The organism is Sphingobium sp., assembly GCA_023266575.1.
In the GTDB taxonomy this organism is placed as follows: Bacteria; Pseudomonadota; Alphaproteobacteria; order Sphingomonadales; family Sphingomonadaceae; genus Sphingobium.
The window spans coordinates 1-55,308 of sequence record JAHFPV010000015.1; the positions used below are offsets into that span (position 1 = coordinate 1).

The following is a 55,308-nucleotide window of genomic DNA, read 5'->3' on the forward strand; positions in this document are numbered from 1 at the left end:
AACGGCGACACCGCCATATCCGGCCTCCGGTTCCGCTTCGCTCCACCTCCGTCCGGATATGGCGGCGATGAGCTTAATGCACTAACAAACCAATCGGTCCACTCGGTGGGGGCAGATCACTCGCTCCATCGGCTGGCGAAGAATGTGATGGTCGTGCACTGGAGGATGAACAATTCTCGACATTCAAAATTCTCGTAAGGCGCACGTTTCCGTGAGGTCTATCTCAGATTATTTAACAAGCATAACTCCATAAAATGAAATGCAGTTTCTTGCTGGAGGCTTCGAGAGGAGCGCGAGCTCGCTGAAAGACTGAATCTGCCCGGAGACTGCCAATGCCAATATGGCTCTTTCGGCACGCGAGTACGGAACTGCCTAACATCTGACCCAGAAATCCGGGAGGCAAGGGGCCGCGCTACCCTTTCACTTCATCCCGCAGCTTCGGCCCCGCCTCCATCCGCCGTGAAAGTGATTCCACAAATCCTTGCCATCGCTTCTTGCCCGTCGCTTGCGCCGCCTTCATTGCTGTGTCGGGTAGCGGCGGATTGCTGGTGAGCCAGAAGCGCACGAACAGGCCAATCGCTTCGTTCGTCAATTCCACATGCCATTCGAGCCGATCCAGTTGCCGTGAAAGGCGATCGAGCCGCCTTGCCAGAGCGGCTTCCATCCGTTCGTCCTGATTGGACTGCAGCAGAGACATCAACGCCGCTTCCACCACTTCGGTGCGCGAGACGCCGCGGGCATGAGCGCGTTCCTCCAGCAATTTGGCCAGTTCGATATCGAGCCGAAATGTTTGTTTGCTGTGGGGCTTCTTCCTCACAGGTCGATGCCGTCATCGGGGTCGAGCGATGCATTGCGGGCATTGCGGTTCATAGTGCGATCGGCTTCCCGTTTGGCCCTGGCTGCGTCATCCTCGGGCGCATCGCGATCAAGATCGAACTCGTTGACCGGTGGCTTGGGGGCGGGAACGACATCCTCATGTTCACCCAGTTCGGGTTCTCGCCTGATCCCGGAGTTCGCCGTATCATTTTCGGATTTGGCCCCATCGGCATCTGACGGCACGTCCGGCTTGGGCTGATCAACTGGCGGCTGTTCGGAGCTTTTCGCTTCCGCCTTGGCTGGTTTAGTCGGCACCTGTGCGACCTTGGGCCAGCTCTCGATGTGAAGCAGGATGTCGCCGCCCGGACGGACAAACGGCAAAGTCGTGTAGGCCTCGCCCGGTGCAACCGCCGTCACGATATCGATGCACGAATGGATCGTGCCATAGTCGTTCGATGACCAGCGCACGAAAGCGAAGACCGCGCCAGGACGGAAGGCGGTGACGCGCGTGCGCCGGTTGATTATGGTATCCGCCGCGATGCGCCCGAAGCGTATCCATTGTTCGTAGCGCTTCTCGATCCAGGTCACTTCGACCTCGGTCAGGGTGCTTGCCGGAGGTGACTTGGCAGCATGCGACGTGCTGAGGCGTTGCGCCGATTGAGGGCTCATGGCTGCCCTCCCGCCATCATGTCCTTGGAACGCCAGATACGGGCGGTCGGCACGGCCGATGCGGCACGATTGTCCACAGGCCGCAATGCAGTTAGCAAGAATCCGAAGGATTCTTTTCTATTAGCATCGTTAGAGGAGCGCCGATTTTCCGCAGAATTCTGCGGGTTTCCGCATGATCTCGGTTTTCGATAGGCCGAGGATCGGGTTTCCGATGGGCCGAGTCCGACGGTTTTTGATAGGCCGAATGTCATGCCAACTTCTCCACAGGGAAACCGACGCGCCGGGCCGCGGCAACGAACGGGTCGACGGGGATGGGTTTGAAGATCAGCCGCTCGCGGCCGAAGCTGTGCTCAAGGCTCAAATGGTAGCCTGGGAGAGACTGCCGACGGACGATGGTCCGCAGCTCGAATGCGAATTGCTTGAGCGGCGAAAGCGCACCGGATTTGAGATGAAGGTGCGGAACGTCGAAACTCCAGCCACCCCGCTGATGTCCACCGTGCTTGCGCACGATACGGTAGAGCCAGCGTTCAACGCCCCCGGTCAGCGCAAAATACGCGCGGTCGATCGTCAGGATCAGGCCGCGATCGAGCACACCCGCATAGAACCAGTCGGGCAAGCACCGTTGCGGCAAGCCTGCCAAGCGAAGCGCCTTGCTGACATGGGCGCGGATCGAAAGAGGCCGCACTGGTCGGTTCTGCCGGCAAGGATGCCAGATGCCGATTGCATGCAAATGTTTAGGCGAACACAGGCCCAGACCCTCAAGCCACGGGGGAAACCAGCAGAAGCGATAGGAATGCCGCGTTTGCCCCTTCACGCCCTCACTCGTTCGACGTTGATCGGGCGGCTTGAGCGTGCCCACTCACCGGAGCGGCGAAGTTCGGTGTGACGCGCATATCAGGCCCCGTCATCGTCACACTTCGCCATGCCGAGATGGATGTCGCCAAGGCAGCGATTGATCCCAAAACTGCCAGCAGCGTGCTGTTGTCCGTTGCCAGCGATCCAAGGGCATGTGCGGCTTGAAACCCCGCGATGGCTGCCGGAACGGCAAAGAGGAGCGCGATCCCGGCACGCAGCAAGGGAGAACGAATAAAGGCAATGAGGCATTGTCCAAGCAGTAGGGTGGCAATTCCTGCCGTCAGACCGCCAATGATGGCAGCGAGATGCCCAAAATCATGGCGGAGCAGCAGGAATGCACAACCGATGCCAGCATAGACAGGCAGTGCATAGCTCGCGAGGCGGAACAGCAGCGCAAGCATGTATAGACCAGCAACGGCCCCGAGGATGAGGAGAAAGGTCATAAGCGTCCCTTGTCTGGACGCGCTCGCCACCACCACCTCAGCGCAATCTGCGATGCAAGAATAGCACGGCAGGGCGCAGGCCGAAAAGGCGAAATGTGCCTGAGATTAACGGCTGAAAGGGTCATATTCGCGAACCACCTGTTCGGGGTCGCCATCAAATTCGTCAGCGGGGATGACGAAGTAGCCCTGATTGGTTTCGATGAGGACGATCACCGTCATCAGCGTCCGGGAGAGGTTCCAGCCAAGCGATTGTGCGGTTGCCAGTGGCATGTTGCGGCTCCTGCCTTGGAGCGGGACCACCCCGCTCGACAGTCGCCCCACAGGCCGGAGGCTGGCCGCAATCACCGCAGCAAAGCTGCGGCCGCACGCGCACGCGTAGCGGACCCTTCACGGGTTGATTGAAGGAGGACAGGCTTCGAGCCCAGGGATCAGCGGCTAATGCGAGTGGATGGTTCTGCGGCGGAGCGAGCGATCCGCCCACCAGTGCCTATGCCAAAGTGGCTCACTAGAGCCGACAGGCTTGAAATCGGCGATCCATACAATCAGTCCAAGCTGAACCAGGGAGAACGCCAGACTTGCCCTGAGTTGGATTTTAATTGGTGACAATGTGGTGACAACGGCGAGCGATTGGAGCTTTGTCACCAAGGCCTCGCGAGCTACGCGAGGTGCAATTAGTTAGTTTTCTTGGAAAAAACTGGAGCGGGCGAAGGGATTCGAACCCTCGACCCCAACCTTGGCAAGGTTGTGCTCTACCCCTGAGCTACGCCCGCTCGGCGCTTGATGGAGACGCTGTCCCCGTCGGGTGAGGCGGGCAACTAGCAGCGCTTTTCGGGATGGGCAAGGGGAGAATTGCCAAGACCGTGAAATTCCTTCCGGCCCCTTCAAGGATGGCGGCTTCGCGGGGCTTTGCGCCTACCGCGCCCGATGGCCGTGGCAACTGCGTCGCCGCGAAACCGCTATTGCGGCCGATTGGGTGATTCGCGTCGTACAAAAATGCCTGCGTGGCATTTTGCAACTTTGCCTGCCGGGTCATTCTGTTAATCTTGCCATCCGATCCCATATTTCGACCAAGCGGCGGATCATTTGTCGCGTCCCTTCGTATGACAGACCGAACAGGAGGAAGCACCCGCCATGCCGTCCGATCACCTCACACGCCGCTCCCTGTTGCAGGGTAGTGCGGCGATCGCCGCAGCGGCACCCGCGCTGGCACCCGCCGGTGCCGCCGCCGCACGGCAGACAGCCAAGGAAGGAACCGGGATGATCCCCGTGGAATTGACCGTGAACGGGCGCGAGGTGCATCTGCAACTTGACCCGCGCACAACCCTGCTCGACGCGCTGCGTGAGCATCTGCACCTGACCGGAACCAAGAAAGGCTGCGATCAGGGCCAGTGCGGTGCATGCACCGTCATTGTCGAAGGCCGACGGATCAACAGCTGCCTGACGCTGGCGGTCATGCATGATGGCGAGAAGGTGACGACGATCGAGGGGTTGGGCACGCCCGACAAGCTTCACCCGATGCAGCGCGCCTTCATCACCCATGACGGCTATCAGTGCGGATATTGCACGCCGGGGCAGATTTGCTCGGCGGTCGCGGTGCTGGAGGAGATTGCAGCGGGCATCCCCAGCCATGTCACGCCTGATCTGGACAAGGTATCGCTATCCGACAGCGAACTGCGTGAGCGAATGAGCGGCAATATCTGCCGCTGCGCCGCCTATCCCAACATCATCGCCGCCATGAATGACGTGGCCGGGGAGACGAAGGCATGAAACCCTTTACCTATAGTCGCGCGACCAGTGTCGCGGATGCCGCCAAAGCCGCGGCCTCGACGCAAGGCGCGCGCTTCATTGCGGGCGGCACGAACCTGCTGGACCTGATGAAGCTCCAGATCGAAACGCCGACCCATTTGATTGACGTCAATCATCTGGGCCTCGACCGGATCGAGCCGACGCCGGAGGGCGGCCTGCGCATCGGCGCGCTGGTCCGCAATACTGATCTCGCCGCCGATAAGGTCGTGCGTCGCGACTATGGCGTGCTGAGCCGCGCGCTCTTGGCCGGGGCATCCGGGCAATTGCGCAACAAGGCGACGACGGCGGGCAACCTGCTCCAGCGTACCCGCTGCCCCTATTTTTACGACACCAACATGCCGTGCAACAAGCGCAAGCCGGGCAGCGGCTGCGGCGCGATCGGCGGGATCAGTCGCAGCCTGGCGATATTGGGGGTGAGCGATGCCTGCATCGCCCAGCATCCCAGCGACATGGCTGTGGCGATGCGGCTGCTGGATGCGCAGGTCGATACGGTCGGCGCGGACGGCGTGGCGCGTGCCATACCGATTGCCGATTTCCATATGTTGCCCGGTGACACCCCCCATGTCGAAACCGCGCTCAAAAGCGGCGAGATCATCACGTCGGTCACCTTGCCCAAGCCGATCGGGGGCACTCATGTCTATCGCAAGGTGCGCGACCGCGCGTCCTACGCCTTTGCGCTGGTGTCGGTGGCGGCAGTGTTCGGCAAGGATGGCGGCAGCCGCTTCGCCTTTGGCGGGATCGGGGCCAAGCCATGGCGGACGCCAGCGGCAGACGCTGCCGCATCCTCAGGGGCCAAAGCGGTAGCGGAGGCTGCGCTGAGCGGCGCGCGAACGACCCATCATAATGATTTCAAAAAGACGCTGGTCGAACGGACATTGGCGTCGCTCTATCGCCAGAAGGAGGCCCGGTCGTGAAATTCGATACGCCCGCCACCACCAATCCCATCGACAAGGGCCGCGTCGTCGGCGTTGCCCATGACCGGATCGACGGCCCGGCCAAGGTCACCGGCAGCGCGCCCTATGCCTATGAACGGCATGATGCGGCACCCAATGCCGCCTATGGCTGGATCGTCGGATCAGCGATCGCCAAGGGGACGATCGCGGCCATGGACCTGCGCGCTGCCGAAGCGGCGCCCGGCGTGCTGGGCATCGTCACCCATGCCAATGCCGGGAAACTGGGCAAGGGCAATTATAACACCGCCCCGCTGCTCGGCGGCCCGGCGATCATGCATTATGATCAGGCGCTGGCATTGGTTATCGCCGATACATTTGAAAATGCTCGCGCCGCCGCCAAGCTGGTGCGGATCGACTATGCGCCGCAGGATGGAAAGTTCGATCTGGCCGCCGAACAGGGTAACGCCGTCAAACCGCCAGACGGTGGCTTCAGCGGAGCAGCCGACAGCGCCGTTGGCGATTTTGACGGAGCCTTTGCCAAGGCCGCCGTCAGGATCGACCAGCGCTACACCACCCCCGATCACAGCCATGCCATGCTGGAGCCGCACGCCACCACGGCGGCATGGAACGGCGACAAGCTGACGCTATGGACCGCGAATCAGATGATTGCCTGGAGCGTGGGGGAGGTCGCCAAGACGCTGGGCATCCCCAAGGCCAATGTCCGGCTGGTATCGCCCTATATTGGCGGTGGCTTCGGGGCCAAGCTGTTCCTGCGCGCCGACGCGCTGCTCGCGGCATTGGGTGCGAAGCAAATCGGGCGGCCGGTCAAGGTCGCGATCGCCCGCAGCCAGATCCCCAACAACACCACCCATCGCCCCGCGACGATCCAGCGCATCCGCATCGGCGCGGACAAGAATGGGGTGATCGACGCCATCGGCCATGAAGTCTGGTCGGGCGACCTGCCTGGTGGTGGCACCGAGACAGCGGCGATGCAGACGCGGCTGCTCTATGGTGGCGCGCACCGCATGACCGCACACCGGCTGGCGACACTCGACCTGCCCGAAGGCAATGCCATGCGTGCGCCGGGCGAAGCGGTCGGCCTGCTGGCGCTGGAAGTGGCGATGGATGAACTGGCTGAAGCCTGCGGCGTCGATCCGGTCGAGCTGCGCATCCGCAACGATGTGCAATATGATCCCGAAGCCGGGACGCAGCGGCCCTATTCCAGCCGCAAGCTGGTGGAGTGTCTGCGCGCCGGGGCGGACCGGTTCGGATGGGCCAAGCGCAACCCCAAGCCCGGAAAGGTCCGTGACGGTCGCTGGCTGGTCGGCATGGGGGTAGCGAGCGCCTTCCGCAACAATCTGGTCGGCAAATCGGGCGCGCGGATCGGCGTGGACGGCGCGGGCAAGGTGATCGTCGAAACCGACATGACCGACATCGGCACTGGCAGCTATACCATCATCGGCCAGACTGCGGCGGAAATGCTGGGCGTATCTCTGGACGACGTCATCGTGCGGCTGGGCGACAGCCGCTTTCCCGCATCGGCTGGCTCTGGCGGGCAATGGGGCGCAAACAGTTCCACTGCAGGCGTCTATGCCGCCGCGATGGCGTTGCGGGCAAAGCTGGCGGAAAAAGCGGGCTATCCCATCGATCAGGCGCAGTTTGACGATGGGCTGGTGAAGCTGGGCGACCAGTCGCAAACGCTCGCCGCTCTGGCGGGACGCGAGGGGCTGTGGGCGGAGGATAGCATCGAGTTTGGCGATCTCGACAAACGCTATGTCCAGGCGACTTTCGGCGCGCATTTCTGCGAGGTCGGGGTAGATGTCGATACCGCCGAGGTCCGCATCCGCCGCATGGGCGGCGCGTTTGCCGCGGGGCGCATCCTCAACCCCAAGTCCGCGCGCAGCCAGGTGATCGGCGCGATGACCATGGGGGCGGGATCGGCGCTGATGGAAGCGCTGGAGGTCGATACCCGCTTTGGCCTGTTCATCAATCATGACATGGCCGAATATGCGGTGCCTGTTCATGCCGACATACCGCAACAGGACGTGTTGTTCATCGACGAGCTGGACGATAAAAGCTCACCGATGAAAGCCAAGGGCGTGGGCGAGCTGGGCATTTGCGGCGCAGGGGCAGCGGTCGCCAATGCGATCTACAATGCCACCGGTCTGCGGCTGCGCGACTATCCGCTGACCATCGACAAATTGCTGAAAGCGCAGATGGGCTGACGCACAACCGACCCAAGGTCTAATAGAGCGCCGTCCACCCGCCCCCTAGCCTTCCTCCCAAACATACAGGGAGGACGGCATGAAGGGCATCGCGACGCTGCTGGCGACCAGCGCGATGGCGCTGTGTGGCGGGGTCGCGCGGGCGGACGACGTAGAGGCGGCGCGCCAGCCGATCATCGTCACTGCGCCGGGCGGTGGTATCGACAACGACGATGGCCTGTCGCTATCCGCTGCCGACATCAATAGAGGCGGCAGTCCCGATCTGCTCGGCGCGCTGGTCCGCAACTTTGCGGGCGTCACCTTGCAGGATGCGCAGAATAACCCGTGGCAGCCCAATCTGGTTTATCGCGGCTTTGTCGCCTCACCGCTTCAGGGGCAGGCGCAGGGGATCGCCGTCTATCTGGACGGCGCGCGCTTCAACCAGCCCTTTGGCGACACGATGCAGTTCGACCTGTTGCCCGAAGCCGCGATTGCGCGGATCAGCCTGCTCGACAAAAGCGCGGTCTATGGCCTTAATGCGCTGGGCGGGGCGCTGCTGATCGACACCAAGACAGGGTTGAGCGATCCGGGGCTGGAGGCCAGCCTGTCCCAGGGCCGGTTCGGCATGACCGAAGCGAGCATCGCGGCGGGCGGGGCGCGGGGCGATTTCAGCGCCTTTGCCGCCTTCGAATATAGGCGCGATGATGGCTGGCGCGCCTTTTCGCCTTCGACCCTCTATAATGGCTATCTCGATCTTGGCTTTGACACCGCAGGAGGCGGCCTGCACCTGAAACTGGTGGGGGCGGATACCGACCTGACCGGCAATGGCGTGTCCCCGGTCGAACTGCTCGCGGTCGATCGGCGCGCTGTGTTCACCTGGCCGGACAATAGCGCAAGCAGCTATGGCCGGGTCAGCCTGCATCCCTGGGTTGCGCTGTCGGACAGGACGCGGATCGAAGGAACGCTCTATGCCCAAAAATTGACGCTGCGTAACCTCAACGGAGATGCTGCCGACATTGAAGGCTGCGAGGATGAATCGGGTCTGCTCTGCCTGGAGACAGTGGCCGATGCAGAGGGGGAGGAAGAACAGGCAGTCCTGACCGATGCCAATGGCGATCCGATCAACGACAGGCTGGGCGGTGAAGGCTATGGCGTCCTTAATCGCGGGCGCACCGCGACGCGGGCGATGGGCGCGCTGGTGCAGCTGATCGACCAGCGCGCTTTGGGTGACGGCGACAATCATCTGGCGCTTGGGTTGAGTTACGACACAAGCCGCACCCGCTTCGACACGTCCACCGAGCTGGGCGCAATGACCGATAAGCGCGGCGTCGAGGGGCTGGGACCGATCATCATCCAGCCCGACGGCGCAATCGCGCCGGTGGGGCTGGTCGCCCATACCGATTATTGGGGTGTGTTCGTGCAGGACCGGCTGCCGATCACCCCGCGCCTTTCGGCCGAAATCGCACTGCGCTACAACCGGGCGCGGGTTGTGTTGCAAGACCAGATCGGCACTGCGCTCAATGGCCAGCATCACTTTGCCAGGCTGAACCCCGGCATCGAATTCGACTATCGCTTGTCCGACGCACTAGTGCTGCGCGCGGGCTATGCACAAAGCAACCGTGTGCCGACCCCAGCCGAACTGTCCTGCGCCGATGAAAATGCGCCGTGCAGCCTGACCAATTTCTTCATCGCCGATCCGCCATTAAAGCAGGTGGTCGCCCAAAGCTGGGAAGCGGGCGCGAAGGGCAAGGCGCAGCTTGACGGCTTTGCGATCGACTGGCTGCTGTCGGCCTGGCGCACAGACAATCGCAACGACATTCAATATGTCGCGTCGGAAATCCGGGGCCGCGCCTATTTCCGCAATATCGGCAGCACAAGGCGGCAGGGCGTGGAAGCGACGATCCGCGCGAGCCGGGGCGGCCTGAGCGCTGGCCTGGGCTATGCCTTCACCGACGCGACCTATCGCGCGCCGCTCAGCCTTTCTAGCCCGGCCAATCCGACATCGGACGAGGACGGTTTGATCGCGGTCGAACGCGGCGACCGCCTGCCCGGCATCGCCCGGCATAGCGCGACATTGAACTTGGACTATGCCGGGAGAGGCTGGACGGTCGGCGGCGATGTGATCGCGCGAACCGGCCAATATCTGGTCGGAGATGAGGGGAATGATACGCCGCGCCTCCCTGGCTACGCCATCGTCAACCTGCGCGCGAGCGTGGAGGTGGTGCGCGGCGTCAGCCTGTTCGGCGAACTCCGCAATGCCTTTGACCGGCGCTACGCGACCTTCGGCACGTTCAGCGAAGTCGACGAGGTCGAACTGGAGGAGGTGCCGGACGCATCAAATCCCCGCGCCTATGGGCCGGGCGCACCGCGCCGTTGGCAAGTGGGGGTCAGGGCGCGCTTTTGATGTCGATGCGCGGCAGCAGCGACGCTTCAAGGCCCGGATAAAGGTGCGAGACGCTGCGCTGCATTTCGTAGCGGGCAACGGCCATTCGGGCGAAACGGTCGGGAATCGGCAGATTGCCCGCCTCCACCATGTCGAGCCCATCGCGCACCGCTTGTGTCAATGCGCCCTCCAGCCAGTTAAGCCAGTCGCCGGTCTGGGCTATGGCTGCGATCCCGGCCGGATCAATCGGCCCATGGCCGGGCAGGAGAGCGCCATGGGGCAGCACCTGCAACTGGTCGAGACTGGCGCGCCAGGCTGGAAGCACTGCGGTCGGCGTGCTGGGCGCACGATCGTTAAACACCAGATCACCACCCAGCAGCATACCGGTCCGCTCGTCCAGCAGCGCCAGATCCGCGCTGCTATGGCCGGAGAGCGCAAGCGGGCGTAACGCCCGCCCGCCAAAATCCTCCTGCGCCGTCATGATCGCCCGCCCCGGCAGGATCAGGTCGGTGCCGCGCATCCAGTCGCCCAGCAACCGGTACATCCCATCGGCGTAGCCCTGCCCTTGCGCCACCAGTGCGGCGATCGTGCCGGGCAGCGCAGCAACGATGGCCGGGTCGAAGGCGGCCAGACCCATGCCATGATCGGGATGGAGATGGCTGACATAGACTCGCACGATGCGCGCGCCGGTCAGTTGTTCGGCCACCTGCCGCAGGGCGCGGGCATAGCGCAGCGATGGGCCGCATTCCCACAACACGGTCCCGGCAGGCGTTGCGATGATGGCGATATTGGCGATCGCCCCGCCATTACGGGACTCGATCGGCTCATCAGCGCCGCGGACCATCCAGATGCCATCGCCGATCGCCACTGGCGTGATGACATAGTCCGCCGCGCGGGCGGGTGCAGCCGCCAGGCTCGCCATTCCGCCCAGCATGGCGCGGCGCGACAATATCATCGTCCACCGGGTATGGGTGACTGGCGCGCCAGCGTCAGCGCGGCACGATAGTCGCGGCCGTTGGTGTCACGCGCCGCAACGCGCAGCGCCGCGTCCGCTGCGCTGTCCACCAGCAGCGTGATTGCGGGATCTTCCGAAACCGATGCCCAAATGTCCATGTCCCCCAGCAGACGGTCGGCCCCGTCGACCACCGACAAGGCCTCCAGATGATAGGTGGCGATATTTTCCACAAGGCCAGTATCCATCGGGTGGCGAAAACTCAGCCGTACCCGGCTCTGGCCGTTCGCCATCGGCCAGACTTCGCCGCGTATCTCGCCCAGATGATCGGCCCAGTCGCCCTTGACCCGGCTGACCGGCGGTGCGGAACATCCCCCGCCAGCGGCATCGACCCAGCCGCCCGACACAAGCCATTGTCCACTGTCGAGTTGCACTGCGCCACGCACCGGTGTCCGCTGGTCCAGCTTGATCCGGGTCGCGATATAGGGCGCGGCATGGGCGGGGCGATAGTCGATCGCGACGGGTATGGGATTAAGATCCGCCAGCAGGATCATCCGCCTGACCCCCACAATGCCCCGCGCGTCGATGACGACCGGAAAGGCGCGCTGGTTTTCCGCGATCATCGGAAAGGAGACGATCACCCGCGGATCGAAGCGGACCGGGTCATCACCGAACAGGGTGCGGGCATGGGCGCTCCACATCGGTGAACCCAACGGATCGGCAGGCGGTATGGCCGCGGCACTGGCAGGTGCCAGCATCAGCATGAGTACGACCCAAAGCCTCGTTGGCCTGCGCATGACCTTCTCCCTTATGACAGGTCTAATCCCGCGCGCGACGCGCTACCATTGGTCCTTGGGTCATGGGCCGGGAGACGATCATGCGCCGCTTCATAATAGCCGCCCTGCTGCTGGCGTCGCCGTGCCTGGCACAGGTGCCGTTGTTTGATGCCGAAGGCTATCGCATCGCGCATTATCGCGCGCCGGTGCGACAGCCGCCCGCCGGGGTCGGGCGAATCGCACCAGCGGCGGCGGCACAATTGATGTCCAACCGGGACGCCATATTTATCGACGTCCTGCCCGCCGAAGGTGGCCATCGCGCGCCCGATGGCCGCTGGCGGCTGGCGTCCACCCATATATCCATCCCCGGCGCGCACTGGTTCCCCGAAGCAGGGCGCGGCCAGCCCGATCCTGTCATTGCGCAAGCCTTTGCCAAAGGCATGGCCCGGCTGACCGGGCGAAAGCGCGGGCAGATGCTGATCCTTTTTTGCCGCGCCGATTGCTGGATGGGCTGGAATGCCGCCAAAAGGCTGCGCGCGATGGGCTATAGCAACATCTGGTGGCTGGCGGAGGGAACCGATGGCTGGCGCGACCTTGGCCTGCCGCTCGCCCCGGTCCAGCCCGATGACGGCATCGCCCCATAGGACCAAAGGCCCATTGTGCGCGGTCGCGCTCCGGCCGCACTCTCCTCTCAATCCGGCGGCCACGAGCCGTGCGATTCCATGGAGAGTGATGTGATCGACCTGCGCCTGTCTGGTGGCCTTGCCGCTGCCGCCCTGTTCCTCTCGCCAGTGCCCGCCGCGGCGAAGGATATTGTCGTCCATATGAAGAATCAGGGTACCGACGGGGCGATGGTGTTCGAACCGTCCTTCGTAAAGGCAGCGCCGGGCGACACGATCCGTTTCAAGCCGACCGACCCCAGCCATAATGCCGAGACGATGGCCAATATGCTGCCCGCAGGCGCAACGCCCGTGAAGGGCGTGATGAACAAGGAGATGGTCCTGACCGTCGCCAAGCCGGGCCTTTATGGCATCAAATGTATGCCCCATTATTCGATGGGCATGGTCGCGCTGGTGCAGGTGGGCAAGGTGTCCGCCGCAGAACTGACCGCCGCCAAAGCGGTCAAGCTGCCGCCCTTTGCCGCCAAGCGCATGACGGCGGCCCTCGCGAAAGTGAAATAGACCCAAGGTGCAATGGCCCGGCCCTGGTCGCCGCGCCATGTTTTCAGCCAATTTCGACAATATAGGAGTAGGGCAATGCTGCAACAGGCGATGGAGCGGTTCACCGGCAAGACGCTGATCCGTGACCAATATGACAATTATATCGGCGGCCAGTGGATCGCGCCGGTCAAGGGCGGCTATTTCGAGAATATCTCGCCCGTGACGGGGCAAGTCGTCGGCACGATCGCGCGCGGTACGGCTGAGGATATCGAGCTGGCGCTGGATGCCGCGCACGAGGCAAAGGATGCTTGGGGCAAGACGTCCTCGACCGACCGGTCGAACATCCTGCTGAAGATCGCCGACCGGATTGAAGCGAACCTCGATCTGATCGCGATGGCCGAGACGATCGACAATGGCAAACCGATCCGCGAGACAACCCACGCCGACATTCCGCTGGCCATCGACCATTTCCGCTATTTCGCCGGTTGCGTCCGCGCGCAGGAAGGGTCGATCAGCGAGATCGACCATGACACCATCGCCTATCATTTTCACGAACCGCTGGGCGTGGTCGGCCAGATCATCCCCTGGAACTTCCCGATCCTGATGGCGGTGTGGAAGCTGGCCCCGGCACTGGCGGCGGGCAACTGCATCGTCCTCAAACCCGCCGAGCAGACGCCCATGTCGATCCTGGTGCTGCTGGACATTATCGGCGACCTGCTGCCGCCCGGCGTGCTGAACGTCGTCAATGGTTTCGGCGTGGAAGCAGGCAAGCCGCTCGCCAGCAACAAGCGGATCAGCAAGATCGCCTTCACCGGCGAAACGACGACCGGCCGCCTGATCATGCAATATGCGTCGGAAAATCTGATTCCCGTCACGCTTGAGCTGGGCGGCAAATCGCCCAACATCTTCTTTGCCGACGTGATGGATGCGGATGACGATTATTTCGACAAATGTCTGGAAGGCTTTGCGATGTTCGCGCTCAATCAGGGCGAAGTCTGCACCTGCCCCAGCCGGGCGCTGATCCAGGAATCGATCTACGAAAAGTTCATCGAACGCGCGATTGCGCGGGTGAAGGCTATCAAACAGGGCAGCCCGCTCGATCCGGCGACCATGATCGGCGCGCAGGCGTCGAACGACCAGCTGGAAAAGATCCTCTCCTATATTGAGATCGGCCTGGCCGAAGGGGCGGAATTGCTGACCGGCGGCGCGCGCGCCCATCTGGATGGCGAACTGAGCGAGGGCTATTATGTCACCCCGACGGTCCTGAAGGGCCACAACAGGATGCGCATCTTTCAGGAAGAGATTTTCGGCCCCGTGCTGGCCGTCACCACCTTCAAGGATGAAGCCGAAGCGCTCGCTATCGCCAATGACACGCTCTACGGCCTGGGCGCTGGCGTGTGGACCCGCGACGGCAGCCGCGCCTATCGCATGGGCCGGGGCATTCACGCCGGTCGCGTCTGGACCAACTGTTACCACGCCTATCCCGCCCATGCGGCATTTGGCGGGTTCAAACAGTCTGGCATTGGTCGCGAGAATCACAAGATGATGCTGGACCATTATCAGCAGACCAAGAATCTGCTGGTCAGCTACAGCCCAAAGGCGCTGGGCTTTTTCTAACTGGTCGCACCGAAGGCGCTTGCCTCTCCCCTTCGAGCGCCTTCGTCCCCGGCGGGCGTCCCTAACGGACGTCCGCCCCATTTTTTGAAGGAAGGCCTGGCTGTGACGACACCGCTTCCGCCCCGCATATTGGCGACCGACCCAGCGCTGGCGCTGATGGCGCAATTGGCTGCGAAGCACGGGCCGCTGATGTTCCACCAGTCGGGCGGCTGTTGCGACGGTTCCGCGCCGATGTGCTTTCCGCGCGGCGAGTTCAGGGTCGGCGCGCAGGACGTGCTGCTGGGCCATGTGGCGGGCGATGTCCCCGTGTGGATCGGCGCAGCCCAGTTCGACTATTGGCGCCATACCCAGGTGACGATCGACATGGTGCCGGGGCGCGGCGCCGGCATGTCGCTGGAAAGTCCCGAAGGGGTGCGCTTCATAGTCCGGTCCCGCATCTTTACCGACAGCGAAAACGCCCTGCTGGAGGCGGCGGGTGATCCGCCGCGGGGCGACGCCATCGCCTGACGTGACAAATGCGCAGCACAGTGCATAACCCCTGAAAAAGGGGGATGCGATGGGAGAGAGCAAGATGAGCATGGAGGCGGCGGATATTGTCTTTGCGTCGAGCCACATGCCTGATCCGGCCGATGCGATGGCGCAGGTCGCCGGCGCGCTGGGCGATACGCCGCTCGCCGGGATGCTGCTCTTTTGCTCGCACCGTTTCGATCGCGATGCGCTGGCCCGCGCCGTCAACCGCCATGGCGAACAGGTCATCGCGATCGGCTGCACCAGTTCGGGTGAGCTGACCGAGGTAGGCTATGACGAGGATAGTCTGAGCGTCATTGGCTTTCCTGCCGCCAGCTTCCATATGGTGTCCCATTGTTTCGATGATATCGACGCCTTCGACCCCGTAGCCGCGCGGGAAGCCGTCCGGTCGCTCGCGGCGGTGGCCGAGCGCGACAGCCGCCATCTGGGTGATCGGGTCAATCATGTCGCGCTGTTCCTGGTCGATGGCCTGTCCCATCGCGAAGAATTGCTGACGATGACAATCCAGGATGCGCTGGGCGATGTGCCGCTAATCGGCGGATCGTCGGGTGACGGGCTGGATTTCCGCGAAACCGCGATCTTCCATGGCGGCCGCTTCCACCACCGTGCCGCCGTGATCGCCATCCTCTCCACCCCCCGGCCGCTCCATGTGTTCAAGGGGCAGCATTACCGCCCCGGCGCGGCCAAGATGGTGGTGACCGGCGCGATCCCGCAGGACCGTGTCGTCACCGAAATCAACGCCGAACCCGCCGCGCAGGAATATCTGCGGCTGGCCGGCCATGCCGGCGAAGCGCTGGGGCTGGCCTTTTACGCCGCCCATCCGCCGATGGTGCGGGCGGGCGGCGACTATCATGTCCGGTCGATCCAGAGCGCGAACCCGGACGGCAGCCTGACCTTCTATTGCGCGATCGACGAGGGCATCGTGCTGACCGTGGGCGAGCCGGTGGACCGCATCGCGGGAATGGAGGCAATGTTCGCCGACATCGCCGCCCATGTCGGCACTGTCGACCGGATCATCGCGTTCGATTGCGTACTGAACCGGATCGACGCCGAACAGCGGCAGATCAGCCGGGCCGTGTCCGAACTTTATGGTCGCCACCGGGTCATCGGCTTCAACACCTATGGTGAGCAATATCATGCGCTGCACGTCAACCAGACCTTCAGCGGGCTTGCGATCGGGCGATGAGCGTTTCGCCTGAACCCGACAGCGAGCTGGACATGTTGCGCGAAGAAAACCGCAAGCTGCGCAAGATCAATGCCGCGCTGATCGACCGGGTCGAACGGTCGAGCGATATGGCCGGTAACGCCTTTTCGATGTTCGAGACCGCGATCACGCTGGAAGCGATGGTGCGGGAGCGGACGGGTGAGCTGGAGGATGCGCTGGGTCGCCTGGCCACCGCCAACGCCGATCTGGCGCAGGCCCATGCCAGCGCCGACGCGGCGCAGACCCGGCTGCGCGACGCGATCGATTCGATCAATGAGGGCTTCGTCCTGTTCGATGCGGAGGACAGGCTGGTCCTGTTCAACGAAGCCTATCTGGGCTTCTGGCCCGAAATCGCCGATCAGGTCCGCGAAGGCCTGTCCTTTGACGAGATTGCCCGGCTGGCCGCCGCGCATCACCGTACACCTGGATCGCTGGTCGCACCTGATCGTTGGGTATCGGACAGGCTCGCGCGCCACAGCGTGGCCGATGGCGGCCATGTCCAGGCGCTGTCGGACGGGCGCTGGGTCCAGATCAACGAACTGCGCACCAGCGAAGGCGGCATCGTCGGCATCTATACCGACATTACCGAGGTCAAGGCGCAGGATGCGCGCAACCGGGCGCTGGAGCTGGCCGAACGCAACCTCATCCTGCAATCGACGCTCGACAATCTGTCCGAAGGCGTGTGCCTGTTCGACGCGCAGGGGCGGGTCGCGGCGTGGAACGAGGCGCTCCAGCATCTGCTCGACCTGTCGGGCGACTGGGCGCAGGAGGGCGGCAGCCATGGGGCGCTGGTGGGCTGGTGCCGTGACCGGCTGGGCATGGCCGATGGCGGCTGCCTCGACTGGCGGGGCGACCGGCCGGGGGGCGAACCGCTGCACGCGCTGGTCCATGCGGGAACGCGCAGTTTCGAACTGCGCAGCACGGCGCTGGAACGGGGCGGGCAGGTGATCGGCTTTACCGACGTCATCGCCATGGTGCGCGCGCAGGCGGGTTTGCAGGAAACCGCCGAAACGCTGGAGCGTCGGGTCGCCGAGCGCACCGCCGAACTGGAGACCGAAATCGCCGAACGCCGGGCGATCGAGGCGCAGTTGCGCGACGCCAAGACGGCAGCGGAAAAGGCGAACCTGTCCAAGACCAGCTTTCTGGCCGCCGCCAGCCACGACCTGCTCCAGCCCTTGAACGCCGCCCGGCTGTTCGTTGCGGCGCTGGGCGACCGGCGGCTGGCACTGCCGACCCGCGCGCTGGTCAACCAAACGTCGACGGCGCTCGATTCGGTGGAGGATCTGCTGGAGGCGCTGCTGGAGATCAGCCGCCTGGACGCAGGCGCAATCCAGCCGGAGATTGGCGACTTCCGGCTCGACCGGCTGCTCGACACGCTGCGCGTCGAATTTGCGCCGATGGCGCGGGCGGGCGGGCTGGAGCTGGCGATCGCCAGCGAACCGGTCTGGGTGCGTTCCGACATCAGGCTGCTGCGGCGCATCCTGCAAAATTTCCTGTCCAACGCGCTGCGCTATACCCAGCAGGGGTCGGTGCGGGTGGAATGCACAAGCGGACCCGATGGCGTGCGCATCAGCGTGGTGGACAGTGGCCCCGGCATTGCGCTCGACAAGCAGGCATTGGTGTTCGAGGAGTTTCGGCGCCTCGACACCCGGACCAGCGGCAAGGGGCTGGGGCTGGCCATCGTCAAGCGGGCGAGCGACATGCTGGGCCACCCGATCACGCTCGTTTCCGCGCCCGGTCGCGGATCGACCTTTGCAATTTGCCTGCCTGCGGGCGAGCCGGTGGCCGATCCCGACGGCGAGCCGGACATAGTCGGGCGTGATCGCACCATGCGCGGCCTTAACGTGCTGGTGATCGACAATGAACGGGCGATCCAGACCGGCATGACGACCCTGCTGGCAGGCTGGGGCTGTACGGTGCAGGCAGCGGGCGGCTTTGCCGATGCGACCGCGCTGTTCGGCGGCGACGCAAAGCCCGACATCATCCTGATCGACTATCATCTGAACGATGGTGAGACCGGCGACCATGTGATCGACCGGCTGCGCGCCCATTTTGGCGGGCCGGTGCCGGCGGTCATGATTTCGGCTGATCGCGGCAAGGATCTGAAGGTCCGGCTCGACGCCTGTGGAATTCCGCTGCTGAGCAAGCCGGTGAAGCCTGCGCAGTTGCGCGCGCTGCTGCGGACGATGCTGAAATAGACCGTCTGCCGCGCCGGGTCAGTCGGCGCGGAAATGCACCCGGTTCGCCTTGATCACTGCCTGAGTGCGGCTCAGTACGCCCAGTTTCTGGAGGATCGCCGACACATGCGCCTTGATCGTGGTCATCGACACGTTGAGGTCGTGGGCGATCTGCTTGTTGAGGCGACCGTTGACCAGATGGCCCAGCACGGTTTTCTGCTGCGGCGTCAGGCTGTCGATCCGGCGGGTGATGTCATCTTCGTCGGCGGAAGGCGCGGCGCCCTCGCCCATGGTTTCGGGCAGGTAGATTTCGCCCGACACTACGCGGTGCAGGGCATCGACGATGGCGCTGCGCTTCAAGGATTTGGGGATGAACCCCGCCGCGCCCGCGGCCAGCGCCTCCTGCACGATCGCGCGGTCGAACGCGCCCGACACCATCACCACCGGCAGGATCGGAAAACGGTCACGCAGCAGCTTGAGGCCGTCGAGCCGCCGCACGTCCGGTATGTGAAGGTCGAGCAGGATAAGATCAAAATTATCTTGTTTTTCCAGTGTGTTGATAGCCTCTTCAAGGCTGGCAGCCTCGAATATCTCGATATTGTCAAAGCTGATCGCGATCACGCTGCGCAACCCGTCGCGCACCAGCGGATGATCGTCGACGATCAGTACCCGCTCCATGATCGCTTCGCCGCCCATATATTGGCCCATATCCTGCCCCCGGCCCGAATGATCGGCCAAGTCATGGGACGTGGCAAGCCGCAATACGCCAGGCGGCGGTGCCGGAACCTGCATTGCATAGCTGCCGCGTCCCATGACGATCATGACCGCAACTCCCTTATGATTTCGGCAGCTTGAACACCCAGAGCGCGCCGCCCTGATTGATGTCCTTGAACGACTTGGCGACTTCGCCGCCCCACAAAGGCACAGCGCCGCCCCAGCCGGACATGACGGCGACATATTGTTCGCCATCCTGTTCCCAGGTGACGGGTGATCCGACCACGCCGGACCCGGTCTGGAATTTCCAGAGTTCCTGGCCCGTCTTGGCGTCGAACGCCTTGAGGAAGCCTTCGGGCGTACCGGTGAATACCAGATTGCCGCCGGTCGTCAGCACCCCGCCCCAGAGCGGTGCCTTGTTCTTATATTCCCACATGATCTTGCCGGTCTTGGGGTCCATCGCCCGCAGCGCGCCAATATGATCGTCGGCGATCGACTTGATGGTGAAGCCCGCGCCCAGATAGGCCGCGCCCTTCTTGTAGGCGATCGGTTCGTTCCAGATGTCCATGCCCCAGTCGTTGGACGGAATGTAGAAGAGGCCGGTGTCGTGGCTGTAGGCCATCGGCATCCAGTTCTTGCCGCCCAGGAAGGACGGCGAGGCGAATACCGGCTTGCCCTTGGCATCGCCGGGCGCTGGCGGACGGCCTTCGGGGATGACATTGGGTTTGCCGGCCTTGTTGAAACCATTGGCCCAGGTCGTCTGCATGACGAATTTGTTGGCGCTGATGAACTTGCCGTTGGTGCGGTCCAGCACGAAGAAATAGCCGTTGCGGTCCGCCTTGGCCCCCAGCTTCATCGGCTTGCCGTTGATCGTGGCATCGAAGGGGATGAATTCATTGACCCCGTCAAAATCCCAGCCGTCGTGCGGGGTCGTCTGATAATGCCATTTGATCACGCCAGTGGCCGGATCGATCGCCAGGGTCGATGCGGTGTAGAGATTGTCGCCGGGACGCAAATGGCTGTTCCAGGGTGCGGGGTTGCCGGTGCCAAAGAAGAGCAGGTTGGTGTCAGGATCATAGGTGCCGCCTAGCCAGGTCGCGCCGCCGCCGCTTTTCCAAAGATCGCCCTGCCAGGTCGCGTTGAGCTTGCCGGTGATGCCATTATCCTTGCCCTTGAGCGTGCCCATATGGCCCTCGATCACCGGGCGGTGCCAGATCAGCTCGCCAGTATTGACGTCGCGCGCATCGACCGAGCCGACGATGCCGAATTCGCCGCCTGAATTGCCGGTGATGACCATGCCGTTGACGATCAGCGGTGCGGCAGTGGCGCTATAGCCTTCCTTATAATCGGCAATCTGCTTGTTCCAGATCACCTTGCCCGTGTTGCGGTTGAGCGCCACCAGCCGGGCGTCGAGCGTGGCGAAGATGATCTTGTCGCCATAGATCGCCGCGCCGCGGTTCACCACGTCGCAGCAGGGCATGATCCCGTCGGGCAGGCGAGCGTCATATTGCCATTTTTCCTCGCCGGTGCGCGCGTCGAAGGCGAACAGGCGCGAATAGCTGCCCGTCACATAGATGGTGCCGTCATAGACGATCGGCTGCGCTTCCTGGCCGCGCTGCTTTTCGCCGCCGAGCGAGGCGGAGAAGGCTGGCACCATTTTGGCGACATTACCGCTGTTGATGGCATTCAAGCTGCTGAAACGGTGCGCCTGCGGTCCCATGCCATAGGTCAGCACGTCGCCCGTCGATTTGGCGTCGTTCATCAGATCCGCATCGGTCGGCCCGCCCTGCGCCACCAGCGGCGCGGCCCCCATCGCCAGCGTCATTGCGGCAACGCCCGACAGCGCCCGCATGATCGGTCCCTTCATAACCATCCTCCCTGTGTGTTCGGGCGCATTGGACGCCCCCGGTTTATGTGCAGACTATGCCGCTGCGGCAGCGCGACAATTGAACCTTAGGTCGGCCCCTCAGCCCGCAGCGTTGGCCGGGGTCCAGCTGACGCCGTAGCGCACGAACAGCGCCTTCATCTCGCCACTCGCCGCCATGGCGGTGACGATCTCTTCCACCGCATCGCCCAGCGTGCGGCTATTTTCCTTTACCGCCATGCCGATGTCCCAGCCGGGCGAGGTGAAGGCAGGCAGCGGTCCCTTGCGCAAGGTAACCCGGCCAGCGCCCGCGCGGTGCAGCCCATGTTCGATCTGCGCCCGGCTCGCCAGGACAGCGTCCGCCTGCCCGGTCGTCACTGCCGCTACGGCCGCCGATCCGGTCGGATAATGGATGACGTCCTTGGCCAATATGCCGCCGAACGAGCCGATCAGATAGAAGTCGGGAATGGAGTCCAGTTCGGCGGCGAGCTTGCGGCCGCGCCATTCGGTCGGCATTCCCTCCAGCGCCACCGCGCCGCCGACACCGGCCAGCGCGAAGCTTTCGCGATAATAGGGCGCGACGATCGCGACCTGATCGTTGCGGGCCGCGAAGCTGCGGTCGAAGGGGACATGCAGCATCAGGTCGCCAGGCACGAAGCCCAGCAGCCCGCCCTTCCACACGCCATTACGCAGGTCATCATCGACGCTTTCATCGGCGACCAGTTGCGCGACATCGGCGCGCACGCCAAGCTTGGCCGCAATCGCCTGCGCCAGATCGGCGTCGAGGCCGACGATCTTGCCGCCTTCCGCCCACGACCAGGGGCGGTTGTCCTGATAGACCACCACCCGCAATGTGCCGAGCGCCTTGACCTTCGCCAGCGGGGCTGCGCCGCCGCGGCCCGCCGCCAGCGCGAGCGCCGCGCCTGCTCCGCCGATCAGGGCGCGGCGGCTGAGCGTCGCCCTATCCCTCATGCTTGGTTTCAAGCCAGGCGCGGATCGCCCAGCCCGCCTTCTGACCCAACACGTCGCCAAAGGGTGGCATATAGACTTTGCCGTCATGGCTGGACCCGTGGCGATAGCGTTCGGCGAACCACTGGTCGCCGGTTTCGCCTGCCTCCAGATAGCGCAGGTCCGGCGCGATCCCGCCGGATTCAGCGTCCAGCCCGTGGCAGCGCGCACAATTCTGACCATAGGCCGACTGCCCAATCTCGATCGCCTTGGCATTGCCGCTATAGGGGTTTTTTTCGAGCCAGGTTTCGCCGATTTCGGGCAGTGCGGTCGTGTCGACCGCCTGCGGCGTGACATCGCCATGTGCCAGCAGCGCGCTCGCCCCGGTCATGCCCAAAGTGGCGATGGCACCCAGCAGCGCGATCCGTCCCAGTTTCATTTGCCTCATCCTCTCACGCGGATTCTCGTTGGCTCCGAATATCGGACAAGGCGGTCGCGCAGCCCATTGGCCATTGGTACAATCCCGCTCACGCCCGGCGACCGATAGGATGGCCGACAAAGAGGCGAGAGGATCAGGGTTTATGAAGCGCATCGGCATGGCCGTCTGGGCTGTCTGGCTGGCGCTGCCGGTCGCGGCGCAGGGGGAAACCCTCTATGTCTCCAACGAGCGGGGCGACAGTGTGTCGGTGGTCGATACGCTGTCAGGCCAGGTGACGGCGACATGGGCCGTGGGTGGCCGCCCGCGCGGCATCACCCTGTCGAAGGATGGCCGCTACATCTATCTGTGCGCCAGCGCCGACCATGCGGTGCAGGTGATTGACCGTGCCACCGGCAGGCTGGTCGCCGAATTGCCGTCGGGGCAGGACCCGGAGCAGTTCTTCCTGTCCCGAGACGGCGCGACCCTGTTCGTCGCTAATGAGGATGATGCCGCGCTGACCGCCATTGACCTGGCCAGCCGCACCGTCGCCTTTCAGGTCGATGTCGGCGGCGAGCCGGAGGGGGTGGCGCAAAGTCCGGACGGGCAATGGGTGGCAGTGACATCCGAGGAGGATGGAGTCGTCAACTGGATCGACGTGGCCAAGCGCCAGATGGTGGCCGAAACGCCGACCGACCAGCGCCCGCGCCATGTCGAATTTACCGCCGACGGCGCGCAACTATGGGTTGCCGCCGAAATTGGCGGCACGGTCCAGATTATCGACACGAAAAGCCATGCAGTGCGCGAGACGATCCGTTTTGCGATTCCGGGCGTTGCCGCGCACCGCATCCTGCCCTGCGGCATCCGCTTCACGCCCGATGGCAAGACCGCCATCGTCGCGCTGGGCCGGGCCGATCATGTCGCGCTGGTCGATGTCGCGACCCGCATCGTCCGCGCCTATGTGCCCGTAGGCAAGCGGGTGTGGCATGTGGCGGTTAGCGGTGATGGTACCAAAGCCTATGCCGCCAACGGGCTGTCCGATTCGGTGTCCGTGATCGACCTGGCCAGCGCGCAGGTCGTGGCGACTATCGCGGTCGGGGCCGCCCCTTGGGGCATCGTGGCGGCACCCTGACCTCAGGCCAAGATTGCGGCGCGGTGCGCCAGATGGCATGGCGGGATGATGACACGCATCGGCCTGCTCGGCGGCTCCTTCAACCCGGCCCATGGCGGGCACCGCGCGATATCGCTATTCGCGGCCAAGGCGCTGGGGCTGGATGAAGTCTGGTGGCTGGTGTCGCCCGGCAATCCGTTGAAGCCCCGCGCAGGCATGGCCCCCCTGCCCGCCCGGCTTGCCCATGCGGGCACAGTCGCGCGCCGCGCCCCGATTCGCGCCACCGCGATCGAGGCGCAACTGGGCACCCGCTATACCGCCGATACGCTGCGCGCGCTGACCCGTCGCTACCCGCGCAATCGCTTCATCTGGTTGATGGGGGCCGATAATCTGGCGCAATTTGCACAGTGGAAGGACTGGCGCGGCATCGCCCGGCAAATGCCCATTGCCGTGATCGCCCGTCCGGGCTATGATGATGCGGCCCGTGGCTCTGTGGCCATGAGCTGGCTGCGGCGCTTCGTCCTGCCCGCTTGCCAGAAAGCAGGCTGGACGAATTGGAGACCGCCGGCGCTCGTGCTATTGCGCTTTCGCCCTGATCCAAGATCGGCGACCCTGTTTCGGCAGGCGAACCCCCTCTGGCATCGCGAATATGAACAAGCACGTGTGCGGGACCCGCTCACGCGTCGGCTGATCGTCTAGAATGGAGCTTTTTTGACCAGACCCCTTATTGCCAACGATACGGCCGCAGCGGCCGATAGCGTGGCTGCCCTGCACGCCCTCGTCATGCAGTCGCTCGACGACGACCAGGCCCAGGAAACCATCTCCATCCCCCTCGAAGGCAAGAGCAGCATCGCCGATTATATGGTGATTGCGAGCGGTCGTTCATCGCGTCAGGTCGCGGCGATCGCCCAGCATCTGGCCGAGCGGGTCAAGAAAGGCACCGGTCGTTCGTGCCGCATCGAAGGGCTGCCGGTCGCCGACTGGGTGCTGATCGACGCGGGCGACGTGATCGTCCATCTGTTCCGGCCCGAAGTGCGCAGCTTCTACAATCTGGAACGGATGTGGGGCTTTGTCGACGCACCGGTCGCGGGGACGGCGTAACCCCACACCGTTCGGGCTGAGCGAAGTCGAAGCCTTCCACTGAGCGTAGCGAAGTGGCTTCGCCTGCGGCTCAGCCGAACCCTTCGACTTCGCTCAGGGCGAACGGATCAAGGCTGAATGCTCCTCCACATCATCGCGCGCGGGAAGATCGGGCGGTCGCCCGAAGCCGATCTGGTCGACCGCTATGTCAAGCGGCTGACCATGCCGCACAAGATTACCGAAATGCCCGATCGGGGCGGCAAGCTGCCGCCGCAAGCGCCCGGCACCGTCACGGTGATGCTGGACGAAAAGGGCAAGCAGCTTTCGTCCATGGACTTTGCCCGGCGGATCGAGGGGTGGCGCGACGCGGGGACGCGCGAATGCCGTTTCCTGATCGGCGCGGCGGACGGGTTCGATGACGCGGACCGGGCGAATGCGGACCTGCTGATCGCCTTTGGCGCGATGACCTGGCCGCACATGATGGCGCGCGCGATGCTGGCCGAGCAATTGTGGCGGGCCTGCTCCATCCTTGCCAACCACCCCTATCATCGCGAAGGATAGGGAAAGCGATATGCTTTATCTTCCGTTCGGGCTGAGCCTGTCGAAGCCTCGTCCTTCTTCTCAAGAAGTACGGCCCTTCGACAAGCTCAGGGCGAACGGTGGTTGGGGCACCTCGCTATGATACAGGGTGACGTATAGCGTGAAGCGGGCGACGATTATCGCAACTCTCTTAACCGTCATCACGGCCTTGGCCGCATCGCGCCTGCCCGCCGCCGATGACGGGGCGATCATCCTGCCAGGCACCGCCGGGACCACATTGCAGCAGGAACAGGCCGCGCTGAAGGCCGCGCGTCGCCAGTCGGACGAGGCGCGCGACCGGTCCGTCCGGCTGGACCAGCAGGCCGGGGCCGCGCGGGACGAGGCCGAACAGGCGCGCCGCCGTGCCGCTGCCATGGCCGCGCGCATCCAGCAGGCCGAAGCCGACATAGCAGGCGCACAGGCGCGCATTGCCATCGTCGCACGGATGCAGCGGGCGCAGGCGACGCGGCTGGCGGCCAAGCAAGAACCAGTGGTGCGGCTGACCGCCGCGCTCCAGATGATGGCGCGTCGTCCGCTGGCGCTGGCGCTGGTCCAGCCCGGTTCGGTCACCGATGCGGTGCATATGCGCGCGGTGCTGGGGCAGGTGCTGCCGGTGATCCGCCAGCGCACGGCGGGGCTGCGCGCCGAACTGGAGCGCAGCCGGGCGCTGCGCGCGACGGCCCAGCAGGCCGCGGACGCGCTGGCCCGCAGCCAGCAACAGCGCAAGGAACGGCAGGCGCAGCTCGCCGCACTGGAGACGCAGAAGCGGGTCGCCGCGCGCGACTATCGCACCAATGCCGGGCTAGAGAGCGAGCGAGCGCTGGCGCTGGGCGAGCGGGCGCGCGATATTGTCGACCTGATGGACCGGCTGGAGGAAGCGGGCGACCTGCGCGAACAATTGGCCGCGCTGCCCGGCCCGCTGCTGCGCCCCGCCCGTCCCGATCAGACCGGCGCCCCTGCCCCGGAACGCACGGTCGCGCTGAGCGGCCCGCCACCCTATCGCCTGCCGGTCGTCGGCCAGCTTGTCACGGGCATGGGCGAGGTCAATGACGGCGGCGTCCGGTCGCGCGGGCTGACGCTGGTGACACAGGCTGGCGCGCAAGCCGTCGCGCCGACCGCCGGGCGCATCGCCTTTGCTGGGCCGTATCGCGGCTATGGGCAGATATTGATCATCGACCATGGCCAAGGCTGGACGACGCTGATCACCGGCCTGCATCGCGTCACCGCGCAAGTGGGCGACAGCGTGCGGCAGGGCGATCCCGTCGCGATCACCGGCCCAGGTCGCCCAACCATCACGATAGAATTGCGCCGCAACGGGCGGCCGGTGGATATCGTGCCGCTAGTGGGACTTGGGTGAGGATTGCGCGCCCATTAACCCGACGCTCATCGACCCTGCGCAACATTGGTCGAAGCGCGCTTTTGCGTCGGGACGCGAATCGGCTTATGATGGGTCGCAGATGCCGGAATCAAGGATGCCCATGAAATCTACCTTCCTCCAGGGCGCGCTTGCGCTTGGGGCGCTTGCGCTCATTCCCGCCACCACCGCGGCGCTCGCCGATGGGGAGGCGTCGAGCTACAAGGCGCTCGATGAATTCATGGACGTGTTCCAGAAGGTCCGCAGCGACTATGTCGAGAAAGTCGACGATGAAAAGCTGATCAAGGGCGCCATCGACGGGATGCTGGCCAGCCTCGATCCGCACTCCTCCTTCCTCGACGCGCGCGATTTCCAGAATCTGCGTACCCAGACCGAAGGCAGCTATGGCGGGCTTGGCCTGTCCGTCACGCAGGAGGATGGCGCGGTCAAGGTGATTGCACCGACGCAGGATACACCGGCGTGGCGCGCGGGGATCAAGGCGGGCGACTATATCACCCATATTGACGGGCAGCTGATTTATGGCGGCACGCTGGACGAGGCGGTCGACAAGATGCGCGGCGCACCCGGCACGTCGCTCAAGCTGACCATCGTGCGGTCGGGCCGCGACAAGCCGATCGACCTCACGCTGACGCGCGAGATTATTCAGCTCAAGCCCGTGAAGTGGGAAGTGAAGAACGGGATCGGCGTCATCAATATCGTCAGCTTCTCGGCCAATACCGGCGCCGACGTGCGGCAGGCGATCCGCAGCATCGACAAGTCGCTGGGCCACAAGCCGACCGGCTATGTGCTGGACCTGCGGTCCAACCCCGGCGGCCTGCTGGATGAAGCGGTGTCGGTCAGCGACGCCTTTCTGGAGCGCGGCGAGATTGTGTCGCAGCGCGGCCGGGCCAAGGGCGATGTCGAACGCTATTATGCCAAGCCCGGTGATGATGCGAAGGGTCTGCCGGTCATCGTGCTGGTGGACGCGGGATCGGCGTCGGCGTCGGAAATCGTCGCGGGTGCATTGCAGGACCAGCATCGCGCGCTGGTGATGGGCGAACGCAGCTTCGGCAAGGGCAGCGTGCAAACGATGTTGCCGTTGTCGAACACCACCGCGCTCAAGCTGACGACGGCGCGCTATTATACGCCGTCGGGCCGCAGCGTGCAGGAAGGCGGCATCCAGCCCGACATCCGCGTGCCGCAACTGTCCGACCCGGATTACAAGAACCGTCCCAAATATCGCGAAAGCGACCTGCGCCGCCATTTGATCAACGAGATCAAGACCGACGACAAGTCGCTGGAGGAAGATGCCAAGGACGATCCGCGCTTCGCCATGTCGGCCGAGGAGCTGAAGAAGAAGGGCGTGGAGGATTTCCAGCTCGACTATGCGCTCAAGACAATTTCGCGGCTGGCCAGCACGCCTGGCGCTACCATCGCGCAGGCGACGGCGCGGAAGCCGGGGGCGAAGTAAGGGGTTCCCTATCATTTCCGTTCGCCCTGAGCGAAGTCGAAGGGCGTGGCTGAGCGAAGCCGAAGCCACTTCGCTCCGCTCAGTGGTGGGCTTCGACTTCGCTCAGCCCGAACGGATGGTGTGGGAATCCCGCAAGTTCAGCATGACGAAAGGTGCCGGGGGGTTTAAGCGGGGGTGATGAGCAAACTTCCCCTCGCTCGCGCGCTGGCGCTGTTGATTCCCGTGGCGCTGCTTGGCGGTGCCTATGTCTCGCAATATGTGGGCGGGCTGCATCCGTGCGAAATGTGCTGGTGGCAGCGTTATCCGCATATGGTGGCGATCGGGCTGGCGCTGCTGGCCTTTGCAGCGAAGGGCAACCGCCGCACCAGCGCGATGTTCACGACGCTGGCGGCCATTGCCATCGCCATCAGCGGCGGCATCGGCCTGTTCCATGCCGGGGTCGAATATGGCTGGTGGGAAGGGCTGACCGCCTGCTCCACATCGCCGACCGGGGGCAGCGCAGCCGACATATTGAACCAGATCATGGCGACTCCCATCACCCGCTGCGACGTTGCGCCGTGGAATCTGCTGGGCATTTCGCTGGCGGGCTATAACGGCCTCTTGTCGGTGGGTGGTGCGCTCGCCATCTTGATGCTGCTGGCACGCAAAGGACGCAACGCATGAGCGCAACCCAGGATTTCCCTCGCCCCGGTCGCCGCAGCAAGCCCGCCGATCGCGCCTCCATGCTCCGGGTCGACCAGGCCGGCGAATTTGGTGCGACCCGCATCTATGCCGGGCAGCTCGCCGTCATGGGCGATCGGCATCCCGATGCGCGCGTGATTGCCGGCATGGCCGCGCAGGAGGAACGCCACCGACAGACGTTCGACGCGATGATCGCGCGACGCGGCGTGCGCCCGACCGCGCTGGCGCCGATTTGGAATGTCGCAGGCTTTGCGCTGGGCGCGGTGACGGCGGCAATCGGTCCCAAGGCGGCGATGGCCTGCACTGCCGCGATCGAGACCGAGATTGACCGTCATTATGGCGAACAATTAGTGCAATTGGGCAGCGACGACCCGGAACTCTCCACCGCCATTGCGGATTTTCAGGCAGAGGAAGTCGAGCATCGCGACGCTGCGCTGGCGCATGGTGCGCAGCAGGCCCCTGCCTACCCCCTCTTGTCGGGCGCCATCCGTTTGGGATGCCGGGCCGCCATCGCGCTGTCGAAGCGCATCTGAAAAGGACCGACGGATGACCAAGACCCCGATGATCGCCGCGCTGTTGCTGATGGGCGCGGCCATGCCCGCACTGGCGCAGCCGTCGAGCGCGCCTACCGCTGTCGCCGCGCCGACGACGGAGAAGGTCAACCTGGTCATCGTCTATGGCGACGACGCCTGCCCGCAAAGCCAGGGCGACGATATCGTCGTGTGCGCGCGCAAGGGCGAGGCGGAACGCTATCGCATCCCCGAACCGCTGCGCGGCGACCCCAATGAACCCAGCAAACAGGCCTGGGGCGAACGGGTGCGGTCGATGGAATATGTCGGCCGGTCCGGCACAGAAAGCTGCTCGCCGGTTGGCGGCGGCGGTGCGACCGGCTGCTTCGCGCAGCTGGCGCGGCTGGCAAAGGCGGAGCGGCAGGCGCTCGACAATGCAAGCTGGAAGGATCTGGTCGAGGCCGAGCGGGGCAAGCGCCTGTCCACCATCGACGCCGACAGCGACGCGATCGAAGCGCGGGTCGTGGCCGAGGAAAAGGCCAAGGCTGCGGCGGCACCCGCCTCGCAACCCTGACGGGTCCGGGCGCCGGGCGGCGTCTGGATGACAACTCCCGCCTTTGGGCAAGGCGGGACATGGCAGGGGCGAATGAAGGATTTTCCGGTGATGCGTCTGTCGATGTCCATGGCCCTGATCGCGGCGACGCTGGTGCCGGTGATGCCCGCGCTGGCGCAGCCAGAACCGCCGCCTGAGCGCATCTTCAACCTGATTGTCTATGGCGATGATCCCTGCCCAAAGGGTAAGGATGACAGCGAGATTGTGGTGTGCGCGCGCAAGCCGGAATCCGAACGTTATCGCATTCCCAAGAAGCTGCGCGAGAAGCCAGCTGTGGCGGGTGGTCCTGGATGGGGCAGTCAGGTGGCGACGATGGAGCAGGTCCAGCGCCAGACATTGCCGGGCAGTTGTTCGGCGATCGGCAGCAATGGCTTTACCGGCTGCACCGCCCAGATGCTGCAACAATGGTTCGCCGAGCGGCGGATGCAGCAATCCAAGGGCGAACCCTGATCCGCTATCGGCCCATGCCGGGCTGATAGCGCCGCTTGGCCGCATTGACCTTGTCGATCAGGCTGGTCAGGGATTCAGGCGCGGGCATCGCACGTCCGGGGTGCGACAGATTGCTCATCCGCTGGCTGAGTGTGCAAAATATGTGATCGATGCGATCCATCTGTCTGTCCCCGGACACGTGATCGCCCGCCATCGCGGTCATGTGGTTAACAAGCGGTAATCGACCGCGGCCCTTTGCGCCCAAACGAATCAGGCGTCCGCCGAGTGGCAGGCGGCCAGTCCCTGCCCATAGGTTGGGTAACGTGGCGACCAGCCCAGCAGGCGTTTGGCGCGACCATTGGCGACGCGGCGGTTCTCCGCATAAAAGGCCAACGCCATGGGGGACAGGGCAGCCTGTTCCAGCGTCAGTAGCGGCGGATGGGGCAGGCCCAGCATGTCGCAGGCCGCCTCTATCACCCGGTTTTGAGCGCAGGGCAGATCGTCGGCCAGATTATAGATACCCGGTGGCCCGTTGAACGAGGCGATGATCCCGGCGATGATGTCGTCGACATGGACCCGGCTGAAAATCTGGTCGGGCAGGTCGATGCGATGCGCCTTCCCCGCCCGCACCCGGTCCAGCGCTGACCGGCCCGGACCGTAAATGCCGGGCAGGCGAAAGCGGCGGACATCGCTGCGCAGTGCGCCCCAGGCGAGATCTGCCTCCGCGCGGGCGGTGCGACGTCCGGTGCCGACCGGGCTGCCCTCATCCACCCATGCCCCGCGCGCGTCGCCATAGACGCCGGTGGAGGAGAGATAGCCGATCCAGCGCGCCGGTGCCGCGGCTAGCGTGGTGCCGTAGCGGGCCAGCACCGGGTCGGTGTCGCCTTCGGGCGGGACGGAGGAGAGGATATGGGTGGCGCTGGCGATGGCGGCGCGGACGCCGGGTTCGTCATCGAATGCCAGCGTGTCCGCGTCGGCGTGGCGGCGAGTGGCGGTGATGTGCCAGCCGTCGGCCCGCAGTCGGTCAGCCAGCCGCGACGCGGTGTAGCCCAGCCCCAGAATCAGCATATGGGGCATGGGACGCCGCCTTAGACCGTAAAACTCTCGCCGCAGCCGCAGGCGCCCTTGGCATTGGGGTTGGCGAAAGTGAAGCCGGCAGTGAAATCATCCTCCACCCAGTCCATCGTCGATCCAACGAGGTAGAGGACCGACGCACCGTCAATGTAGAAGGTGCCGCCGGGCGTGGCGATTTTCTCGTCGAATTTCGCTTCTTCGCTGACATAGTCGACCGAATAAGCGAGGCCCGAACAGCCGCGCTTGGGCGTCGACAGCTTGACGCCGATCGTCCCTTGCGGCGCGCTGGCCATCAGGTCGGCAATGCGCTGCTCCGCGCTCGGCGTCAGGATGACGGCGGCGGGGCGGGTGCGGGTCTTGGTCTCGGTCGTCATCAGAGCATCCCCAGTTCCAGCTTCGCCTCGTCGCTCATCTTGGCCGGGTCCCATGGCGGGTCCCAGACCAGATTGACCTGCGCGTCGCCGACGCCCGGCACTGCGCCGACGCGCAGTTCGACTTCGCCGGGCATGGATTCGGCGACCGGGCAATGCGGCGTGGTCAGCGTCATTGTGACGACGACATGATTGTCAGGCGAGACATCGACGCCGTAGATCAGCCCCAGATCATAGATGTTGACCGGGATTTCGGGGTCGAAAATATCCTTGAGCGCGTCGATCACGCCGTCATAGACATTGCCACCCGGCTCACCCGCAGGGGTTTCGGCCGGCTTGGCGGCGAGGAAGCCGTCCAGATAGTCGCGCTGACGCGGTGCCTCTTCCACGCGCGCCTTGGGTGGGGCATCCACAGCCTCGACCTCTTCAACCATGATTTTGCGCTCTTCGCTCATCATCCAAAAATCTTTCTTACCCGCTCAAGTCCGCGCACCAGCGCGTCCACGTCACCCTGATCACTGTAAATGCCAAAGCTGGCCCGCGCGGTCGCTTCGACGCCCAGATGGCGCATCAGCGGCTGGGCGCAATGATGCCCGGCGCGGATCGCGACGCCCGCTTCGTCCAATATGGTGCCGACATCGTGCGGATGCACCCCCTCTACCTCGAAAGACAGGATGCCCGCGCTGTCGTCCGGCCCGAACAGGCGGACGCTGTTGAGATCGGCCAGCGCGGCGCGCGCCTTGGACACCAGCGCACATTCATGCGCGTGGATCGCGTCCAGCCCGATTGCCTGCACATAATCGATCGCCGCCGACAGGCCGATCACGCCGCTGATATGCGGCGTTCCAGCCTCGAAACGGGTCGGTGCCGGGGCGTAGGTGGTTTTTTCAAATGTCACCTTGTCGATCATCGACCCGCCGCCCTGATAGGGGGGCATGGCGTCGAGCAGTTCCTGCCGTCCCCACAACACGCCGATGCCGGTCGGGCCGTAAAGTTTATGCGCGGAAAAGACGTAGAAATCGCAATCCAGCGCCTGCACATCCACGGCAAGGCGCGGCACCGCCTGGCAGCCGTCGATCAATATCCGCGCGCCAACCATATGGGCGATGTCGGCGGCGCGGCGGCAATCCAGCACACTGCCCAGCACATTGGACACATGGGCGAGCGCGACCATGCGATGGCGCGGCGTGATCATCGCGCGCATCGCGTCGAGATCGATCCGGCCATCGTCGGTCAGCGGCACGACGTCGATATGGGCGCCGACCTTTTCCGCCACCATCTGCCACGGCACGATATTGCTGTGATGTTCCAGCGTGGACAGGAGGATGCGATCGCCCGCCTTCAGCTGCTCGCCCGCCCAGCATTGCGCGACCAGGTTGATCCCTTCGGTCGCGCCACGGACATAGACGATCTCGCTGTCCGACTTTGCGCCGATGAAGTCGGCGACCTTGCGCCGGGCCGATTCATAGGCCAGCGTCATATTGGCCGAGCGCGCATAGACGCCGCGATGGACGGTCGCATAGTCCGGGCCATAGGCGCGGGCGATGGCGTCGATCACCGCCTGCGGCTTTTGCGCGGTCGCGGCGCTGTCGAGATAATGCCAGTCGAGGACGCCGGGGAAATCGGCGCGGAGCGACAGGCGTTCGGGGGCGATGACGCTCACAGGATTTTACCTTCCTCGTCATGCCGGACGTGATCCGGCATCCAGAGACTCCCGCACCACGCTTGCCGCCCTGGATCACGGATCAAGTCCGGGATGACGGAATGGGATGGAACAGCGTTCATACCATTGCCTCCAGCTTGGCGATGGCGGCGGCTTCCAGCGTCTCGCGCACGGCTTCATCCGCCACGCTGTCGAACACGCCGGCGACGAAGGAGCGGAGCAGCAGCGTCTTGGCGGTTGCCGGGTCCATGCCGCGCGAGGCCATGTAGAAGAGCGCCGCCTTGTCCAGTTCGCCCACGGTCGCGCCATGGGCGCATTTCACGTCGTCGGCGTAGATTTCCAGCTCCGGCTTGGCATTGGCGGTGGCGGTGCGGTCCAGCAGCATGGCCTTGACCGACTGGAAGGCATCGGTGCGCTGCGCGTCGCGCGCGACCGCGATCTTGCCCAGATAGCTGCCGGTCGCGCGTTGCGACAGGATGGAGCGGATGGTCTGGCCGCTGGTCGCGTCGGGCTGCGCATGGGTGACGCTGGTGACGATTTCCAAGGTCTGGTCACCGCTGCCCAGGATTGCGCCGCCCAGCTCGAAATGGCTGCCCCGGCCCAGCGTCACGTCGATCGTCACCCGGCCCAGTCTGCCGCCGATGTTGAGGACATGAAAATCGCAGCGCGCGCCATCGCCCACGGTCACGACATAATCATGCACCGCTGCCGCGCCATTAGCGGCGTCCTGCAACAGATGATGGTGCGCGCTGTCGCCTGCCGCAACATCGATTCGCACCGGCGCGGGCAGCGGCCAGACGCTCTGGAGCGCCGAAAGGTCGCTATAACGCCAGCTTTCGTCGCTGCTTGTGGGTAGGTCCAACATGCTCATCGCTTTATTTTCAATGCCTTGCGGTTCAAACTATTCCAAATTCGCCCATATGCGCGGTAGTATTTGTATAAGTTGTTGTAACTTAAGTATATTATTCCATATCTCGCCGCGATAGGACAGATATTCCTTTATCCGACCACCTCGGCCCCAACCACATCAGAATAGCCCTCACGTTCCAGCTCCAGCGCCAGGTCCGGGCCGCCCGACTTCACGATCCGCCCGCCAGCCAGCACATGGACATAGTCCGGCTTCACATAGTCGAGCAGCCGCTGATAATGGGTGATGAGCAGCACGGCCTTGTCAGGCTTGCGCATGATCGCGTTGATGCCCGCGCCAACGATTTTCAGCGCGTCAATATCGAGACCGGAGTCGGTTTCGTCGAGGATCGCAAGCTTGGGATCGAGGATGCCCATCTGCACCATTTCGGCGCGCTTCTTTTCGCCGCCCGAAAAGCCGACATTCACCGGGCGCTTCAACATATCCATGTCGAGGCCGAGCAAAGCGGCCTTTTCCTTGGCGAGGCGGATGAATTCGCCGCCATTCAGTTCCTTCTGCCCACGCGCGCGCTTCTGGCTGTTGAGGCTTTCGCGCAGGAATTGGAGGTTGGACACGCCGGGGATTTCGACCGGATATTGGAAGCCCAGGAACAGGCCGGCGGCGGCGCGTTCATGCGGGTCGAGATCGAACAGGTCGGCGCCATCGAACGTCGCGGTGCCGCCGGTCACCTCATAACCCGGCCGCCCGCCCAGCGTATAGGCCAGCGTCGATTTGCCCGCGCCGTTCGGCCCCATGATCGCATGGATTTCGCCCGCGTTGATGGTGAGCGACAGGCCTTTCAGGATCGCCTTGCCGTCAATTTCGTTGGTGAGCGTGTCGATCGTCAGCATCATTTATCCTTCATGCGCGCGCTGGAGCGTGCGGGCGGTCCAGAACGCCATGTCGCGCACATCGCCGGGGGCCGGGAACAGCGTGTCGATATGGCGCTTGATCGGCATATAGGGCCACCAGTCGGCGTCCTTTTCCGGCGGGCCTTTTTCGAGCAGCGCGACCACGAATTCGCTGACCGGACCCATGCGGGCGAGGTTAGGGGCTTTTGCCTTGTGGAACGCCTTGTCCTTGCGCAGCTTCTCCGTCATCGCCGCGTCGGATTTTTGCAGGGCGTCGCGGCTCTGCGCCTCGAACGCATCGAGATCGCCGAAATCGGCGCGGGCGCGCGGTTCCAGCTCGCCCTCTTCCAGCTCATAATCCTCGGTCAGAATACGGATCGCGGCGGTCCATGACTGGCCATTGCCAACATCCTCCGCGAAATCCGCGAGGGCATCCTGTATGTCGTCTTCGTCGCTCAAAATTCTGTTCCTTGAGAGGGAGAAAGCCCCTTCCCTTCAGGGGAGGGGTTGGGGTGGGGGTATGCCCAACGATCCGACGCCTGTTCAAGCTGATGCAGGATCGTTTCGCACACCCCGTCAAGATTGCGGATCACATCTGCATTGCCGACATGCAGCACCGAAAGGCCAAGCCTATTAAATGCTGCATCGCGCTTGAGGTCCGCCGAAATATCATGTGTGTCGCCATCCACTTCGATGATCAGACCCTTTTGCGGACAAAAGAAATCGGCAATGAACGGGCCTATGACTGATTGGCGGCGGAATTTATGGCCACCGAGTTGGGAACGGGACAAGCGAGTCCATAAGCGCTTTTCCGGTTCGGTGGGATCACAACGCATGTCGTGAGTGAAGCCATCCAATTGAGCTAGGCGCTCAACCGATAGCCCCCACCCCCGACCCCTCCCCTGAAGGGGAGGGGAGTTTAGGCGGTGCGCCTGATCACGAGGCGTGAGCGACCTCATCCCACGCTGCCTTCCAATGAAATACCCAGCAATTTCTGCGCTTCGACCGCAAATTCCATCGGCAATTGTTGCAGCACTTCGCGGGCGAAGCCGTTGACGATCAGGCCGACGGCGCTTTCCTGGTCAAGGCCGCGCTGCATCGCGTAGAAGAGCTGGTCGTCGCTGATCTTGCTGGTGGTTGCTTCATGTTCGATTTGCGCGGACGGGTTGCGCACCTCGATGTAGGGGACGGTGTGGGCGCCGCACTGGTCGCCGAGCAGCAGGCTATCGCACTGGGTGAAGTTGCGCACGCCCTCCGCGCCCGGCGCGACGCGGACGAGGCCGCGATAGGTGTTGTTTGATCGGCCAGCGCTGATCCCCTTCGACACGATGGTCGATCGGGTGTTTTTCCCGTTGTGGATCATCTTGGTGCCGGTGTCGGCCTGCTGCATGTTATTGGTCAGCGCGACCGAGTAGAATTCGCCGACGCTGTTTTCGCCATTCAGCACGCAGCTGGGATATTTCCACGTAATCGCGCTGCCGGTTTCGACCTGGGTCCAGCTGACCTTGCTGTTCCTGCCCTGGCACAAAGCGCGCTTGGTCACGAAATTATAGATGCCGCCCTTCCCGTCCGCGTCGCCGGGATACCAGTTCTGGACGGTCGAATATTTGATCTCCGCATCATCGAGCGCGACCAGTTCCACCACGGCAGCGTGCAGCTGATTTTCGTCGCGCATGGGCGCGGTGCAGCCTTCGAGATAGGAGACATAGCTGCCTTCGTCCGCGACGATCAGGGTGCGTTCAAATTGCCCAGTATTTTCCGCGTTGATGCGGAAATAGGTGCTGAGTTCCATCGGGCAGCGGACGCCTTTTGGGATGTACACGAACGTCCCGTCGGAAAAGACCGCGCAGTTCAAGGTGGCGAAGTAGTTGTCGTGCATCGGCACGATCTTGCCCATCCACTTCTTCACCAGATCGGGATATTCGCGCACCGCTTCGCTGATCGAGCGGAAGATGACGCCCGCTTCCTCCAGCTCCTTGCGGAAGGTGGTGGCGACGGACACCGAGTCGAATACAGCGTCGACGGCGATGCGGCGGCTGCCCTTGACGCCAGCCAGCATCTCCTGCTCGGCGATCGGGATGCCCAGTTTCTTGTAGGTAGCGAGGATTTCCGGGTCGACTTCGTCCAGGCTGTCCAGTTCTACCTTCTTCTTCGGCTCGGCGTAATAATAGGCGTCCTGATAGTCGATCGGCGGGACATTGAGCTTGGCCCAGTCGGGCGGCGTCATCGTTTTCCACATCGCAAAGGCCTTCAGCCGCCAGTCGAGCAGCCATTGCGGCTCGTTCTTCTTGGCGGAAATGAAGCGGACCGTATCCTCGTTCAGCCCCTTGGGCGCGAAATCCTGCTCAATGTCCGACGCCCAGCCATGTTCATAGGTGGACGCGCGATCGGCGGCCTCCTGCGCCTCGGCATTGCGGGCTTCTCTGGTGGTTACTTCTGTCATGCCAATTCTCTCGTCAAACTCGCGATCGTCACCCCGGCCAGTGCCGAACGGATCGCCATGTTCGCCACATTCATGTGCGGGCGGATGCGGCAGTCCTGCTCCAGCGTGCAGTCATGCGCGCCGGTGTCGGCGCAGGCGGTCATGGCGATCGGTCCCTCGACCGCCTCCACCACGTCGGCCAGCGTGATCGTGGCGGGCGGGCGCGACAGGCGCACCCCGCCCCCGGTGCCTCTGCTCGATTCGAGGAGTCCCGCGGCGGACAGGCGGCTCACCAGCTTCTGCGCAGTGGGTAACGGGATGCCGGTTTCGGCCGCCAGGGTAGTCGCATTCATCTTGGTGGCACCGCAATGGCGCGCGGCGGCCGACATCAGGACCACGGCATAGTCAGCGAAGCTGGACAATTTCATGCGCGTTGCGAACCATTCTCAAATCAGACCATATTCGTCTGATTGCGCATTTGGTCCCCCGCGCACCATTTATCAAGGCCTTTTTAGGCCATCTTCAGCTCAAGCGGTTGAGCGTCGCGACATCTGCGCCCAGCGACCGGCGCAGCAAGGTCAGTTGCGCCACGGCGGAGGGTTCGGTCTGCAACTGGTGCGGGGTCAGGCCGATGAAATGCTTGATCTCCCGGATGAAGTGCGACTGATCGTAAAAACCCGCCTCGTCGCACAAGAGTTGCCAGCTTTCCCGGTCGAGCGCGATCTTGGCCGAACAGCGCAAGGCGCGATATTTGCGCGCCAGCAGCTTGGGCGGCGCGCCATAATATTTGTTGGTCAGCCGGGCGAGCTGGCGCGGCGACAGGCCAGTGGTTTCCGCCAATATCTCGATTCGCGGCGATCCTTCGTCCATCAGCCAGGCGTCGACCGCATGGAGCAGCGCCCAGGTCGCCGGGCGCGGCGGCTTGATCATCGCCCCCAGTTGCGCCCAGCACAGGGCCGCCATCGCATCCGCCTGATCATCGTCCAGCGCGCGCAGGTCGTTAAGCAGGCGCGCATAGGCATCGCCCCGTTCCGCCACCAGATCGCACAATCGGTCAGCGAGCAGGCTGGCATCACTGCCATGCAGCGCCAGCCAGCCGGCGGGCAGCAGCGAAATGCCCACGACCCGCGCAGGCCGGTCCAGTTCGAACCGGGTCGCGCCCATGGTCGGCCCCAGCAGGCAGACGTGGGGCGTTGCCATCGCCACGCCGTCCTGAAAATGATAATGGCCCCCGCCATCGAGCATGAAGCGCAGTTGCGGCACGTCGGCACGGGTTACGTCGGCATAATGGTCGGCCGATACAGTGAACAGATAAAGAGAGCCGAAATAGGCGCGCAAATGTTCAGGTGGCGCAAAGTAGCGCAACCGCACAGGGCCCTGCGCGGCGGCCACGGTATAGGATAGTGGCCCCCGGTCGTCCGGTAGAGCGACACCGCCCCCGGTCCTGTCGATGTGATGCGACCCCATTTTTTTACCCCAGTTGGGATTTACTATGCGCCAACATCGTCACCGCGCAAGCGGGATGGATAATAAACTGTAACTTTTGTTCGCTTGTGTCGCGCTGCACAAAAAAATGGCCCGGCAATTTGCATTGCCGGGCCAGTAAAAGGTCTCATCGGCTGGAAGCCTAAGAGCCTTCGGGTCGCAGGGACGCTTTACCCCCGAATCACGGCAATATTATTGGACGGATCGGACATTTTTCAGCTGAAAACGATCTCAATCATGACGTTTCCTGTTATGAAATGACGTTAGGTAGGGGCTGTGGCTATGCTGCAACAGCGACTCGACGGATAGCCCCGCCGCTGGCATAGCGCGGCCATGCCCTACCGTCTGATCCGCCCGCTGCTGTTCGCCCTTGATGCCGAGCGCGCCCATAATCTGTCGATCGCCGCGCTGCGCCTGATGCCGACTCCCGGCCCGCTGACGCCGGACCCGATGCTGGCAAGTCAGGTCGCGGGGATCCCCTTCCCCAATCCGGTCGGTCTGGCGGCAGGTTATGACAAGGAAGGCCGAGTCGCCCACAAGATGCATGGCCTGGGCTTTGGCTTTGCCGAGTTGGGAACGCTGACCCCGCTGGCCCAGCCGGGCAACCCTACCCCCCGGCTGTTCCGGCTGGTCGAGGACAGAGCGGTGATCAACCGTTTCGGCTTCAACAATGGCGGACAGGGCGCGGCGGCGGACCGAATCGCCCGCTATCGCCGTCCGGTGGGTGAAGGGCCGGTCATCGGCATCAATATCGGCGCGAACAAGGACGCGACCGACCGGATCGTTGATTATGTCACCGGGGTGCAGGTCATGGCCTCGCTGGCCGATTATCTGACCGTCAATATCTCCTCCCCCAACACGCCGGGGCTGCGCGCGTTGCAGGATCGCGCCGCGCTGGACGAGTTGCTGGGCGCGGTGATGGCGGCGCGGGGTAGCCGCGCGACGCCGATTTTCCTGAAGGTCGCGCCCGATCTGGAACCGGCGGATGTGGAGGATATTGCCGCCGCCTGCCTCGACCATCGGATCGACGCGCTGATCGTGTCCAACACGACCATTACCCGCCCGGCGCTGCGGTCGGTTCATGCAGGCGAGACCGGCGGGCTGTCAGGCGCGCCGCTGACCGACCTGTCGCTTCAGAAGTTGCGTGATTTCCGACGGTTGCTGGGCGCGCGACTGCCGCTGATCGGCGTTGGCGGCATTGCCAATGCGGAGCAGGCCTATGCCCGCATCCGCGCGGGCGCATCGCTGGTCCAGCTTTACAGCGCGCTGGTCTATGAGGGACCGTATCTGGCGAAGCGGATCAATCACGGCCTCAAGGCGCTGATGAGGCGCGACGGCTTTGCCACCATCGACCAGATTGTCGGCATCGACGCCTGATCGCTGTCATTTAGAGTCTGTGTCGAAATGCGCGAAAGAGCGCATTTCGGTTGCCGCACCGGCCCACACCCCCACCCGACCGCCCACAGAGTGTATCCTGAATGGGAGGTCGGGTGGGGGTGTGGGCCGGTGCGGATGCGTCAAAGGCGCATTTCGAAACAGACTCTTCAGATCAATCGGTCCGCCTCCAGCGCCAGCGCCAGCGAATCGCGACCCCTGGGGGTGCGGGCGTGGAGATGGGCGTCGGCCTGGACCAGCCGTTCCACGCCGGTCGCGAGTTGCGCTTCGGGCAGGGTGAAGGGCAGGCGCAGGAAGCGTTCAAATGCGCCGCTGACGCCAAAGCGCGGCCCGGCGGCGACACGGACACCCAGGCTTTCGGCCAGCGCCGCGAGTGCGGTCGCCTCCGCACGGGGGAGTTCGGCCCAGAGTGACAGGCCGCCGGCGGGCGATTCGACGCGCCAATGGGGCAGATGCTGTTCGAGCAGCGCCAGCAGATGGTCGCGCCGCCCGCGCAGCATATCGGCGCGCGCGCCCAGCCCTTCGTCGGCGTCGATCAGATGGGCGACGGCCAGCTGTTCGACCACGGGACTCGCCATGTCCATCGTTGTGCGCAGGCGACCAAGCGCGGCGACCGTCTGCGGATCGGCGCGAATCCAGCCTACCCGAAGGCCGCCCCAGAATATCTTGCTGGCTGACCCCATGGTGATGACCTGCCGCCCCGACGGATCATGGATCGCGACAGGCGGCGGCGGGGCGAAGTCCAGCCCCATCGCCACCATCGTTTCATCGATCACCAGCGGGGTGTGGCTGCGGGTGGCGGCAGCGACCAGCGCGCGGCGAGTCGCCGGGTCCATGCTGCGCCCGGTCGGGTTGTGGAAATCGGCGATCAGATAGGCAAAGCGCGGCGCGGTCTGGCGGAAGGCGGCGTCCATCGCGTCGATATCCCAGCCATGGGTCGGCAGGCCGACCGGCACCGGCACGACATGCGCGCGCTGCAACGCCTGAATCGCATTATGGTAGGTCGGGTGATCGATCACGACGCGATCCCCCGGCCCGGCAAGCCAGTGGAGCAGCAGCGAAAAGCCCTGCTGTGCGCCATTGGTGATGATGATCTGGTCCGCGTCCGTAGGGCAACCGCGCCGGTCGAAATGGGCGGCGACGGCGTGCCGCAGCACGGGCAGGCCGAGCGGATCATAGCCCAGATCGCCCAGATAAGCGGGCAGCGCCTCGACCGCTGCCTGCATCGCGCGACCGACGCCCGGCGCAGCGGGCAGCGCGGCATGGGTCCAGTTGAGCAGATTGCCCCCGGTGATCATGTCGATGTCCGCCTGGGGCGGTTCGACCCGGCCCGGCGGCAGGCGGGTGACGCTGCCCGACCCCTGCCGACTTTCCAGATAGCCCTCGTCCCGCAGCCGGTCGAACGCCGCCGCGATCGTCGTGCGAGACAGGCCGAGCGCAGCGGCCAGTTCGCGCTCGCCCGGCAGGCGGACGTTAAGACCGACACGTCCGTCCAGCACCAGCATCCGCAGCGCCTGCGCCAGTTGGCGATAGGCGGGTTGGGCGCTGTCCTGCGCGCGCCATGCGCCCAGCAGGCGGAGCAGGGAAGGCGGACGAAGGAAGGAAGTGGACATGATGATCTGATCCAATTTGCGGATGGTCAGGGCCATTTATGTCGAAATGGTCCTTTTGAAAAAGGCCAATTGTGACGAAGAAGCCTGCCCATGATGATGCACCGCCGCCTTTTCCAGCTTTTTTGGGGCCTTGGCCTCTATGGTTTTTCCATGGCGCTGATGCTGCGCGCCAATCTGGGCCTCGACCCGTGGGACGTGCTGCATCAGGGGATGGCGCCCCGGCTGGGCCTGAGCTTCGGCATGACCGTCAATCTGGTCGGCGCGATCGTGCTGCTGTTGTGGTGGCCGCTGCGCCAGCGGCCGGGAATTGGCACGGTGGCCAATATCGTCGTGATCGGCACGGCGGTGGACCTGTCGCTGATGCTGCTGCCGACGCCGGAGGGATTGGCGATGCGCGCGGCCTGGCTGGGTGCGGGAATCGTGCTGAACGGCATCGCCGGGGGTGCCTATATCGGCGCGGGGCTGGGACCGGGGCCGCGCGACGGGCTGATGACGGGTTTGTGTCGTCGCACGGGTCTGCCGGTCAAATGGGTTCGCACAGGCATAGAGTTGGCCGTGCTGGCGATCGGCTGGCTGCTGGGCGGGACGGTGGGCGCTGGCACGCTTCTTTATGCGATGAGCATTGGCTGGATCGTCCACCATGCCCTGCCCTGGTTCCGCATCGACGCGCCGGAGCGTGCGGCGCTGGCCTGAAGGGAGATTGACCGGGGCGGCCATCCGGGCATGATCGACCGGTCCACCCCCGACACCGGAGCCGTCCCGATGCGTCCCCTGCTTGCCGCCTGCCTGCTGATATTGACCGGAGCCACGACCGATAACAGCGCACTCGCCCCGCTCGCCTTTGAGCAGGTCGCGCCTGCGGGCACGAAAATGCCCCGGTTCAAGGTCGATGCCGCATGGCCCAACATGCCCGGCGATCTGCTGCTGGGGCAGGTCAGCGGGGTGGCGGTCGCGCCCGATGATTCGGTCTGGGTCGTGCATCGCCCGCATAGCCTGACCGCGACCGACACCGGCCTGGCCCAGACCCCGCCCATCGCCGTCTGCTGCAAGCCAGCCCCGCCCGTGGTCCATTTTGGCAGCGACGGGCGCTATCTGGGCGGCTGGGGCGGGTCAGGCAGCGCGCCCAGCGTCGATGGCGTCAACCAGTGGCCAGCCAGCCTGCACGGCATATTTGTCGATAAAGCGGGGACGATCTGGTTCGGGGGCAATGGCAAGGACGATCATGTCGTGCTGAATTATCGCGCCGACGGCACCTTCATCCGGGCTTTCGGCCAGCGGGGCAAGACCGGCGGCAATGATGCGACCGACCAGTTGGGCAACCCGTCCGACGTCAACCATTCCAACGGCATGGTGCTGATTTCGGATGGCTATGTGAACCGGCGGGTGATCGGATATGATGCCCGGACCAATGGCTATACGGGGCGCTGGGGCGCCTATGCCAGGCCGCCGATTGCGCCGACGCGGCAGGGCGCGTTCGACCAGAGCCATGCCGTCGATCCCAGCAAGATCGCCGATCCCAAGGCGCAGACCTTCGCCGATATCGTCCATTGCGTGGTGCCGACACGGGACGGCCATGTCTATGTCTGCGATCGCAACAATAATCGGGCGCAATTGTTCAGGCGGGGCAAGGATGGCGGGCTGACCTTCGTGCGCGACCTGGTGATCGCTGGCGAGACCGGCGGCACCCATACGGTCACCGACATCGCTTTTTCGCCCGATCCCGACCAGACCTATCTCTATGTCGCGGACATGATGAACGGGCGGATATGGATCTTGCTGCGCAAGACGCATGAGGTGCTGGGCGCGATTGGTCGGGTCGGACGGCAGGCGGGACAATTTACCTGGCTGCACAGCATTGATACCGACAGCGACGGCAATATCTATGCAACCGAGGTCAATACCGGCCGGCGCGTCCAGAAGCTGGTGTTCACCGGCATCCAGTGAGAGGGGGACGCTTCATGGCGACCGCATTATACGACATGACCGTTCCCATGTTCATCCGCGGGCTGAACGCGCTGTCGGGGCTGCTCGACAAGGGCGCAGCCTTTGCCGCCGAAAAGGGCATCGACCCCGCGACGCTGACCGGCGCGCAACTGATCGCGGACATGAAGCCACTGACCGCGCAGGTGCAGTTCGCCTGCGATACCGCCAAGGGGACGGTGACGCGGCTCGGCGAACTGGAGCCGGTGGCGATGGCGGATACCGAACAGACGTTCGCCGAACTTCAGGCGCGCATCGCCAAGACGATAGCGCTGCTGGAAGCGGTGCCCCGCGAGAAGATTGACGGGCGGGAGGATGCCGCCGTGGTGCTGAAGCTGCCTAACGCTGAAATTCCCTTCACCGGTCGCAGCCATGTGCTGACCTTTTCCCTGCCCAATTTCTATTTCCACCTGACCATGGCCTATGCGCTGCTGCGCCAGGCGGGCGTGCCAGTGGGAAAGATCGACTTTCTGGGCGGGATTTAGGTTTAGCCGGCGATCAGCCGGACATAGGCGCTGGCCACCCATCCGCTGACGCAGGGACCATCATAGGGCTGCTTGCGGTCGACCGGGGAGGAGACGCCGCAATCGGCGGCGTCCGTGCTGTTGTCGGTAACGGGTGGTGGGGCCAGCACCACGCCCAGCCATTTCTGGTCGAGGCTGCGGGTGCAGATATAGGCGCGGTCGCCCTCGGCGAGGCTGGTCAGGATTTTTGCGTCGCCAAAGGGGGCTGCGCGCAACGGCAGGCCGTTTGGTCCCGTGCGCGCCACCTGCCCCATGCCGCCGCACGCATCCATGCGCGGGCCATCCTCGCCGATCGTCACGGCGCGGGCGACCGGCGCGTCCATGCGGCTTTCGGGGACTTCGGCGCGGGGTGCGCCCGCCAGCGAACTGTTGGGCAATTCGTCCAGCACCTCGCGGCTGTCGGAACAGGCGGCCAGCAGGAAAAACAGGGCGATGGTGCGCGACATGGCACAGGGGATAGACTGGTCCGGCGTGCGGGGGAAGGCACCATGTTTCGCTTTAGTTTCAGCGAGGCTTTCCCTATATGCTCGGCATGAGCGACGAACCCCAGAATAGCCCGAACAATAACGAATATGGCGCGGACAGCATCAAGGTGCTGAAAGGGCTGGATGCCGTGCGCAAGCGGCCCGGCATGTATATTGGCGATACCGACGACGGATCGGGCCTGCACCATATGGTGTTCGAGGTCAGCGACAATGCGATCGACGAGGCGCTGGCCGGCCATTGCGACCGGATCGACATCACCCTGAACCCCGATGGCTCCGTCAGCGTGATGGACAATGGCCGGGGCATCCCGACCGGTATCCACACCGAAGAGGGCGTGTCCGCAGCCGAGGTCATCATGACCCAGCTGCACGCGGGCGGGAAGTTCGAGAATACCAGCGACGACAACGCCTATAAGGTGTCGGGCGGTTTGCATGGCGTGGGCGTGTCCGTGGTGAACGCCCTGTCCGACTGGCTGGAGCTGAACATCTGGCGCGACGGACAGGAACATTGGATGCGGTTCCGCAACGGCGATGCTGAAGCGCCATTGAAGGTGCTGGGTCCGGCCGCACCGGGGCAGAAGGGGACCAAGGTCACCTTCATGTTCTCCACCGACACGTTCAAAAATGTCACCGACTATGATTTCGACAAGCTGGAGCATCGCTATCGCGAGCTGGCGTTCCTGAACAGCGGCGTGCGCCTGTTCCTGACCGACGCGCGGCATGAGGAAAGCAAGACGGTCGAGCTATATTATGAGGGCGGCATCGCGGCCTTCGTCAAATATCTCGATCGCAACAAGGCGGCGATGATGCCGGAGCCGATCGCCATTTCCGGCACGCGCGACGATGTGACCATCGACGTCGCGCTGGAATGGAATGACAGCTATTATGAAAATGTGCTGTGTTTCACCAACAACATCCCGCAGCGCGACGGTGGCACCCATCTGGCCGCATTCCGCGCGGCGCTGACCCGGACCCTCAACAATTATGCCGACAAGTCGGGCATGTTGAAGAAGGAGAAGGTGTCGCTGACCGGTGAGGATATGCGCGAGGGGCTGACCGCGATCGTATCGGTCAAGCTGCCTGATCCCAAATTCTCGTCCCAGACCAAGGACAAGCTGGTCAGTTCCGAAGTGCGCCAGCCATTGGAAAGCCTGATGGCCGACAAGATGGCCGAGTGGCTGGAAGAGAATCCCGCCCATGGCAAGATGATCATTCAGAAGGTGATCGACGCCGCCGCCGCGCGCGAAGCGGCCAAGAAGGCGCGCGAACTGACGCGGCGCAAGGGCGTGCTGGACATTGCCAGCCTGCCCGGCAAGCTGGCCGACTGTCAGGAGCGCGACCCGGCCAAGTCCGAACTGTTCCTGGTCGAAGGCGATTCGGCAGGCGGGTCGGCCAAGCAGGGCCGCAACCGGCATAATCAGGCGATCCTTCCCCTGAAGGGCAAGATCCTGAACGTCGAGCGGGCGCGGTTCGACCGCATGATCTCGTCCAAGGAGGTCGGCACGCTGATCCAGGCGATGGGCACCGGCATCCGCGACGATTTCAACATCGAGAAGCTGCGTTACCACAAGATCGTCATCATGACCGACGCCGACGTCGATGGCGCGCATATCCGCACGCTGCTTTTGACCTTCTTCTATCGCCAGATGCCGCAGATCATCGAGGCCGGGCATCTCTTCATCGCGCAGCCACCGCTCTACAAGGCGACGCGCGGCCGCAGCGAATTGTACCTGAAGAACGACACCGCGCTGGAGCAATATCTGGTCGATAATGGCGTCGAATCGATGGTGCTGGAGGGGCCGGGCGGCAGCCGGACCGGCAATGACCTCAAAAGCCTGGTCGATCATGCGCGGCGGATGCGCGCGGTGATGCGCTATGTGCCGCGCCGCTATGACCCGACAATCATCGAGGCGCTGAGCCTGACCGGCGCACTGGACCCCGAATTGTCGCAGGCCGAGCAGGCGACCCGCCTGGCCGCTGCGGTTGCGTGGATGGGCGCGCAGGATGCGGAAGGCAAATGGACCGGCCGGATCGCGGAAGAAGGCGGCTTCCATTTCGAACGGCTGTGGCGCGGCGTGACCGACCATCACGTCATCGAACATGGCTTTGTCGGGTCGGCCGAGGCGCGCAAGCTGCACACGCTGGCCAGCGAGGAATCGCAAAGCTATGTGACGCCGTCGCGGCTGGTAAGCGCCAAGGCTGCGCAGGCGGCCGAAGAGGCAGGTGAGGATGACCTGCCCGTGGTCGCTGCCAAAGGCTCGACATTGGTGACCCGACCGAGCGAATTGCTGGCCGCGATCCTGGCCGCCGGGCGCAAGGGGCTGGCGATCCAGCGCTATAAGGGGCTGGGCGAGATGAACGCGGAACAGCTGTGGGAAACCACCCTGGACCCGGACAACCGATCGATGCTGCGGGTCGAGGTCGAGCAGGCGGACGTCGCCGACGAGATTTTCAGCCGCCTGATGGGCGAAATCGTCGAGCCGCGTCGCGAGTTCATTCAGGACAATGCGCTGAACGTCGCCAATCTGGACGTCTAGATGATTGGGTTGCGGCTGGCGGGTGTCGTGCTGATGGGCGCGGGGCTGGCTGGCTGCGACACTGAGCCGGACAATGATAGAGGGTCGGTCAGTCAGGCCGTGCCGGTGGTGGTGAACAGCGCGCCGCCGGTGAATGGCTCGGCGCCGGTAAAACAGAATAAGTCATTGAAAAATGACGATCTTTCTGTTTCACGCGAAACACGCCCTGCCCCGTTACCAGTCAAGTCTGCACCCGATTATCGGGCGATCGGCACTGAACCCTTTTGGGCGGTGACGGTGCGGGGGGACGCCGCAACGCTGGAACGACCGGATCATCCGCCGGTGCGCTTCGCGGTGGCGCGTCATGTCGAGGAACGGGTGATCCGCTATTCCGGCGACGGGTTTGCCATGACGATCAACGAAGGGCCGTGCAGCGACGGGATGAGCGATGCGCTGTGGCGCGACCGGGTGGCGGTGGCTTTTGGGGATGGCGTGCTGAAAGGCTGCGGGGGTGAGCGGGATGAGGGCACGCCGTAAGGGGAAGGCGCGCGCTGGTTTCTGGGCTACGCTCGAAACAAATGGAGATTACTCCCGCCCTTCCAGTTGCGCGACCATGGCGTCATTGCCCTGCCCCTGCGCCACGGCTTTGGCGGTGCGGCCTGACGCATCGGCGAGTGCCGGGTCCGCGCCTGCCTTGACCAGCATCGTCACCTGCGCGCTGCGGCCGAACAGGGCGGCCATCATCAGCGCGGTCTGACCGGCCTTGTTGCGTGCGTTGACGTCACAACCGGCGGTCAGCAGCCGGGCGGCGATGGCGTCATTGCCCTTGAAGGCGACGCCCATCTGCGCGGTGTTGCCCTGCGAGACATCGGGTTTGCACGGGTCAGCGCCTGCCGCGATCAGCGCGTCTAGTGTTTCTGCCTGCCCATTATAGGCGGCAAGGATCAAAGGGGTGAAGCCGCGCGCGTCGGTGGCGTTGATGTCCACGCCAGCCTTGACCAGCGGGGCGATCATGTCGGTGCGACCGAGGCGGGCGGCGTCGAAGAGGAGTTCCTGGCGGCGTTCGGGGGTTGGGAGGGCGTCTGAGGCGGGAGATGGCGTGGCGAGCATGGTCGCTAGGAGGAGAGTGAGCATGGGAATGTCCTTGGTGATTTTCAGGCGTAGCCTCCGGCGGCGCGCCCCCACCCCAACCCTTCAGGCGAGGCACGCGACTCGCCTGAACCTGAAGGGGAGGGGCTAGAATGTGGCACCTGGTCAGGCAAATGTGACTCGCCTAACCAGAATGAGAAGAGCCACCCCCTATCAACGCACGGTCAGGCGCTGTTGCGGATAGGCGGTTTCATATTCCGACACGGCCTTGGTCACTTCGCCCATCGGCACGTTGACCGCCTTAGCGATGCGCGTGCCATAGTCCTTGTCGGCCTGATAGAAATAGCTGACCATGATCGTGCGGGTGCGGTCGGAGGTGACCTGACCCAGATCGCCTGCAAGGTTGGCAATCAGGTCCGCCTTGTCCCTGGCCGAGAGCGAACGGTAGAAAATGCCCGCCTGCGCAAAATTATTGGTCTTTTCGATCGGCTTGGCATCGACCGTGGCGTTCACCTCATAGGTGGATTGGCCAAATTCGGCCGCAGCCTGCTTTTGCACCATCGCGGGGAAATAATTGACGTTGGAGGTCGATCCCGTCCCGTCCATCACCCCGTCCTGGTAATTGTTCACCACCGGTGCCAGCGGCTTGTTGACCGGCAGCGCCATGACGTTCGCGCCGACGCGATAGCGCTGGGTGTCGGAATAGCTGAACAGGCGGCCCTGCAACATGCGGTCGGGCGAGGCTTCGATGCCCGGCACCATATTGGCGGGCGCAAAGGCCGACTGTTCGGTAAATTCAAAGAAATTGGCGGGCATCTTGTTCAGCGTCATCTCGCCGATCTTGCGGAAGGGGACGTTCAGCCATTCCTTGGTATCGTCGAACGGATTATAGTCGAGACCGGCAAACTGGTCCGGCGTCATCGTCTGGATCATCAGATCCCAGGTCGGGGCATTGCCCTTGCCCACTTCGCGATAGAGATCATCGGTCATGAAGTTGAACTGCGCCGCGCCGGCTTCCTTGGCGGTCAGATTCTTGACGCCCTGACGGCTGATCCAGCGGAATTTGGCGAAGGTCACCTTGCCCTGCGCATTCACCAGCTTGAAGGCGTGAACGCCATTGCCGTCCATTGTGCGGTAGGAGGATGGCGTACCCAGATTGGAATAAAGCTGGGTCAGCATGTTGGTCGATTCAGGGGTGTTGGAGAAGAAATCGAAGAAGCGATTGGGGTCCTGCTTGTTGGTCACGGGCGAGGGTTTGAGGCTGTGGACCATGTCGGGGAACTGCATGGCGTCGCGGATGAAGAAGATCGGCAGATTGTTGCCGACCAGATCCCAATTGCCCTGATCGGTGTAGAATTTGGTCGCGAAGCCGCGCGGATCGCGCAGTCCTTCGGGGCTGCCCGACGGGTGGATGACGCTGGAAAAGCGGACGAATACCGGGGTTTCCTTGCCCGATGTGAAGAGCGAGGCGCGGGTCAGGTCGCTAATGTCGGCGGTGGCGCGGAATATGCCATGTGCACCAGTGCCGCGGGCGTGGACGACACGTTCCGGGATGCGCTCACGGTCGAAGCGCGACAGCTTTTCAATGAGGGTCGTGTCCTCCAGCAGGACCGGGCCAAGGTCGCCCGCCGTCTTGCTGTTGCGGTTGGCACCGATCGGCGCGCCATTGTCGCGGGTGAGGTTGGGGACGGCGGCGGGTGCGACTTCGGCGGGGACGGCCATGGTCTTGCCAGCGTCAGCAGGCAGGGTCACGGTCGCCATGCGTCCGGCGACCTGCGTTTCCGTCTGGGCGAGCGCCTGTGCGCCGATAAGCGCGGACAGGCTGACGGCAGCCAGGGTCAGGCCGCGCAAGGGCGCGGCCGAAATCGGTGAATTCGGCATGATCAGGTTCCTCTGTTGTTTCGTCGATCGTGGCGATCGACACCCCTCGGACTGGGAAACGCTGAATGAACCCGAAAGTTCGCCAAGAGAAACACCTTATCTTGCTTTCAGATAGTGGCGTTTTCGATGATTGCTCCAGACATGTTCAATCGGGGCGCATCGCTTGGGCAACGAGCGCCTCCGCCTCGATCAGTAGCGCGTCGTCCGCCGCGCTTTGCGCGACATGCTCGCGACCGATGAGGATAAGGACGGGGACGGCAAGCGGACTGACACGGTCAAGCGTGACATGCAGCATGGTCGTGGCCGCACGATCGATCAGGTCGCCCAGCCTGCCCACATCGGTCATGCGCGCGCGCGCGTCGGCCCAGGCGGCTTTCAGCAACAGATGGTCGGGCTGATATTTGCGCAGCACGTCATAGATAAGGTCGGTGGAAAAAGTGACCTGCCGCCCGGTCTTGCGCTTGCCGAGATGCTGGCGCTCGATCAGGCCGGATATGACTGCGACGTCGCGGAAGGCACGCTTCAAGAGGCTCGACTGTTCGACCCAGTCGATAAATTCATGGTCGAGTATGTCGGCGGAAAACAGGCTTTGCGGATCGGTGACGGGCTTCATGCCATAGATGGCCAGCGCATAATCATTGGCGACGAAGCCCAAAGGCATCAGCCCTTGGGCGTCCATACGGCGGGTGAGCAACATGCCCAGCGACTGGTGCGCGTTCCAGCCTTCAAAACTGTAGCAGAGCAGATAATGCCGCCCTTCATGCGGGAAGGTTTCGATGAGCAGCTGGCCCGGTTGCGGCAGGACCGAGCGCAATTTCTGCATGTCGAGCCATTCGCGCACGTCCGGCGGGAAGCGGTGCCATTGATCGGGACTGGCGAGGAAGGTGCGGACCCGGTCGGCGAGGCGCGTGGACATGGCCATGCGGGTGCCGCCCCAACTGGGGATGCGCGCCTGTTTGGACGTCGCGCGGACGATCAGGTCGCTGGTGTCCATCTTCACCACCTCCAGCGCCATGCCGGAGAAGAAGAAACTGTCGCCGGGCGTCAGTTGCGCGGCGAACCCCTCCTCCACCGTGCCGAGCTTGCGGCCATTGGCGAAGCGGACGGCGAGGGCTGGCTGATCGACGATGATGCCCGCGTTCAGGCGATGCTGCTGGATGAAGCGGGGGTGGGAGACGCGCCATGTGTCGTCGGGATCGCGAGTGAGCCGCTTGAACCGGTCATAGGCGCGCAGGGCGTAGCCACCGCCCTCGATGAAATGGAGGACGGCGGCGAAGGCTTGCGGCGTCAGCGCGCTATAGGGGGTAGCGGACTGGATTTCGGCCAGCATGTCATCTTCACGGAACGGCCCGGCGCAGGCAAGGCCCATGATATGCTGGGCCAGCACGTCGAGGCTGCCCGCGCGAAAATCATCGGCGTCGCGCTCGCCCGCCTCAACCGCGTCAAGGGCAGCGCGGGCTTCGAGATATTCGAAGCGGTTGCCGGGGATCAGTATGGCTTCGCTCGCCTGATCGAGCCGGTGGTTGGCGCGACCGATGCGCTGGAGCAGGCGGGACGAGCCTTTGGGCGCGCCCATCTGGATGACGCAGTCGACATTGCCCCAGTCGACGCCCAGGTCGAGCGATGCGGTGGCGACCAGCGCGCGGAGTTTGCCGTCGGCCATGGCAGATTCCACCTTGCGCCGGGCCTCGATCGACAGGCTGCCATGGTGGATGGCGATGGGCAGGTTGGCGTCATTGGCCGACCATAATGACTGAAAGATGAGTTCGGCGAGACCGCGCGTGTTGCAAAACACCAAAGTCGTCTGGTGCGCGGCGATCTCTGCCATGACCTGATTGGCCGCATATTTGCCCGAATGGCCGGACCAGGGGACGCGGCCTTCGGGGATAAGGATGGTGACGTTGGGTTCTGCGCCCGCTTCGCCCAGCACGGCGGCGACCGTGTCGATATCGCCATCGGGCGCGAGCCAGGCGCGATAGGCGTCGATATCCGCGACGGTGGCGGACAAGGCGACGCGGCGCAGGCCGGGGTTGATCGTCTGGAGCCGGGCCATCGACAGGTTGAGCAGGTCGCCGCGCTTCTGGGTGGCGAAGGCGTGGACTTCGTCGACGATTACCGTCTGGAGATCGGCGAACATCAGCGCCGCGTCGGGATAGCTGAGCAGCAGGGAGAGCGATTCGGGCGTGGTGAGCAGGATGTGGGGCGGCTTGACGCGCTGACGGGCCTTGCGATCGGATGGCGTGTCGCCGGTGCGGGTTTCGACCCGGATCGGCAATGCCATTTCCTCGATCGGGGTCAGCAGGTTGCGGCGGACATCGACCGCCAGTGCTTTCAGAGGCGAGACATAGAGGGTGTGGAGCCGGTCGGTCGGGCGATCGATCAGGTCGGTGAGCGTGGGGAGGAAGCCCGCCAGCGTCTTGCCCGCGCCGGTCGGGGCGACCAGCAGCGCATGATCGCCCCGGCGCGCGGCAGCCAGCATCGCCCGCTGATGCGCGCGCGGGGTCCAGTCGCGCGCGGCGAACCATTGCTCCAGCACGGGGGGGAGAAGATCCATGGACGGGATGTAGGGAGCCGCCCGTCCGGTGTCACCGGCTTCGTCCGCACCGTCGCCTATGCAGTAACTAAAATACCAACGCGCGAAATATTCTTACGCCGCCCTCTGGCCCTTCGGCCCGTCCCTGCGTTATCATCGCGCCATCAGGAGCGGCGCAGCAGACGCCGTATCGAGCAGGAGATAATCTATGTCTGGCGAAACCGAAGCCGACCTTACCGGTGTCGAATCCAACCGCCGCCGCCCCAAGCCGCCGATCATGGAGATTGACGGGCGCAAGCTGAAACCCGCGACGCTGATGATGGGGCATGGCTATGATCCGACCCTGTCCGAAGGGTCGCTGAAACCGCCAATCTTCCTGACCTCCACCTTCGCGTTCGAGAGCGCGGCGGCGGGCAAGCGGCATTTTGAAGGGGTGACGGGCATAAGGCCCGGCGGATCGGAGGGCCTCGTCTATTCACGCTTCAACGGTCCCAATCAGGAAATTGCCGAGGATCGGCTGTCGGTATGGGAGGAGGCTGAGGACGCTCTGCTCTTTTCCAGTGGCATGTCGGCGATCGCGACGACGTTGCTGGCGATGGTGCAGCCGGGCGACGTGATCGTCCATTCCGCGCCGCTCTATGCCGCGACCGAATCGCTGATCGGGCGGATATTGGGCAAATTCGGGGTGCAGTGGCTCGATTTCCCCGCTGGCGCGAGCGAGGATGAGATTGGCGCGGTGATCGAGAAGGCCAGGGGTCTGGGCCGCGTCGCGATGATCTACCTGGAAAGCCCGGCCAATCCGACCAATGTGCTGGTCGATATCGAAGCGGTTGTCGCGCGGCGCAACTTCCTGTTTGCGGGCGAAAGCCATGTGCCGCCGATCGCGATCGACAATACGTTCCTTGGACCGTTATGGCTGAAGCCGCTGGCCCATGGCGCGGATCTGGTGATCTATAGCCTGACTAAATATGCCGGCGGGCATAGCGATCTGGTCGCGGGCGGGGTGCTGGGGTCCAATGCGCTGATCACGACGATCCGGCTGATGCGCAACACGATCGGCACCATATTGGACCCGCATAGCGCGTGGATGCTGTTGCGCAGCCTTGAGACGCTGGAGTTGCGGATGAGCCGGGCGGGCGAGAATGCCGCCAAGGTGTGCGCCTGGCTGAAGGACCAGCCGCAGGTGGAGAAGATCGTCTATCTGGGCTTTCCCGAAAGCGAGCGACAGCGCGACATTTATGCGCGCCATTGCAGCGGGGCGGGATCGACCTTCTCGCTTTACCTGAAAGGTGGCGAGGCGGAGGCGTTCGCTTTTCTGGATGCCCTCAAGATCGCCAAGCTGGCGGTCAGTCTGGGCGGAACCGAGACGCTGGCGAGCCATCCCGCCGCGATGACGCATTTGTCGGTGCCGGCCGCGCGCAAGGCGGCGCTGGGGATTGGCGACAATATGGTGCGCATCTCGATCGGCTGCGAGGATGCAGACGATCTGATCGCCGATTTCGCCCAGGCGTTGCGGGCGATTGGCTGAGATGCGCCGTCCGCTTCTGTTGGTGGGCCAGCCTTTGCTGGCCCCCATCGTGCCGCTGCTGGCGCAGGATTATGACGTCATGACTCTGTGGGAGCAGCCGGACACGGCTGGGCTGGCGCAGGTGGACGCGGTGATCTGGGCAGGCGAATTTGCGCTGGAACGGGCGCTGATCGACGCGATGCCGGACCTGTCGCTGATCGCCTGCTTCACCGTGGGCTATGACGGGGTGGACCTGGCGCTGGCCAAGGCGCGCGGCATTGCGGTGACCCATGCTGGCGACGCCAATGCGCAGGATGTGGCGGACCATGCGATCGGCCTGATGCTCGCCCATCGCCGCTGGATCGTGGGCGGCGACCGGCATTTGCGCGCTGGCAAGTGGACGATCGAGGCCAAGACGCGCACCCGGTCGATGGGCGGAGCAAAGCTGGGGATCGTCGGCATGGGGTCGATCGGCATTGCAGCGGCGGAGCGGGCGCAGGCGATGCGGATGCAGGTCAGTTGGTGGGGACCGCGCGACAAGCCTACCCTCCCGTGGCCGCGCGCCGACAGTCTGGAAGCGCTGGCGCGCCAGAGCGACATTTTGCTGGTTGCAGCGCGCGCCGACGAGAGCAATCGCAAGATGATTTCGGCGGCGATCATGGAGGCGCTGGGACCCGACGGACTGCTGGTCAATGTCGCGCGCGGGCAATTGGTGGATGAGGCGGCGCTGATCGCCGCGCTGAAAAGCGGGCGGCTGGGCG

The 55,308-nt window shown here is 64.1% G+C and carries 54 protein-coding genes, 1 tRNA gene and 3 pseudogenes (1 of these 58 only partly in view); 29 read left to right on the forward strand and 29 right to left on the reverse strand.

The features are described 5' to 3' along the window. Nucleotides 1-85, forward strand: a pseudogene (locus tag Q0D44_RS14320) (integrase catalytic subunit); the annotation flags it as partial. A 327-nt stretch (nt 86-412) separates the two neighbouring features. Here the strand turns inward: Q0D44_RS14320 and Q0D44_RS14325 are convergent. The 6 genes and pseudogenes from Q0D44_RS14325 to Q0D44_RS14350 form a co-directional block, all read right to left on the reverse strand. After that, a complete protein-coding gene (locus tag Q0D44_RS14325) occupies nt 413-817 on the reverse strand; it encodes a ribbon-helix-helix protein, CopG family (RefSeq protein ID WP_294137337.1) in 405 nt (134 codons plus the stop codon). A 311-nt stretch (nt 818-1,128) separates the two neighbouring features. After that, a pseudogene (locus tag Q0D44_RS14330) lies at nt 1,129-1,485 on the reverse strand (DUF2840 domain-containing protein); the annotation flags it as partial. A 247-nt stretch (nt 1,486-1,732) separates the two neighbouring features. Continuing rightward, nucleotides 1,733-2,101, reverse strand: a pseudogene (locus Q0D44_RS14335) (replication initiator protein A); the annotation flags it as partial. A gap of 202 nt (nt 2,102-2,303) precedes the next feature. Beyond that, nucleotides 2,304-2,783, reverse strand: coding sequence for a hypothetical protein (locus tag Q0D44_RS14340; RefSeq protein WP_294137339.1), 480 nt, complete (start codon nt 2,781-2,783; stop codon nt 2,304-2,306). Between the two features lie 105 nt (nt 2,784-2,888). Then, on the reverse strand, nt 2,889-3,053 hold the full coding sequence (locus tag Q0D44_RS14345; RefSeq protein ID WP_006964003.1) for a hypothetical protein: 165 nt from the start codon (nt 3,051-3,053) through the stop codon (nt 2,889-2,891). Nucleotides 3,054-3,478: 425 nt separating this feature from the next. After that, nucleotides 3,479-3,553, reverse strand: a tRNA-Gly gene (locus Q0D44_RS14350). A 361-nt stretch (nt 3,554-3,914) separates the two neighbouring features. On the opposite strand from Q0D44_RS14350, the gene paoA reads away from it, so the two are divergent. The 4 genes from paoA (at nt 3,915) to Q0D44_RS14370 (ending at nt 10,090) form a co-directional block, all read left to right on the forward strand. After that, nucleotides 3,915-4,550: an aldehyde dehydrogenase iron-sulfur subunit PaoA gene (gene paoA / locus Q0D44_RS14355; RefSeq protein WP_294137342.1), complete on the forward strand. Its 636-nt coding sequence runs from the start codon at nt 3,915-3,917 to the stop codon at nt 4,548-4,550. Further along, the gene (locus Q0D44_RS14360) at nt 4,547-5,503 is read left to right on the forward strand and encodes a xanthine dehydrogenase family protein subunit M (protein ID WP_294137344.1); all 957 of its coding nucleotides are present in this window, start codon (nt 4,547-4,549) and stop codon (nt 5,501-5,503) included. The genes paoA and Q0D44_RS14360 overlap by 4 nt, the downstream gene beginning before the upstream one ends. Further along, complete coding sequence (paoC, locus tag Q0D44_RS14365; RefSeq protein WP_294137347.1) at nt 5,500-7,707, forward strand: aldehyde oxidoreductase molybdenum-binding subunit PaoC; 2,208 nt, start codon at nt 5,500-5,502, stop codon at nt 7,705-7,707. The genes Q0D44_RS14360 and paoC overlap by 4 nt, the downstream gene beginning before the upstream one ends. A gap of 79 nt (nt 7,708-7,786) precedes the next feature. After that, complete coding sequence (locus tag Q0D44_RS14370) at nt 7,787-10,090, forward strand: TonB-dependent receptor (protein ID WP_294137350.1); 2,304 nt, start codon at nt 7,787-7,789, stop codon at nt 10,088-10,090. Here the strand turns inward: Q0D44_RS14370 and Q0D44_RS14375 are convergent. Both Q0D44_RS14375 and Q0D44_RS14380 read right to left on the reverse strand, forming a co-directional pair. Beyond that, nucleotides 10,074-11,024 carry a quinoprotein relay system zinc metallohydrolase 1 gene (locus Q0D44_RS14375; protein ID WP_294137352.1) on the reverse strand — a complete coding sequence of 317 codons (951 nt, stop codon included), beginning with the start codon at nt 11,022-11,024 and terminating at the stop codon, nt 10,074-10,076. The genes Q0D44_RS14370 and Q0D44_RS14375 overlap by 17 nt on opposite strands. Then, nucleotides 11,021-11,818: a quinoprotein dehydrogenase-associated SoxYZ-like carrier gene (locus Q0D44_RS14380; RefSeq protein WP_294137356.1), complete on the reverse strand. Its 798-nt coding sequence runs from the start codon at nt 11,816-11,818 to the stop codon at nt 11,021-11,023. The genes Q0D44_RS14375 and Q0D44_RS14380 overlap by 4 nt, the downstream gene beginning before the upstream one ends. An 80-nt stretch (nt 11,819-11,898) precedes the next feature. Here Q0D44_RS14380 and Q0D44_RS14385 point away from each other — a divergent pair, with 80 nt between their 5' ends. From Q0D44_RS14385 to Q0D44_RS14410, 6 genes are all read left to right on the forward strand, one after another. Beyond that, nucleotides 11,899-12,441, forward strand: a complete 543-nt coding sequence (locus tag Q0D44_RS14385; protein WP_294137358.1) for a rhodanese-like domain-containing protein — start codon at nt 11,899-11,901, stop codon at nt 12,439-12,441. A 78-nt stretch (nt 12,442-12,519) separates the two neighbouring features. Beyond that, nucleotides 12,520-12,978 carry a pseudoazurin gene (locus Q0D44_RS14390; RefSeq protein ID WP_294137361.1) on the forward strand — a complete coding sequence of 153 codons (459 nt, stop codon included), beginning with the start codon at nt 12,520-12,522 and terminating at the stop codon, nt 12,976-12,978. Nucleotides 12,979-13,053: 75 nt separating this feature from the next. After that, complete coding sequence (adh, locus tag Q0D44_RS14395; RefSeq protein ID WP_294137363.1) at nt 13,054-14,574, forward strand: aldehyde dehydrogenase; 1,521 nt, start codon at nt 13,054-13,056, stop codon at nt 14,572-14,574. Nucleotides 14,575-14,730: 156 nt separating this feature from the next. Then, on the forward strand, nt 14,731-15,081 hold the full coding sequence (locus Q0D44_RS14400; protein ID WP_294137541.1) for a DUF779 domain-containing protein: 351 nt from the start codon (nt 14,731-14,733) through the stop codon (nt 15,079-15,081). A gap of 64 nt (nt 15,082-15,145) precedes the next feature. Further along, the gene (locus tag Q0D44_RS14405) at nt 15,146-16,288 is read left to right on the forward strand and encodes an FIST N-terminal domain-containing protein (RefSeq protein ID WP_294137543.1); all 1,143 of its coding nucleotides are present in this window, start codon (nt 15,146-15,148) and stop codon (nt 16,286-16,288) included. After that, a complete protein-coding gene (locus Q0D44_RS14410) occupies nt 16,285-18,504 on the forward strand; it encodes a NahK/ErcS family hybrid sensor histidine kinase/response regulator (protein ID WP_294137364.1) in 2,220 nt (739 codons plus the stop codon). The genes Q0D44_RS14405 and Q0D44_RS14410 overlap by 4 nt, the downstream gene beginning before the upstream one ends. Nucleotides 18,505-18,522: 18 nt before the next feature. Here Q0D44_RS14410 and Q0D44_RS14415 read toward each other — a convergent pair whose 3' ends face one another. From Q0D44_RS14415 to pedF, 4 genes are all read right to left on the reverse strand, one after another. Beyond that, nucleotides 18,523-19,305: a response regulator transcription factor gene (locus Q0D44_RS14415; RefSeq protein WP_294137366.1), complete on the reverse strand. Its 783-nt coding sequence runs from the start codon at nt 19,303-19,305 to the stop codon at nt 18,523-18,525. A gap of 13 nt (nt 19,306-19,318) precedes the next feature. Further along, nucleotides 19,319-21,064: a methanol/ethanol family PQQ-dependent dehydrogenase gene (locus Q0D44_RS14420; RefSeq protein ID WP_294137368.1), complete on the reverse strand. Its 1,746-nt coding sequence runs from the start codon at nt 21,062-21,064 to the stop codon at nt 19,319-19,321. 99 nt (nt 21,065-21,163) lie between these two features. Then, nucleotides 21,164-22,033 (reverse strand): transporter substrate-binding domain-containing protein, encoded by an 870-nt coding sequence (locus tag Q0D44_RS14425; protein ID WP_294137370.1) that lies wholly within the window; start codon nt 22,031-22,033, stop codon nt 21,164-21,166. After that, entirely contained in the window at nt 22,023-22,448 is a 426-nt protein-coding gene (gene pedF, locus Q0D44_RS14430) for a cytochrome c-550 PedF (RefSeq protein WP_294137372.1), read from the reverse strand. Before pedF ends, Q0D44_RS14425 begins: the two co-directional genes overlap by 11 nt. 142 nt (nt 22,449-22,590) lie before the next feature. Here pedF and Q0D44_RS14435 point away from each other — a divergent pair, with 142 nt between their 5' ends. The 10 genes from Q0D44_RS14435 to Q0D44_RS14480 all read left to right on the forward strand — a co-directional run bounded on the left by Q0D44_RS14435 (nt 22,591) and on the right by Q0D44_RS14480 (nt 30,272). After that, nucleotides 22,591-23,556, forward strand: a complete 966-nt coding sequence (locus tag Q0D44_RS14435; RefSeq protein WP_294137373.1) for a PQQ-dependent catabolism-associated beta-propeller protein — start codon at nt 22,591-22,593, stop codon at nt 23,554-23,556. A 12-nt stretch (nt 23,557-23,568) separates the two neighbouring features. Continuing rightward, complete coding sequence (locus tag Q0D44_RS14440) at nt 23,569-24,234, forward strand: nicotinate-nucleotide adenylyltransferase (RefSeq protein WP_294137545.1); 666 nt, start codon at nt 23,569-23,571, stop codon at nt 24,232-24,234. 12 nt (nt 24,235-24,246) lie between these two features. Next, nucleotides 24,247-24,636, forward strand: a complete 390-nt coding sequence (gene rsfS, locus Q0D44_RS14445) for a ribosome silencing factor (RefSeq protein ID WP_006962280.1) — start codon at nt 24,247-24,249, stop codon at nt 24,634-24,636. Nucleotides 24,637-24,753: 117 nt separating this feature from the next. Next, a complete protein-coding gene (locus Q0D44_RS14450) occupies nt 24,754-25,176 on the forward strand; it encodes a 23S rRNA (pseudouridine(1915)-N(3))-methyltransferase RlmH (RefSeq protein ID WP_119743570.1) in 423 nt (140 codons plus the stop codon). A gap of 127 nt (nt 25,177-25,303) precedes the next feature. Then, nucleotides 25,304-26,551, forward strand: coding sequence for a peptidoglycan DD-metalloendopeptidase family protein (locus tag Q0D44_RS14455; protein WP_294137388.1), 1,248 nt, complete (start codon nt 25,304-25,306; stop codon nt 26,549-26,551). A 121-nt stretch (nt 26,552-26,672) separates the two neighbouring features. After that, on the forward strand, nt 26,673-28,019 hold the full coding sequence (locus tag Q0D44_RS14460; RefSeq protein ID WP_294137392.1) for a S41 family peptidase: 1,347 nt from the start codon (nt 26,673-26,675) through the stop codon (nt 28,017-28,019). Between the two features lie 177 nt (nt 28,020-28,196). After that, on the forward strand, nt 28,197-28,682 hold the full coding sequence (locus Q0D44_RS14465; RefSeq protein WP_294137395.1) for a disulfide bond formation protein B: 486 nt from the start codon (nt 28,197-28,199) through the stop codon (nt 28,680-28,682). Continuing rightward, nucleotides 28,679-29,233 (forward strand): demethoxyubiquinone hydroxylase family protein, encoded by a 555-nt coding sequence (locus Q0D44_RS14470; RefSeq protein ID WP_294137397.1) that lies wholly within the window; start codon nt 28,679-28,681, stop codon nt 29,231-29,233. The genes Q0D44_RS14465 and Q0D44_RS14470 overlap by 4 nt, the downstream gene beginning before the upstream one ends. Before the next feature lie 13 nt (nt 29,234-29,246). After that, the gene (locus Q0D44_RS14475) at nt 29,247-29,783 is read left to right on the forward strand and encodes a hypothetical protein (protein ID WP_119743565.1); all 537 of its coding nucleotides are present in this window, start codon (nt 29,247-29,249) and stop codon (nt 29,781-29,783) included. A gap of 72 nt (nt 29,784-29,855) precedes the next feature. Next, a complete protein-coding gene (locus Q0D44_RS14480) occupies nt 29,856-30,272 on the forward strand; it encodes a hypothetical protein (protein ID WP_294137401.1) in 417 nt (138 codons plus the stop codon). Nucleotides 30,273-30,276: 4 nt separating this feature from the next. Here Q0D44_RS14480 and Q0D44_RS14485 read toward each other — a convergent pair whose 3' ends face one another. From Q0D44_RS14485 to Q0D44_RS14540, 12 genes are all read right to left on the reverse strand, one after another. Next, nucleotides 30,277-30,432 carry a hypothetical protein gene (locus Q0D44_RS14485; RefSeq protein WP_294137405.1) on the reverse strand — a complete coding sequence of 52 codons (156 nt, stop codon included), beginning with the start codon at nt 30,430-30,432 and terminating at the stop codon, nt 30,277-30,279. 89 nt (nt 30,433-30,521) lie between these two features. Next, nucleotides 30,522-31,328 carry an SDR family NAD(P)-dependent oxidoreductase gene (locus Q0D44_RS14490; RefSeq protein ID WP_294137408.1) on the reverse strand — a complete coding sequence of 269 codons (807 nt, stop codon included), beginning with the start codon at nt 31,326-31,328 and terminating at the stop codon, nt 30,522-30,524. A gap of 11 nt (nt 31,329-31,339) precedes the next feature. Beyond that, the gene (locus Q0D44_RS14495) at nt 31,340-31,699 is read right to left on the reverse strand and encodes an iron-sulfur cluster assembly accessory protein (protein ID WP_294137411.1); all 360 of its coding nucleotides are present in this window, start codon (nt 31,697-31,699) and stop codon (nt 31,340-31,342) included. Then, nucleotides 31,699-32,151, reverse strand: a complete 453-nt coding sequence (locus tag Q0D44_RS14500) for an SUF system Fe-S cluster assembly protein (protein WP_217674392.1) — start codon at nt 32,149-32,151, stop codon at nt 31,699-31,701. The genes Q0D44_RS14495 and Q0D44_RS14500 overlap by 1 nt, the downstream gene beginning before the upstream one ends. Further along, entirely contained in the window at nt 32,151-33,359 is a 1,209-nt protein-coding gene (locus Q0D44_RS14505) for a cysteine desulfurase (protein ID WP_294137414.1), read from the reverse strand. The genes Q0D44_RS14500 and Q0D44_RS14505 overlap by 1 nt, the downstream gene beginning before the upstream one ends. 118 nt (nt 33,360-33,477) lie before the next feature. Next, nucleotides 33,478-34,230: a SufD family Fe-S cluster assembly protein gene (locus Q0D44_RS14510; RefSeq protein ID WP_294137417.1), complete on the reverse strand. Its 753-nt coding sequence runs from the start codon at nt 34,228-34,230 to the stop codon at nt 33,478-33,480. A 128-nt stretch (nt 34,231-34,358) separates the two neighbouring features. Beyond that, nucleotides 34,359-35,117, reverse strand: a complete 759-nt coding sequence (gene sufC, locus Q0D44_RS14515; protein ID WP_294137548.1) for a Fe-S cluster assembly ATPase SufC — start codon at nt 35,115-35,117, stop codon at nt 34,359-34,361. 3 nt (nt 35,118-35,120) lie between these two features. Beyond that, on the reverse strand, nt 35,121-35,576 hold the full coding sequence (locus Q0D44_RS14520; protein ID WP_119743558.1) for a hypothetical protein: 456 nt from the start codon (nt 35,574-35,576) through the stop codon (nt 35,121-35,123). Beyond that, nucleotides 35,573-35,953 carry an endonuclease domain-containing protein gene (locus tag Q0D44_RS14525; RefSeq protein WP_294137422.1) on the reverse strand — a complete coding sequence of 127 codons (381 nt, stop codon included), beginning with the start codon at nt 35,951-35,953 and terminating at the stop codon, nt 35,573-35,575. The genes Q0D44_RS14520 and Q0D44_RS14525 overlap by 4 nt, the downstream gene beginning before the upstream one ends. A 119-nt stretch (nt 35,954-36,072) precedes the next feature. Beyond that, the gene (gene sufB, locus Q0D44_RS14530) at nt 36,073-37,560 is read right to left on the reverse strand and encodes a Fe-S cluster assembly protein SufB (RefSeq protein ID WP_294137423.1); all 1,488 of its coding nucleotides are present in this window, start codon (nt 37,558-37,560) and stop codon (nt 36,073-36,075) included. Then, entirely contained in the window at nt 37,557-37,967 is a 411-nt protein-coding gene (locus Q0D44_RS14535) for an Rrf2 family transcriptional regulator (protein WP_119743555.1), read from the reverse strand. The genes sufB and Q0D44_RS14535 overlap by 4 nt, the downstream gene beginning before the upstream one ends. Nucleotides 37,968-38,061: 94 nt before the next feature. Further along, complete coding sequence (locus Q0D44_RS14540) at nt 38,062-39,006, reverse strand: helix-turn-helix domain-containing protein (protein WP_294137436.1); 945 nt, start codon at nt 39,004-39,006, stop codon at nt 38,062-38,064. 351 nt (nt 39,007-39,357) lie between these two features. Here Q0D44_RS14540 and Q0D44_RS14545 point away from each other — a divergent pair, with 351 nt between their 5' ends. Next, nucleotides 39,358-40,401: a quinone-dependent dihydroorotate dehydrogenase gene (locus tag Q0D44_RS14545; protein ID WP_294137439.1), complete on the forward strand. Its 1,044-nt coding sequence runs from the start codon at nt 39,358-39,360 to the stop codon at nt 40,399-40,401. A 167-nt stretch (nt 40,402-40,568) separates the two neighbouring features. Here the strand turns inward: Q0D44_RS14545 and Q0D44_RS14550 are convergent, their stop codons facing one another. Then, nucleotides 40,569-42,032 (reverse strand): PLP-dependent aminotransferase family protein, encoded by a 1,464-nt coding sequence (locus Q0D44_RS14550; RefSeq protein ID WP_294137550.1) that lies wholly within the window; start codon nt 42,030-42,032, stop codon nt 40,569-40,571. Nucleotides 42,033-42,122: 90 nt separating this feature from the next. On the opposite strand from Q0D44_RS14550, the gene Q0D44_RS14555 reads away from it, so the two are divergent. From Q0D44_RS14555 to Q0D44_RS14565, 3 genes are all read left to right on the forward strand, one after another. After that, the gene (locus Q0D44_RS14555) at nt 42,123-42,725 is read left to right on the forward strand and encodes a hypothetical protein (protein WP_294137441.1); all 603 of its coding nucleotides are present in this window, start codon (nt 42,123-42,125) and stop codon (nt 42,723-42,725) included. A gap of 69 nt (nt 42,726-42,794) precedes the next feature. Further along, complete coding sequence (locus tag Q0D44_RS14560; protein WP_366009627.1) at nt 42,795-43,976, forward strand: hypothetical protein; 1,182 nt, start codon at nt 42,795-42,797, stop codon at nt 43,974-43,976. 14 nt (nt 43,977-43,990) lie between these two features. Further along, nucleotides 43,991-44,497, forward strand: a complete 507-nt coding sequence (locus Q0D44_RS14565) for a DUF1993 domain-containing protein (protein WP_294137449.1) — start codon at nt 43,991-43,993, stop codon at nt 44,495-44,497. A 2-nt stretch (nt 44,498-44,499) separates the two neighbouring features. Here Q0D44_RS14565 and Q0D44_RS14570 read toward each other — a convergent pair whose 3' ends face one another. Continuing rightward, a complete protein-coding gene (locus Q0D44_RS14570; RefSeq protein WP_294137451.1) occupies nt 44,500-44,982 on the reverse strand; it encodes a hypothetical protein in 483 nt (160 codons plus the stop codon). 86 nt (nt 44,983-45,068) lie between these two features. Between Q0D44_RS14570 and gyrB the strand changes: the two genes are divergently transcribed. Next, the gene (gyrB, locus tag Q0D44_RS14575) at nt 45,069-47,558 is read left to right on the forward strand and encodes a DNA topoisomerase (ATP-hydrolyzing) subunit B (protein WP_294137456.1); all 2,490 of its coding nucleotides are present in this window, start codon (nt 45,069-45,071) and stop codon (nt 47,556-47,558) included. Further along, nucleotides 47,559-48,074 carry a membrane-like protein gene (locus Q0D44_RS14580; protein ID WP_294137459.1) on the forward strand — a complete coding sequence of 172 codons (516 nt, stop codon included), beginning with the start codon at nt 47,559-47,561 and terminating at the stop codon, nt 48,072-48,074. A 48-nt stretch (nt 48,075-48,122) separates the two neighbouring features. On the opposite strand, the gene Q0D44_RS14585 is transcribed toward Q0D44_RS14580, so the two are convergent. The 3 genes from Q0D44_RS14585 to Q0D44_RS14595 form a co-directional block, all read right to left on the reverse strand. Beyond that, nucleotides 48,123-48,671 carry an ankyrin repeat domain-containing protein gene (locus Q0D44_RS14585; protein ID WP_294137461.1) on the reverse strand — a complete coding sequence of 183 codons (549 nt, stop codon included), beginning with the start codon at nt 48,669-48,671 and terminating at the stop codon, nt 48,123-48,125. A gap of 168 nt (nt 48,672-48,839) precedes the next feature. Continuing rightward, nucleotides 48,840-50,507: a catalase gene (locus Q0D44_RS14590; protein ID WP_294137463.1), complete on the reverse strand. Its 1,668-nt coding sequence runs from the start codon at nt 50,505-50,507 to the stop codon at nt 48,840-48,842. Between the two features lie 145 nt (nt 50,508-50,652). Beyond that, on the reverse strand, nt 50,653-53,061 hold the full coding sequence (locus Q0D44_RS14595; RefSeq protein WP_294137465.1) for a ligase-associated DNA damage response DEXH box helicase: 2,409 nt from the start codon (nt 53,059-53,061) through the stop codon (nt 50,653-50,655). Between the two features lie 187 nt (nt 53,062-53,248). Between Q0D44_RS14595 and Q0D44_RS14600 the strand changes: the two genes are divergently transcribed. Continuing rightward, entirely contained in the window at nt 53,249-54,568 is a 1,320-nt protein-coding gene (locus Q0D44_RS14600; protein ID WP_294137466.1) for a cystathionine gamma-synthase family protein, read from the forward strand. 1 nt (nt 54,569) lies between these two features. Beyond that, nucleotides 54,570-55,308: the 5' portion of a 2-hydroxyacid dehydrogenase gene (locus Q0D44_RS14605; protein WP_294137469.1), read on the forward strand. It continues 191 nt past the right edge of the window; 739 of the gene's 930 nt are visible here — the first part of the coding sequence; it begins with the start codon at nt 54,570-54,572; its stop codon lies off the right edge, out of view.

Excerpts from the sequence above, each read along its gene's own strand:
- Q0D44_RS14340 (WP_294137339.1), bottom strand. The coding sequence starts at position 2,783 with ATGACCTTTCTCCTCATCCTCGGGGCCGTTGCTGGTCTATACATGCTT.
- Q0D44_RS14345 (WP_006964003.1), bottom strand. The coding sequence starts at position 3,053 with ATGCCACTGGCAACCGCACAATCGCTTGGCTGGAACCTCTCCCGGACG.
- paoA (WP_294137342.1), top strand. The coding sequence starts at position 3,915 with ATGCCGTCCGATCACCTCACACGCCGCTCCCTGTTGCAGGGTAGTGCG.
- Q0D44_RS14360 (WP_294137344.1), top strand. The coding sequence starts at position 4,547 with ATGAAACCCTTTACCTATAGTCGCGCGACCAGTGTCGCGGATGCCGCC.
- Q0D44_RS14370 (WP_294137350.1), top strand. The coding sequence starts at position 7,787 with ATGAAGGGCATCGCGACGCTGCTGGCGACCAGCGCGATGGCGCTGTGT.
- Q0D44_RS14375 (WP_294137352.1), bottom strand. The coding sequence starts at position 11,024 with ATGATATTGTCGCGCCGCGCCATGCTGGGCGGAATGGCGAGCCTGGCG.
- Q0D44_RS14380 (WP_294137356.1), bottom strand. The coding sequence starts at position 11,818 with ATGCGCAGGCCAACGAGGCTTTGGGTCGTACTCATGCTGATGCTGGCA.
- Q0D44_RS14385 (WP_294137358.1), top strand. The coding sequence starts at position 11,899 with ATGCGCCGCTTCATAATAGCCGCCCTGCTGCTGGCGTCGCCGTGCCTG.
- Q0D44_RS14390 (WP_294137361.1), top strand. The coding sequence starts at position 12,520 with ATGGAGAGTGATGTGATCGACCTGCGCCTGTCTGGTGGCCTTGCCGCT.
- adh (WP_294137363.1), top strand. The coding sequence starts at position 13,054 with ATGCTGCAACAGGCGATGGAGCGGTTCACCGGCAAGACGCTGATCCGT.
- Q0D44_RS14400 (WP_294137541.1), top strand. The coding sequence starts at position 14,731 with ATGGCGCAATTGGCTGCGAAGCACGGGCCGCTGATGTTCCACCAGTCG.
- Q0D44_RS14405 (WP_294137543.1), top strand. The coding sequence starts at position 15,146 with ATGAGCATGGAGGCGGCGGATATTGTCTTTGCGTCGAGCCACATGCCT.
- Q0D44_RS14410 (WP_294137364.1), top strand. The coding sequence starts at position 16,285 with ATGAGCGTTTCGCCTGAACCCGACAGCGAGCTGGACATGTTGCGCGAA.
- Q0D44_RS14415 (WP_294137366.1), bottom strand. The coding sequence starts at position 19,305 with ATGATCGTCATGGGACGCGGCAGCTATGCAATGCAGGTTCCGGCACCG.
- Q0D44_RS14420 (WP_294137368.1), bottom strand. The coding sequence starts at position 21,064 with ATGAAGGGACCGATCATGCGGGCGCTGTCGGGCGTTGCCGCAATGACG.
- Q0D44_RS14425 (WP_294137370.1), bottom strand. The coding sequence starts at position 22,033 with ATGAGGGATAGGGCGACGCTCAGCCGCCGCGCCCTGATCGGCGGAGCA.
- pedF (WP_294137372.1), bottom strand. The coding sequence starts at position 22,448 with ATGAAACTGGGACGGATCGCGCTGCTGGGTGCCATCGCCACTTTGGGC.
- Q0D44_RS14435 (WP_294137373.1), top strand. The coding sequence starts at position 22,591 with ATGAAGCGCATCGGCATGGCCGTCTGGGCTGTCTGGCTGGCGCTGCCG.
- Q0D44_RS14450 (WP_119743570.1), top strand. The coding sequence starts at position 24,754 with ATGCTCCTCCACATCATCGCGCGCGGGAAGATCGGGCGGTCGCCCGAA.
- Q0D44_RS14460 (WP_294137392.1), top strand. The coding sequence starts at position 26,673 with ATGAAATCTACCTTCCTCCAGGGCGCGCTTGCGCTTGGGGCGCTTGCG.
- Q0D44_RS14465 (WP_294137395.1), top strand. The coding sequence starts at position 28,197 with ATGAGCAAACTTCCCCTCGCTCGCGCGCTGGCGCTGTTGATTCCCGTG.
- Q0D44_RS14470 (WP_294137397.1), top strand. The coding sequence starts at position 28,679 with ATGAGCGCAACCCAGGATTTCCCTCGCCCCGGTCGCCGCAGCAAGCCC.
- Q0D44_RS14475 (WP_119743565.1), top strand. The coding sequence starts at position 29,247 with ATGACCAAGACCCCGATGATCGCCGCGCTGTTGCTGATGGGCGCGGCC.
- Q0D44_RS14480 (WP_294137401.1), top strand. The coding sequence starts at position 29,856 with ATGAAGGATTTTCCGGTGATGCGTCTGTCGATGTCCATGGCCCTGATC.
- Q0D44_RS14485 (WP_294137405.1), bottom strand. The coding sequence starts at position 30,432 with ATGGATCGCATCGATCACATATTTTGCACACTCAGCCAGCGGATGAGC.
- Q0D44_RS14490 (WP_294137408.1), bottom strand. The coding sequence starts at position 31,328 with ATGCCCCATATGCTGATTCTGGGGCTGGGCTACACCGCGTCGCGGCTG.
- Q0D44_RS14495 (WP_294137411.1), bottom strand. The coding sequence starts at position 31,699 with ATGACGACCGAGACCAAGACCCGCACCCGCCCCGCCGCCGTCATCCTG.
- Q0D44_RS14500 (WP_217674392.1), bottom strand. The coding sequence starts at position 32,151 with ATGAGCGAAGAGCGCAAAATCATGGTTGAAGAGGTCGAGGCTGTGGAT.
- Q0D44_RS14510 (WP_294137417.1), bottom strand. The coding sequence starts at position 34,230 with ATGAGCATGTTGGACCTACCCACAAGCAGCGACGAAAGCTGGCGTTAT.
- sufC (WP_294137548.1), bottom strand. The coding sequence starts at position 35,117 with ATGCTGACGATCGACACGCTCACCAACGAAATTGACGGCAAGGCGATC.
- Q0D44_RS14525 (WP_294137422.1), bottom strand. The coding sequence starts at position 35,953 with ATGCGTTGTGATCCCACCGAACCGGAAAAGCGCTTATGGACTCGCTTG.
- sufB (WP_294137423.1), bottom strand. The coding sequence starts at position 37,560 with ATGACAGAAGTAACCACCAGAGAAGCCCGCAATGCCGAGGCGCAGGAG.
- Q0D44_RS14535 (WP_119743555.1), bottom strand. The coding sequence starts at position 37,967 with ATGAAATTGTCCAGCTTCGCTGACTATGCCGTGGTCCTGATGTCGGCC.
- Q0D44_RS14540 (WP_294137436.1), bottom strand. The coding sequence starts at position 39,006 with ATGGGGTCGCATCACATCGACAGGACCGGGGGCGGTGTCGCTCTACCG.
- Q0D44_RS14545 (WP_294137439.1), top strand. The coding sequence starts at position 39,358 with ATGCCCTACCGTCTGATCCGCCCGCTGCTGTTCGCCCTTGATGCCGAG.
- Q0D44_RS14550 (WP_294137550.1), bottom strand. The coding sequence starts at position 42,032 with ATGTCCACTTCCTTCCTTCGTCCGCCTTCCCTGCTCCGCCTGCTGGGC.
- Q0D44_RS14555 (WP_294137441.1), top strand. The coding sequence starts at position 42,123 with ATGATGATGCACCGCCGCCTTTTCCAGCTTTTTTGGGGCCTTGGCCTC.
- Q0D44_RS14560 (WP_366009627.1), top strand. The coding sequence starts at position 42,795 with ATGCGTCCCCTGCTTGCCGCCTGCCTGCTGATATTGACCGGAGCCACG.
- Q0D44_RS14565 (WP_294137449.1), top strand. The coding sequence starts at position 43,991 with ATGGCGACCGCATTATACGACATGACCGTTCCCATGTTCATCCGCGGG.
- Q0D44_RS14570 (WP_294137451.1), bottom strand. The coding sequence starts at position 44,982 with ATGTCGCGCACCATCGCCCTGTTTTTCCTGCTGGCCGCCTGTTCCGAC.
- gyrB (WP_294137456.1), top strand. The coding sequence starts at position 45,069 with ATGAGCGACGAACCCCAGAATAGCCCGAACAATAACGAATATGGCGCG.
- Q0D44_RS14580 (WP_294137459.1), top strand. The coding sequence starts at position 47,559 with ATGATTGGGTTGCGGCTGGCGGGTGTCGTGCTGATGGGCGCGGGGCTG.
- Q0D44_RS14585 (WP_294137461.1), bottom strand. The coding sequence starts at position 48,671 with ATGCTCACTCTCCTCCTAGCGACCATGCTCGCCACGCCATCTCCCGCC.
- Q0D44_RS14590 (WP_294137463.1), bottom strand. The coding sequence starts at position 50,507 with ATGCCGAATTCACCGATTTCGGCCGCGCCCTTGCGCGGCCTGACCCTG.
- Q0D44_RS14595 (WP_294137465.1), bottom strand. The coding sequence starts at position 53,061 with ATGGATCTTCTCCCCCCCGTGCTGGAGCAATGGTTCGCCGCGCGCGAC.
- Q0D44_RS14600 (WP_294137466.1), top strand. The coding sequence starts at position 53,249 with ATGTCTGGCGAAACCGAAGCCGACCTTACCGGTGTCGAATCCAACCGC.